A 57,671-nucleotide genomic window follows, 5' to 3' on the forward strand; every position below is an offset into this window, starting at 1 on the left:
AAGTCACTGAAGGACTTGATCAATCGTTCACGATGAGAAGCGCATCGCCATAGCATCCGAACATATATCCGTGCTTCACGGCAAGGTTGTAGGCCTCCATTACGATGTCGTAGCCACCGAATGCGGCAACCTGCATGAGCAGTGTTGAGTACGGATGATAGAAATTGGCTATCATCGAATCGGCAAGTCCGAAGTCGTAAGGCGGGAAAATGAACTTGTTGGTCCATCCGTCATACTCCTTGAGCAGTCCGTCCGTGCCTACTGCTGTCTCTGTAGCCTTTACCACACTTGTACCCACTGCACACACATGACGGCCTTCGGCCTTGGTCTTGTTGACAATACGGCAAGCCTCTGCATCGACAAACATCTGCTCAGAATCCATCTTGTGCTTTGTAAGATCCTCAACCTCGATGTCGTGGAAGTTGCCCAATCCGCAATGGAGTGTGATGTATGCAAAATTGATACCCTTTATCTCCATACGCTTCATGAGCTCGCGTGTGAAGTGAAGACCTGTAGCCGGAACGGTGACAGCGCCCTCGTTCTTGGCAAAGATGCACTGATAGTCGCGGAAATCATCCTCTGTTCCGTGATGGTTCTCGCGGCGGTCGATGATGTAACGCGGCAGCGGAGCCTCGCCGAGAGAGTAAAGCTCGCGTTTGAATTCGTCGTGAGGACAGTCGTAGAGGAAACGGAGAGTACGTCCGCGGCTCGTTGTGTTGTCTATAACCTCGGCCACCATCGTACCGCTGTCATCAAAGAACAGCTTGTTGCCAATACGTATCTTGCGCGCCGGTTCAACCAGCACATCCCACAGACGCATCTCTTCGTTGAGTTCGCGTAGCAGGAACACCTCTATCTTTGCATCTGTCTTCTCCTTCGTGCCATAAAGACGTGCAGGGAAAACCTTGGTATCATTGAAAATGAAAGTGTCGTGTTCGTCGAAATAGTCGAGCACATTGCGAAAGTCGAGATACTCACCTTCAATAGGATTGCCGTCGGCATCTTTCTTGAACATGTCGATGGTCTGCGACTTGCGATGGACAACCATCAGTTTGCACTCGTCGCTTCGTGTCACGCGAAACTTTTCTGTCTTTCCCTCAGAGTTGGTAAACTCACGCACAACGCTATGAGGATAGAGTGCGATTTGTTCTTCCGGTAATTTGAATTTAAACTGTGATAGTTTCATTATTATTCTTATTCAATATTTTCGATTTCCTGATTTTCGAGCCACTGTTCCACATCGTCGAGATTCAGACAACGGTCTATTGTCACTTCACCCACACGGGTACGGCATAGTTCGGTGAGATAGGCACCACTGCCAAGCGCCCGGCCGATGTCACGGGCAAGGGCGCGTATGTATGTGCCTTTTCCACAGTTGACGCGTATCTGCATCTGCATGGTTCCGGCATCAAAGCCAGTCAGTTCGATGGAGTCGATATGTATGTTCTTTGGAGTAAGTTCGACGTCCCTGCCCTTGCGCTTCAGTTCATACGCTCTGTTACCGTTTATCTTGCACGCACTGTACGAAGGCGGCACTTGCTGTATGTCGCCCACAAACTGCGGAAGCACCGTCTCGATGGCCTCACGAGTGATATGCGATGTGGGGAATGTTGCGTTGACGGGATGTTCCATGTCGTAACTTGGCGTTGTGGCACCAAGCTGCAACGTGGCTGTATATTCCTTTGAGTGAGCCTGAAGTTCCTCTATACGCTTGGTGGCACGGCCGGTACACAGAATGAGCACGCCCGTAGCGAGCGGATCGAGAGTTCCGGCATGACCGGTCTTGACACGTTTCACGCCGAGACGGCGCGAAATGAGATAGCGCACTCTTGCCAGTGCGCCGAAACTCGACATGCCATAAGGCTTGTTTATTCCTATTATTTCTCCTTTTTGAAAATTCATGCCGGCAGTTTAATCAACCATTTTCAACTCTATGCCACACAATGCGCAGGCAATGATTATAAGGCCGACAATGATGCGATACCATCCGAATGCGGCAAAACCATATTTCGTCACGTAACTGATGAAGAACTTTATGGCGAGAATGGCAACGACAAATGCCACAACCGAACCGAGCAGAAGCATCTCGAGATTATTGCCCTGCGTAAGGAGCGAACCGTCACCATGGCTTATCAGTTTGTAGGTTTCCAGACATGTAGCACCGAACATCGTAGGCACGGCGAGGAAGAATGAAAACTCGGCCGCTGCCTTGCGGGTGAGACGCTGCGACATACCGCCGACAATGGTAGCCATGGAACGCGACACACCAGGTATCATGGAGATGCACTGTATGAGTCCGACAGTGAAGGCACGCTTGTAAGTGAGCTTAGTGTCCTCGCTGCCCTTGTTGAATATGCGGTCGCAGAAAAGCATGAACACACCACCTATTATAAGCATCACAGCCACGAGAGTAACGTTGCCGAGATTTGACTCTATGAAATCATTGAATGCCAGTCCGAGCACCACAGCAGGCAGAACACCCACAACCAGACGGGCATAGAAGTCGTACATTGCCTTCCAATAGGATACGCCGGAGCGTTCTGCCGTGGGATAAAAAAACTTTTTCCAATACAGGCATATCACCGAGAGGATGGCTCCAAACTGTATGATGACCGTGAAAGCCTTGACAAAAGGCGTGCTCTCCACACCAAGCAGGCTTTGGGCTATTATCATGTGACCGGTGGACGACACGGGCAGAAACTCCGTAAGTCCTTCTACTATCGCGATGATGATTGTCTCTAATGCGTTCATTCGGGCAATTTTGCGTTATTGTCTTTCGGTTTGCGGATGATGCCGTAGATGATTGAAACGAATCCTATAAAGCATACGACAGGAGCCACCTTGATGCGGCGCACACTGAAGATATCCTCGGAGAACACGTGTTCATCAGAACCTGAACCGCTCATAAGTATGAAGCCGATGATGACTATCATCATTCCGACAGCCAGAATTATGAAGTTGGTCTTGTCGAACGCAAAATTTCTTTTATCCATATAATATAATGTATGTATTTTGTATTACTTAAATCTTATAAAGGTCGCCGGCCTTCATCTTCAAGAACTTGTTAACCGACAGCGTAGCGCAGAACGCCGTAATAATGATACCGGACAGGAACACGGCACCACCCGTTATGGCAAGCACATCCCATGTGAGCAGATTGAGAATCTCCGGCTCATAATAATAAAGTGCATAGAAACATCCTCCGAGGGCGGCACAGGCCAGAAGCGAGGCTATAAGTCCTATGACAACGGCCTGACGCACGAACGGACGGCGTATGAATCCCCACGACGCGCCCACAAGCTTCATGGTGTGTATGGAGAAACGGCGTGCATAGATGCCGAGCTTCACAGTGTTGTTGATAAGCGAGAACGACACTACAGTGAGCAGAACTGCCAAAGCAAGCAATACAATGCTTATCTTGGCGATATTGGCATTGACTTTCTCTATGAGGTCACGCTGGTATTTCACCTCGCTCACCTTGGGATAACTCTTCAGTTCGCGCGATATGTGGAGAAGCGAATCGTTGTTGGCGTAATCTGCCTTGAGGGTTATCTCTATGGACGAAAGAAACGGATTTGTGTCGGTGAACTCACGCGGATCAGTGCCGAGAGCCTTGATGCCCTCCTTCAGCGCCTGCTCCTTGCTGATGTATTCCAGTTTGTTGATATATGGCTGTTTGCTGAGACGCGAGCAGAACATCTGCGCCTCGCTCGACGACATGTCGTCCTGAAGCATCATCGTAACGACGATATTCTGCTTCACGTATGCCGAAAGATTACGGGCTGTAAGAACCGAAAACACCACCAGACCCAACAAAATAAGCACCAGTGCAGTGCTTATGCAAAGAGTGACAGCCTGCAACCCGTGACGGTCGCCGGACTTTTTCTGTTTCTTTCTCATTTCAGGATAGCGTATAATACTCCAAAATTCGCTGCAAAGTAACAAAAAAAACTGCTCTCATGCAACGGTTTAACTACTATTAACAAAGATGCTACCGATATTTTATTTACCTTTGCCCGACCAAAACAAAATTGGAATTATGGCAACAATAATTTATCCATCGCCCATATTCGGGCCAGTGCACAGCCGCAGACTCGGCATATCGCTGGGCATCAACCTACAACCGGCAGACGGAAAGGTGTGCACATTCGACTGTATCTACTGTGAATGTGGATTCAACGCCGACCACATACCGACACTCCGCCGGCCTTCGCGAGAAGAAGTATCCGAAGCTCTTGAGAGCAGACTGAAACAAATGAAAGCCGAAGGCGAGACACCCGACGTACTGACATTCGCAGGAAACGGCGAACCGACAGGACACCCGCAGTTTGAGGAAATAATAGAGGACACCGTAAGACTGAGGGACAGTTACTTCCCAAACGCCAGAATTTCGGTGCTGAGCAACTCGACGTTCATTCATAGAGAACAGGTGAGACGCGCCCTGATGAAGGTGGACAACAACATTCTGAAACTCGACACCGTCGATCCCGAATACATAGCCATGACAGACCGTCCCACAAGTCGCAACTACGACGTAAGGAAGATAATAGAGGAAATGAAACTGTTTGAAGGCCACATCATCATACAGACAATGTTCATGAAAGGTCGGGATGACAACGGAAACGATGTGGACAACACCGGCGACAAATATGTGGAACCATGGCTAGAAGCCGTGAAAGAAATATGTCCGATGGAAGTAATGATATACACCATCGACCGTGAGACCCCAGAACACGGACTGCAGAAAGCCGGAAAGGAAGAAATGGAGGCCATACGCCGCAGGGTGGAAGAACTCGGCATAGAGTGTACGGCGTCTTACTGACAAAGAAAACAGTATACACAGTACTGCATGATTATGCAATAAAGGTGTAAACAAAATATATAGACATTCTCGTCAAACCGATGAGAATGTCTTTTTTTGTACGAAACTGATGGCACATCCATATTAAGCAAGTATCAGCGTCATTACGCATAAATAGTGTGGCACCAACGGAAAGCTCATTTTCTGCACACAATATGTGCTTTTCCGTTTTTACAGAAAAGCACGTATGACTTACCGGAATGACCTATTCTGTATGATGAAATAATCTTTTCCTCACCGTGATAAGCACCATGCTGCAACACAAAAAATTATATTTGGATGAATAGCATAGCATCCACTATAAGCGAACAGAGCATAATCATATACTAAAACATACAATTCGCACAAAACATCCAATTGAAAACAGTCAGAAAAGCATACGATACACTGTTTTTCACCACGTGTATACATTCCACATTTATATTTATCGGATATTAAATATAAAAACATTTCGCCATCAGAAATGCGTATTTATGCAAAAGAAGTCGGAGACAGTAACATCAGTTTATGCCCAACATTCACTTTCTGCTACCGATGTTCCACATTGAAAAAACATCAGACCAACACGCTGCTCCACCGATGTGGACCGAACATAAAAAAAGGCGCGGCGGCTGTATGCCGTCGCGCCATTGCGCATCGATAATATAATGCATTGTTCAGATCTTTCCTATAATACCGAGCTTTGTTCCGTTTATGAACTCAACGATGTTGCGTATCTCTTCTCCATCAGGAACCTGTTCTTTCACCTGGATAACGGCGTCGAACACTGATGTCTGTCCGTGGAACACCAGACGATAGGCGTTGGCAATATGTGCCTGCACCTTCTCGTTCAGTCCGTAATTGTTGAGCACCGTATAGTTAACACCACCGAAGCTCACAGGGTTGCCGCTTGCCACGATATATGGAGGTATATCCTTGCTGAAACGACATCCGCTCTGCACCATGGATGAACGTCCTACTCTGGTTCCCGGATTGGCGATGACACTTGAAGAGAATATCACGTTGTCGTGTATCTCGCAATCACCGGCAATCTTAGTACCGTATCCGAACACACAACCGTTGCCGATCTTTGTATCGTGCGACACGTGTACACCCTCCATAAGAAAGTTTTTGTTGCCGATAACAGTCTTTCCGTCGCAATAGGTAGCACGGTTGATTACAACGTTCTCACGTATGATATTCTCGTCACCTATAATAAGCTGAGAGTTGTCGCCGCAATAGTTGAAGTCTTGAGGTTCTGCACCGAGCACCGTATTCTGGAACACCTTATTGGCACGACCGAGACGCGTGCCGTTCATTATACTGACGTAAGGGAAAATGACACAGTCGTCGCCGATCTCGACATCGCCTTCTATATATACGAAAGGATATATCGTGACGTTCTTTCCGATTTTCGCCTTAGGATCAATTTCTGCTTTTGGACTAATCATATTATGTTTGTTTTTGTTTTCAGATAAAACATTTGTACATTCTGACGGGCTGTCCTTGTACGGTCTGCTACCAGCGGTAGCGCGACCGGAAAGGCTCAAGTCCGTCTCATGCTAATTTAGTCTCGGCCTCCGCCCAACGCATAATAGAGGTTGACAACGGCCTGCATCTTATAGAAATCGTCCTGCACCTTGGCGAGCTGTGCATTAAGCAGCGACTGCTGGGCAGTGATTATCTCAAGATAGGTGGTTCCCTTAGACTGATGGAACAAATCCTGTGTGTACTTCACATTCTTCTCGAGGCTCTCCACCTGTTTGGCTTCAAGCTTGCTCTTCGCGTCAGACGAGTTATAGAGCACCAGCGCATTGCTCACTTCACTGCCTGCAGAGAGTATGGCGTTCTGCCATGTGTTGTAGGCCTGCTCCTGCTGGGCTTTAGCTACCTTCAATCCGGCAACGAGCTGTCCGTTCATAAATATCGGCTGAACGAGGCTTCCCACTGCACTGAGCAACCATTTGCCAGGATTTACAATACCACCTCCAGCACTGTTGGTGAATGCTCCAGAACCACTGATTGTAATATTAGGATAGAAGCGTGAGCGTGCTGTCTGCACATCGTAGAAGCACTGTGCGAGAGTCATTTCTGCATAGTGAACATCAGGACGGTTGGACAGCATCTGCAGGGCAATACCAGTACTGAACTCTGTAGGTAGTGACTGATCGGCAAGTTTGCCACGTGCAATAGTCTGCGCCGGCTGTCCGAGCAGAAGCGAGAGTGAGTTTTCGGTCTCACGTATCTGACGTTTCAGATCCTCAGCCTGTGCAAGCACTGAGTAATAGTTACTCTCAGCGCTCTGCACACCAGTCTCTCTAACACTACCCAAATCCTTCTGTATTTTCATCTTGTCCCATGTCTCCTTTGTCAGTTCAGCCATGTCATTGACGATGATGAGCTGTTCGTCGAGCATGAGGAGAGTGTAATACATGTTAGCAATATTGCTGATGAGATTGGTTTTCACAACGAGTTGATAGTCTTTAGTTGCGAGAAGAGCCATTTGCGCACTGCGCTTCTGATTCAGAAGATTGCCGAAGAGATCAAGACTCCAGCTTGCCTGTACCGGCAGCGAATATGTCTTTGTGGTCTTGTTGCCATCCCATGAGGATATTGTTCCCTGTGGAGAGAATGTGAACGAAGGCACAAAAGCAAGTTTGGCAGCTGTGAGCTGTGCCTCCACCATCTTCACGTTAAGAGCTGCATTGAGCAGATCGGTGTTGTGTTCAAGGCCTTGTTCTATAAGTGTCTGCAACTGAGGGTCGGTGAATACGCTACGCCATGGCAGATTGCCGAAGCTTGTCGTATCAGATACAGCGAGTGTATCGGTGGGCGAAGCGACGTCGCGCACCAGCCCCGTCGTATTCACTTCCGGACGCTCATACTTGTTGTAGATTCCGCAACTGCTCATGAGAGCAGCTGCAGAAATCAATGTCAATATATTAATCTTTTTCATTTTTACTTTTCGTTTTTCTGCTTTTCTACCGGATGCATGTACTGTAACAGCTCTGTGTCAACCGACGATACTGCATCATCTTCAAACTCAAGCGGTTTCACTTTCTCCTGCAGATACTGGAAGATGTAGAACAGTGCCGGAACAACCATAATCTGACAAAGCATACCAATGAGCATACCGCCAATGGCTGCAGCACCAAGTGTCATGTTTCCGTTGTATCCTACACCCATCGGCATGAGCAAAGGTATAAGTCCGATAATCATCGCCAAAGATGTCATAAGAATAGGACGGAGACGTGCGGTAGCTCCGAGCACGGCCGACCACGACAGAGCCATACCCGTTCGACGGCGTTCAAGAGCGAACTGTACGATAAGAATGGCGTTCTTGGCGAGAAGTCCGATAAGCATGATAAGAGCGATCTGCATGTAAATATCGTTATTCTTTCCAAACATGTTGGTAAAGAGGAATGCACCAGCAAGTCCGAACGGAATTGAGAGAATTACAGACAGAGGCAACAGGTAGCTTTCGTACTGTGCACTCAGAATCAAGTATACGAATGTCAGACAGAGAACAAAGATAAGCATTGTTGAATTGCTTGACTCCTGCTCCGAACGTGTCAGACCAGAGAATTCGTATGTATAACCTGATGGCAGTGAAGAGCTTGCAACCTCAGAAATGGCACGTATAACGTCTCCTGAAGCGTAACCGTCAGCAGGAGCGGCTGTAACGTTGATTGAAGTGAAGAGGTTGAAACGGTCAATCTCCTGCGGACCATAAACCTTCTTCATATTCACAAACTCATTGATAGGAGCCATACCGCTTGAAGTACGTACATATATGTTGTTAAGACTCTTCAGATCGGCACGTGCAGAAGGCTCTGCCTGAATCATCACACGGTATAGTTTTCCGTATGAGTTGAAGTTCGAAGAATACAAACCTCCGTAATATCCCTGCATGGTGGTGAGCACTGTGTTAGGGTCAATGCCACTCTGCTTACACTTGGCAACATCCACATCGATAAGATACTGAGGATACTTTGAGTTGTATGAAGTCATAGCATTGCTTACCTCCGGACGCTTATTGAGCTCTGTGAGGAAGTCCTGTGTCACCTTGAAGAATTTATCCACGTCACCACCTGTACGGTCCTGCATAGAGAAGGTAAGGTCGTTGGTTGCAGAGAAACCTTGCACCATAGGTGGCTGGAACGCCAGAATCTGTGCACCCTTTATGGCAGCAGTCTGTTTATAAATCATTGCAAGTACCATTGAAGAACCTTCGTTGTGCACTCCGATATATTTCAGAATACCTTCCTCAGCCTGTCTTTCCTCAAACGGTTTCAGCTTGATAACGAATGTTCCCTGGTTAGATCCCTGACCAGCGATGAAGTTGTAACCAGTGATACGCAGACGCGACATGATTGCCGGATTGGTTGCGAGCATAGAGTCAACTTTATTCATCACCTCGTTTGTCTTCTCAAGACTGGTTCCCGGAGGTGTTGACACTGTACAGAACAATGTTCCGGTATCCTCGTTTGGCACAAGTCCACTCTTTGTATTCATACCCAATATGGCCATGACAACAATACCAACCACAACAGCTATGATTGAGATGACCGGACGTTCAACAAGTTTACGTACACCATTTCTATATTTATCCTGTACCTTTCCGTAAACCGCGTTGAATGAAACATGGAATCTGTCGATAAAAGACATCTTACGTGGGCTGCCATCCTCGTTCTTCGGCTTAAGCAGTATCGCACACAATGCCGGTGAAAGCGTAAGGGCGTTCAGTGCAGAAATGACGATTGAAATGGCCATTGTAATACCGAACTCCTTATAGAACGTTCCTGATGTTCCTCCTACGAAAGACACAGGAATGAACACTGCCGACATAACGAGAGTAATGGAGATAATGGCTCCGGAAATCTCATTCATCGCATCGATAGATGCCTGACGCGCAGATTTATATCCAAGGTCAAGTTTCGCGTGCACGGCCTCGACCACCACAATGGCATCATCGACGACTATGGCGATGGCAAGCACTAACGCGGCGAGTGTAAGAAGGTTCAAAGAGAAACCAAATACATACAGGAAGAAGAACGTACCGATAAGTGACACAGGCACAGCAACCAACGGAATAAGTGTCGAACGGAAGTCCTGCAAGAAGATGTAAACAACGATGAACACAAGCACGAACGCCTCGAAAAGTGTATGCAAGAGGTCATTGATAGAAGCATAGAGGAACTCGGTTACGTCCTGCATGTACTTGACATCAAGTCCAGGAGGGAAGTTCTTCTTCTGATTTTCTATTTCTTTCTTTACATCCTTCACAATCTGTGTGGCGTTTGAGCCTGCTGTCTGTGTGACCATAAGCATCACACCCGGCTCGCCGTCAACACTTGAGATAACCGAATAATAAAGTCCACCAAGCTCTACACGTGCAACATCCTTTACACGGATGGTCTGGCCGTTCTTGTCGCTTGTGATGATCATGTTACCGAATTCCTCAGCTGTCTTCAGACGTCCTTTGTAACGGATAGTATATTCGTACTGGTTGTCTGAAGATTCACCGAACTTACCAGGAGCGGCTTCGATGTTCTGCTCTGCCAGAATACCTGAAAGGTCACTCGGCATGAGGTTATAGTTCTTCATCTTAATCGGGTCGAGCCACAGACGCATGGTGTAAGTCTTGGCACCCATGGATTCACATCCACCCACACCGTTAACACGCTTGATGGCCGGAACGATGTTGATATCGGCATAATTGGAAAGGAACTGCTCGTCGTAACGGGTCTTATCGCCTACAAGTGCGAAAAGAAGCACAGTAGAAGTCTGACGCTTTTCAACCGTCACACCGGCCTTTGTAACTTCGGCCGGAAGCAAAGAAGATGCCTGAGACACACGGTTCTGAACATTGACCTGTGCCATATCGGCATTCATGCCCTGCTTGAAATACACCGTAATACTTGCAGAACCTTCATTTGTTGCCGCAGAAGTCATGTATGTCATACCTTCTACACCATTGATCTGTTCCTCCAGCGGTGCGAGCACAGAGTTCATCACGGTCTCGGCATTTGCACCTGTATAATAGGCGCGCACCTGAACCGTTGGCGGTGCGATGTCCGGATACTGTTCAATCGGCAGTGAAACCAGACCTATAAGACCCAGAATTACTATCAAAATAGAAATAACAGTTGACAGCACCGGGCGCTTTATAAAATTATCTAATCTCATTTTTGTTAATTTATCATTACCTTTTTATAATATGTGTATAACCTACATGGCTTACTTAGACAAAGCCTTCTTGAGTTCACCGAGGTCACCCTGGCTTGCTCCCAGTTCGGTTGTCTTCTTCAGCTTTTCTGCATACTGAGCCTCTGTGAGCGGTTTGATCTGCATACCGTCAGTCAGTGTGCTTATACCGCTTACAACAATACGGTCGCCAATGTTAAGTCCTTTGGTTATGATATAATTCTTTCCGTCGTTCTGAGCGTTCAAAGATACTTCAGTATATTTCACCTTGTTGTCCTTGCCTACTACATAAACGAAGTTGCGATCCTGTACTTCAGAAACAGCATCCTGAGGTATTATAACAGCATTTGTGCTTTCATGAGGCACTACGATGCTTCCAGAGCCACCACTCTTGAGCAGGTTTTCCGGATTCGGGAAGTCAGCTCTTATAGAAACAGAACCTGTTGACGAATCGATAACTCCGCTCACTGCAGCCACACGGCCAGGATGAGCATACATCGTTCCGTCGGCAAGCTGCAGTTTGACAGCAGGATAATCGCTTATCGCAGCGTGCAGACCACCAGAAGTTCTTGTCATGTCGAGAAGGTCTTTTTCTGTCATTGAGAAATAAACCTGCATTGTCTTGATGTTCGAAATTGTCGTAAGAGGCTCCTGACTTGAAGAGCTTACGAGCGCTCCTACACGATAAGGCAGATTGCCAACAACTCCGGCCGACGGGCTCTTAATATAGCAGAAGTCGAGATTCTGCTTTGCTGAAACATAGTTAGCCTGTGCCTGTGCCAGTGCAGCTTCGGCTGACTCATACGAGTTCTTGGCTGACTGCAGTTCGTAATCACCGATGACGTTGCTCTGGAAGAGCTTCTGACTGTTCTCATAAGTCAGTTTTGAAGTATTGAGCTGAGCCTTGGCTGAATTAACGGCTGCCTTGGCCTGACGTACGGCTGCTGCGTATGTGACGTTGTCTATGACAAAGAGCAACTGTCCTGCCTTAACGGTCTGGCCTTCCTTAACACACATTTTTGTTATGAAGCCCGAAATTTTCGGACGAATCTCAACATCCTGAACACCCTTTATAACTGCCGGGTAGGTTGTTTGCAGACTTGCACTCTGGCCCTGGATTGTTCTTACGGCATATTCATTATCTCCAAAACCAGGCTTACCCTGATTTCCGCCACAAGAAACGAGAACTGCGGCCAAAGCTGCCGTCAGTAAGTAATTAATTTTTCTCATACTATTTATAACACTATAAAAAATTATTTTTCTCTCTTCTTTAATCATAAATTCAATCGACAACATCATCGGTTTTGACCATCGCTGTTATCCTCCCAAATTTTGTGTCCTATTGAGAAAACTCCATATGTATGCCGGAGTTTTCGAGCGCAAAGTTAAATACAATAATTATAAATAGGATAAATCGGTCCTCAAATTTAACAACAATTATTCTGTCCTTAACAACTTTTGGCTACAGTAACTGCATACTCCGAGCTTTTTCCATAAGCAATTTCATCAACGGTTCGCGCTCATTGGGTACCTTATTGTCGAGCACAGCATCCTTGAGAGTCTGCTTCAGAATTCCCACCTGAGGACACGGCTGGAGGTGGAACATCTCCATAATCTCATTGCCATCGATACACGGCTGAAGAAGACGCTTATAGTCACGTTCCTTGAGATCGGCGAGCTTCTCGCGTACAATGCGGAAATTATCGAGAAAACGTTGTTTACGCATGCTGTTACGACTCGTTATGTCGGCCTCACAGAGTGTCATCAGGTCGTCAATATCGTCGCCGGCATCGTTCAGCAGACGTCGCACTGCACTGTCGGTCACCTCCTCGTCGGCAATGACTATAGGACGCATGTGAAGATCGACAAGCTTCTGCACATACTTCATCTTGGCATCCATCGGCAGTTTGAGACGTCTGAAAATCTGCGGCACCATCTTCGCACCAACGAAGTTATGATTATGAAAGGTCCATCCTGCCACAGGATCCCACCGCTTACTGCGCGGTTTGCCCACATCATGCAGCAGCGCCGCCCATCTCAACCAGAGGCCGGCACCCTGTCGACTGACGTTGTCCACCACCTCAAGCGTATGATAAAAATTGTTCTTATGAGCCTTGCCGTTGCGCGTCTCCACTACATCAAGAGCCACGAGTTCGGGCAATAGCTGCGACATGAGAGTACTGCGGTGCAGCTCCATTAGACCGCGGCTGGGCGCATCGGTCATCATAATCTTGTTGAGTTCGTCGGATATACGCTCACCGCTCACGATGGACATGCGCGAAGCATTGCGTTCAAGAGCATCAAATGTCTCCTCATCGATGAGAAACTTGAGCTGAGCCGAAAATCTTACACAACGGAGCATGCGCAGAGGATCGTCCGAGAAAGTAATGTCCGGATCGAGCGGTGTACGAAGAATGCCGTCCTCCAGATCAGCCAGTCCGTCAAAAGGATCGACCAGTTCTCCGAAACGTTCCTCGTTGAGACAGATAGCCAAAGCATTGACGGTGAAGTCACGACGGTTCTGGTCGTCCTCCAGCGTACCGTCCTCCACCACAGGCTTGCGCGAGTCGTGGCTGTAGCTCTCACGCCTTGCACCGACAAATTCCACCTCAATATCCTTGTATTTCACCTGTGCTGTGCCGAAATTGCGGAACACGGAAATATGCGCCTTGCGTCCGAGACGCTGTTTCAGCGCGTCGGCCACCTGTATGCCGCTGCCAACCACAACTACATCTATGTCGTTTGACGGGCGCTCCAGGAATATGTCGCGCACATATCCGCCCACAACATAGCACTCCATGCCCAGCGAGTCGGCCGCATTGCCTATTTCGTGAAAAATGTCCTTGTCAAGAATTTGTGCCAGTTCGGCATCAGAATATATCCTCATTTCAATCTTTTTGTTTTAATGTCTGTTACGAAATAATAAAAACAATAACAATCTGCAAAGTTAACTTAAAAATTTTACATTGAGAAGCATTGCGCAACAAAGTTGCGACCCTGCGTACATACGTGTGCAGGGCAACAGACCGTCAAACACAGAACATGGAACAGGAGACACTCATATCGTTATGCGTAATAGAACAATCATAAAAGTCCAATTCTTAAAATTTGGCACCCCAGAAATTCGTTCTGCGTAACGAAACACGTCCCAAAGGCAAAATTCTCCATTTTTCAAATATCCACGCACCACACTGACCATCAAGCCATTACAATCAGCACAATCTTCAATTACAAATCTTCGGCAATACAGAAAAGCCTTTCTGAGCATACAATAAAGACCATTTCACGCTGTAATAAAGGCGATATTATGCCATGAAAAAGACTGTATTGCACCCTAAAACGGGCTTTTCCATAATCTCACTCCGTGCAAAGCATCCGATGACACATGGTTCGACGGTCTGTCGAACAGATTTTGCGACGTTTCTGAACACAGAATACAAGATTCTCACAAAGAAAAATCGCGATACGTTTTAACTTAAAAATGTTAATATAACTCCCATATACCATCCACAGACACCACATCTGCATGCCGTACGAAAACCGGTTGGAACGCATAGCTACCCACTACCCCATACCTCTACATCCGCACAGTTGACAACTCGCTAAAACATCGTCATGAAATAAAAAAATCAAAAAAAAGCCGTAAAAAACGCGGCAAATTATAAAGATATTAAAATCTTGAGCCCACAGGCAGTGCATTAATGAATTATTTTATACTTTTGCGGCTGAAATTTATGAAGTATCTTCTTACCATAATGCTGATTGTGACGTTCGCCGGATGCACCGAATCCGACGACCAGAAGGCCGCACCCATGCTTGCGAAGATAGATTCGCTCTACGAGAAAGGACGCTACAAGGAAGTGCTCGACTCCATTGTGTCGCTGCGCACCACCTACCCCTCGGCAGTCGAAACACGCAAGAAAGCACTCGTGATATGGCAGAACGCATCGCTGAAGATAGCACAGGAAGACGTGGCACGCACCGACGTGATGCTACAGGAGACACTGCGCAAGATTGAAGCCGAAACCGACCTGGGCAAGGCCAACCTGCTGCGTGTGAAGCGCGACTCGCTCAAGGCACGCTACGAAGCAATGTGCGGAGTGGTCAAGATGATACACATGCGTCAGAAAGAACTTTGAGAAACGCTCACAAGACAGCCAAGCGCACAACGGCTGTCGCCTTTTAATGTTTTCATTTCCGCAATTATTTGTATCATAAGAATAAAATGAGTATATTTGTAGCCGGTTATGAATACAACGAAAACTGAAGAACAATTCAAGCACGTCATGCAGGAATGCCACGACCTCTTCGCCGGCAAGCTGCACGACTACGGTGCTTCGTGGCGCATGCTGCGGCCGTCGTCGCTCACCGACCAGCTCTACATAAAAGCCAAACGCATACGCTCGCTCGAGATAAAGAAGACATCACTGGTGGGCGAAGGCATAAGGCCGGAATTCATAGCACTCATCAACTACGGCATCATAGGGCTGATACAGCTCGAACAGGGATTTGCCGACCATACAGACATGAGCCCCGACGAGGCCCTGCGCCTCTACGAACGGCATGCCGCCGAATCGCTGCAGCTCATGCTGAAAAAGAACCACGACTACGACGAGGCGTGGCGCTCAATGCGCGTAAGCAGCTACACCGACTTCATTCTGACCAAAATACAACGCGTCAAGGAGATAGAGGATCTCAACGGTGAGACGCTCGTCTCCGAAGGAATCGCCTCCAACTACATGGACATCATCAACTATGCTGTGTTCGGAGCGATAAAACTGGCTGAAGACAAAGAATGAGATACGCAGCTATCATACTCACAAACGTGTGTCGGCTCGTACTGTCGGTGACTTTCATTCTATCAGGATACGTGAAAGCCATCGATCCGCTCGGCACACAATACAAAATAAAAGACTATCTGGAAGCACTGTCGCTCTACGGAGTGTTTCCCGACTGGCTCACGTTGTCAGCATCAGTCATGCTCTCCGCAGTCGAATTCACGCTGGGCATACTCCTGCTGTTCGCCATACAGCGCCGCGTCATCTCAAGAACCATTCTCGCACTCATGATTGTGATGACGGTCATCACCGTATGGATATTCTTCTACAATCCGGTGCAGGACTGCGGATGTTTCGGCGATGCACTCAAGCTCACCAACGGCGAAACTCTGGCCAAGAATATCGTGCTGACACTCTGCGCCGCAACCGTCGCCGCACGTCCCATGGAGATGCCGAGACTCATATCGAAGACCAACCAGTGGATTGTCATCAACTACACCATCATCTTCGTATTTCTCACCAGCCTGATAAGCCTCTACACTCTGCCCAAATTCGATTTTCGTCCCTATCACGTGGGAGCAGACATAAAGAAAGGTATGGAGATCCCCGAGGGCGCACCACAACCTGAGTTTGAGACAACATTCATACTGAAGAAGAACGGAGTGACCAAGGAATTCACACTCGAAAACTATCCGGATTCCACTTGGGAGTTTGTCGACAGCAAGACAGTGCAGACCGCAACAGGCTACGTGCCGCCGATACACGACTTCTCCATAACACTCAACACCACAGGAGAGGACATCACGCAGCAGGTGCTCGACGACAAGGGCTATACATTCCTGCTCATATCTCCGCTGCTTGAGTATGCCGATGACAGCAACTTCGGAAACATCGATCAGATATACGAATACGCACAGGACCACAACGTGCCTTTCTACTGCCTCACAGCCAGCGGCGGAAAAGCCATAAGACGGTGGCAGGAACTCACCGGAGCAGAATATCCGTTCTGCACAACAGACGAGACAACTCTCAAAACAATAATACGCAGCAATCCCGGACTGCTCTTGCTGAAAGACGGTAAGGTGATAAGAAAGTGGAGTCACAACATGCTGCCCGACACCGAAAAAATGACCCAACCGCTCGAGAAACTTGAGATAGGACAGATGGATCAGACGTCAACAACATCGAAAATACTCGAAATAATGATGTGGTTCGTTCTGCCTCTGGCTCTCCTCACACTCGCCGACCGGACTTGGGCATGGACCAAGTGGATAAAGAAAGAACGCAACAAAAACAAGTTATACAAACTCTTTAAACACAAAAAAATGAGAAAGAAAATTGTAGCAGGTAACTGGAAAATGAACATGAACCTGCAAGAAGGCGTTGCTCTGGCTAATGAGCTCAACGAAACACTTAACGCAGAAAAACCAAACTGCGGCGTGATCATCTGCACTCCGTTCATACATCTGGCTTCTGTAGCACAGGTACTCAATCAGGACGTTATCGGACTGGGAGCTGAAAACTGCGCAGACAAGGAGAAAGGTGCATACACTGGCGAAGTTTCTGCCGAAATGGTAAAGAGCACTGGCGCACAGTATGTAATCCTCGGACACTCTGAAAGACGTCAGTACTACAACGAGACTCCGGAAATTCTGAAAGAGAAAGTGCTCCTCGCACTGAAGAACGGACTGAAAGTCATCTTCTGCATCGGCGAAACTCTCGAAGAGCGCGAGGCCAACAAGCAAAACGAAGTTGTAAAGGCTGAACTCGAAGGCAGCGTATTCAACCTCAGCGCTGAAGAGTTCAAGAACATCATTATCGCTTACGAGCCAATCTGGGCTATCGGTACAGGCAAGACCGCTACAGCTGAGCAGGCTGAAGAAATACACGCATACATCCGCAGCATCGTAGCTGAGAAATACGGCAACGAGACAGCAGAGGACACAACTATCCTCTACGGCGGAAGCTGCAAGGCAAGCAATGCTCCTGAGCTGTTCGCAAAACCTGACATCGACGGTGGACTCATCGGTGGCGCTTCTCTGAAAGCCGCTGACTTCAAAGGCATCATCGACGCTTGGAAGAAATAATCTGAATCAATAAAAAACAGGCGGACCGGCATCGAATCACAGTGCCGGGCCGCCATTTTACAAAACCCATACACACAAGATGAAACGATTCGTCATAATCCTTACTCTCACATTTGCAGTAGCAGCTCTGGGCAACGCACAGACCTATCTGCAACACCTGCAGGAAAAAAGAAACGGACAGGGTAACGTAACGGTGACACAAAGCAAAGAGATTGACGAATTGGTGAACAAAGCCAACACACTCTCCGTCAATACGCCTCCTGCAACAGTAAAGCAAAGCGAAAAGACTTCCGGTGGCACAGAACACAAAAAAGACGCCGCTCAACCGGAAAAGACAACCGCAACCGAAGGTATTCACGACATGAATGAGGAAGCGGAAAGTCCGGTCGTGGACACACGTAAGAAGGTCATGCGCAAAAGCTATAAGGTCGACGGATACAGAGTTCAGGTATTTGCCGGAGGCAACTCAAGAAACGACAAAGTAAAGGCACAGCGCATAGGCAACGATATCAAGCAGGCATTCCCCGAACAGCCGGTCTATGTGCACTTCTATTCTCCGAGATGGATATGCCGTATCGGCAACTTCAGAACATTCGAAGAAGCCAACAACATACTGCACCAGATTCAGAAAATGGGCTACAAACAGGCGTGCATCGTAAGCGGAAAGATAACTGTACCTTATTAAATAAGTAATTTCATAAAGTCGTGTATGAAGGCAACAGGCATATACGATAAACACATCACACAATGAATCCCGAAACAGAATACCGCGAGGGCCTCGAAGAACTCGCAGCAAACTACAAGAATATACTACAGCTTCTCGGCGAAGACACCGAGCGTGACGGACTTCAGAAAACTCCCATGCGGGTGGCAAAAGCCATGCAGGTGCTCACACGCGGATATACGCAAGACCCGCATAAAGTGCTTACAGACGCGCTGTTTGAGGAGAAATACAACCAGATGGTGATTGTAAAGGACATCGATTTCTTCTCTATGTGCGAACATCACATGCTTCCGTTCTACGGAAAGGCGCACGTGGCATATATCCCTAACGGCTATATCACCGGACTGAGCAAGATTGCACGCGTGGTCGACATATACAGTCACAGGCTTCAGGTTCAGGAACGACTTACACAACAGATAAAAGATTGCATCCAGAGCACATTGCATCCGCTCGGCGTAATGGTGGTGATCGAGGCAAAACACATGTGCATGCAGATGCGAGGAGTGGAAAAACAGAACTCAATAACAACGACAAGCGACTTCAGCGGAGCGTTCAACCAGGCCAAGACAAGAGAGGAATTCATGAACCTTCTGAGAGGAGAATCAAAAAAAATATAATATTTCATGCAAGATAAATTCACATCGTGCATTATAATATTATATACCAAAATAAAAATTAAATAAACAATATGAAAAATTTAAAATCTTTTACCGTTGCACTATTCTTATCCATTGTAACAGCATTCTCAGTTTCTTCATGTCTTGAAACAGAAAATACCGGTAATCCTTATCCGGAATTATCACTCAGCGACTCAATCGAAGCCGTAAACAATGCACTCGGCTCTTATACCGGAAAATTATACTACATAGACCCGACAAAGCCTTCCATCGACAGAGAAGACTCACTCGATATAAGCTGGAAAATAGAGAAAGAAGGAATGACAAGAGGTTATATGACAACCGAAAACTTCCCTATCAAGCCACTGGCACTCTATGTCACCAACACCACAAGCATGGACAAGTCTAAAGAAATACTGGACTCTGCGCCAAATCAGACTTATACCACCAGTGTTGTGCCTTATCTCAAGCTTGAAGTTTCAAACTCACTGTTCTTCCAGTACTCCATTCTTCCGAAGAAGAAAGACATGACATTCTATGTTGACTATAACGGCTCATCACATAGAGTAACAGTTACATTCGCAGAATACATCACTGATGCATCTGGCTACTACTATTATCCTGTTGCCTACAAGAAGGACAAACTGTTCCAGGGCAATATCATAATTGACAAGGTGACAGTTGACGCTACAGAACATGAAATAGGAACTGTCTTTGGAATAAAAGGTCATCAAACAATTATTGAATAAACGATGAAGTTCATTTCTTGGAACGTAAACGGCCTCAGGGCATGCATTACAAAGGGCTTTGAAGATTCTTTCAAAGCCCTTGATGCTGATTTTTTCTGTCTGCAGGAGACTAAGCTACAGGAAGGACAGACCGATCTGAAGTTTGAAGGATACGATTCTTACTGGAACTATGCAGACAAGAAAGGATATTCGGGTACGGCAATTTTCACAAAGCACAAGCCTTTGAGCGTAAGCTATGGAATCGGCATTGACGAACACGACCATGAAGGACGTGTCATCACTCTCGAAATGGAAGATTTCTTTCTCGTCACTGTCTATACGCCGAACTCTCAGGACGGACTGCGCCGCCTCGATTACCGAATGAAATGGGAAGACGATTTCCAGGCATATATAAAGGCTCTCGATGAAAGAAAACCGGTGATAATATGCGGTGACCTGAATGTCGCACATGAGGAGATCGACCTTAAGAATCCTAAAACAAACAGGATGAACGCCGGCTTCACAGACCAGGAAAGAGAGAAAATGACAGTCTTCCTCAACAGAGGATTCGTCGATACATTCAGAAACAAGTATCCCGACACCGTGAAATATTCATGGTGGTCATACAGATTCAAGGCCAGAGAGAAGAACGCCGGGTGGCGTATCGATTATTTCCTGATATCCGACAGACTGAAAGAACGCATGCGCGACGCTCTCATCCACAACGATATCTTCGGAAGCGACCACTGTCCTGTAGAACTCATTATAGAATGACAAAAGGCAGGAAACGGCCTTACCTTCTCATAGAAAACTGACAAAAATACTTCGGCGGACCTGTTCTGACATTTCAGACACAGGTCCGCCGAAGTATTTTATTATATCTTTCACCTCACCAGATGTACTTTGCCGCTAAGCCATACAGGCAGTTCTGGTCAGTCATACGGGCTTTCCGGCCATGCATTACCAAACAATTCTCCTCATGGTAAGAACGGAATGGACAGCCGGAATGCCGGATACGCTATTGCGAAACAGCACCCGTGACACCCTTGACAGGATCGCCAAAACCAGAGCGCGAAGCAGGATCGTACACTGCAACACTCACCATTGAGTCGGCACAACCATAATAAAGGAACCATTTTGAGCGGTGATATACGAGTCCCTCGATAAACACCGTACCGGCTACATACTGTCCGCTTTTCTCGAAGGCGGTCATGGGACGGAAGAAAGGCTTGTCAAGTCTGTCGAGATATTTCAATGGATCGGCCTTGTCAAAGAGCATCTGACCGGCTGCATAGGTGTTCGACGGATAATCGGTATCGCCAGATTCTCCTCCTGCATTCTTGCCATTATAAAACAAGACAATTCCTTTTGAAGTAAGTATAGCAGGCGGTCCACACTCAGTAAGCATACTGTCGAAGTATCCTTTGCGCGGTTCAGCCAGCTTTATAAGATTTCCTTCCGCATCGGTATATGGTGTCCACTCCACCAAATCGTCCGATGTGGCCGCACAAACCCACTGTTCTCCCCAATACATAAGATACTTCATCTTGCCACCGACAGACACTTTTGCAGCCACCTGACGCCCATTTCGTATTTCCGTAAGTATAGATCCCGACTTGCAGGCAAAGTCCGCGTATCGGCCGTTCAATGCGTGAAGAAAAGCCGGTCCGTGCTTTTTCCATGTCCTGAGATCGCGCGAAGTAGCAATGGAAAGCCTCGGTTTGTCATGATTCCACGATGTGTATGTCATCACATAAAGCGTCTTTCCACCAACCTTGGCAGCGACAACACGCGGGTCCTCGCATCCTCCGTCCCACTCATATTTGCGTGATATCTGTGTCGTATCAGGATACATCACAGGCAGCGCCTCCCTTTTGTCTATGTGCAGACCGTCGGACGTTTCTACAAGACCTATCCTTGACGTGCGTCCGCCGATGCCCGCAGCAGGGTTGTCCTCAGCCCTGTACAACACAAAAATCTTCCCATCCTTCACTACGGCAGCCGGATTGAATGTATCAGCCAGCTCCCATTTCACATCGGCCGACTTCATCGGACAGTGAAATACGCTCTCAGCCTTCGGTCTGATAAGAGGATTCACACCTTCAGGACGCTCAAAACCGCCAAACGCCCAATCCGGCAACGGATTGTCGTTGCCTGCATTCACTGTGAGACATGCCACCATAAGACATGCCGTAAACAACAAGTTTCTTTTCATGTATGGTTATCGTTAGTTAATAGCAAGGTTGCAAACATGCATAGATGTATAAATATATAACACTTATAAAAGCAATTAATTATCCGCAGGGCGGACATTTAACAAGTTTTGACTCAGCACAGCAGAAATTCAACGGTGACGGGCTTCAATGAAAATCAGCCGCATCAGTCCGGGAGTAGCGCTGTTTTCCTCTGCAGAAAGAAAGTGCAACCAGTGCACTTTCAGATTTTCAGTATCCCGCGATTTTTTCGTCCGAGTTTTCAGTTCTACCCCAAAAAATAAGCGAGAATTTGCGGACCGGCTCTCCGTCGGGCGCAAATACGCGAATTATCAGAGCTTCACATAAGTTACTGAACAGCAACAACTTATGTTTAACATCCATTTTTTCATGCTGCAATAAGCACCATTTCAGCATGCGATATTGCCCGTTTCAGGGCCTGAAACGCACAATATCACACCCTAAAACAGAAGAAATCACAGGCTAAAATGGGCATAAACGGAACGCAAGACTAATTATCCGGTATTCCACTATAGGGTATACCACAAGGCCGTACGGCCGAAACAGGCCTTTCTGGTACCGCAGTTAACATATCCTTACATCTCTTTTGCGATTTTATTTTGTCAAAAAAAAGTCAAGAAAAACTGTAAGTCCGTCGCATGAGTTTTCTTTAAAAAAGCCGATATAAGGCATGGGAAGAGAAACGCGAATAATGCTCTCTTCTTGCGATGATGATTTACCGACTGTAGCAACGTGAACTTAACGTGAACGGATGTGCATAAAACCGCGCATTTTCATGAAATGTTTCATCATCCTGCGGCAATAATTAATTCCGAACAAAGACGCACAGAATTTCCACAGACAGCGAGTTTTTACGCCATGAAACAACAAAGCGAGGCACGTTTCTCACGAGACATGCCTCACTCTGTTTTTTGATTCATAGTGTTTGGAGTATGTTTGTTCCAAATTAGAGAGAGATTGACGAGGTCAAAAAGAGATTCGAGAAGACACATTTACTGCTGTCGCGGCAGGCAAAATTGCCGTCTTCTGCTTTTTGACGGTGCAAATTTATACTTTTAAATTGTAACTTACACTATTTTTTAAAGTTATTTCAAAATTAATTTCAGGGCTGATTTCGATTGTCACAAACAGCACTTCTTTTAATTTAAAACATAATAAATAAGCATCATTCTCTATCAATTTGCAAACCGCATATATTTCAATAGCTTATACACATATACAATCCGTGACATTATGATACAATAAAGCACATATGCAAAAATTATACATAACGCCACAAACCGGCATAATTACAATTCATAATCAACATGACCGTCAATTGTCAAAACTCATCATACCATTGAAAGCGATAGCCTCGCGCGACGCAGGAAACACATCGAGCGTAGCATGGCCGTCGTCAGCGACGTACAACAGATACTGATATCTGTCTTCGGAATTGGTGACTATAATATCAATCTTAGTGCCCTTACCGTCCGATGAGCGCGATTCATTATATTGCTGCATTACTCCGTCAAAGTCCAGTCCGTCGCCTCCGCCGTAAGGAACATTATACGCCCGGCCCACATAGGGCAGACACGAATATATGGAATCGCCCGAAATGTGGAGATAATAGCCTCCGTCGAGATGACGGCTTGACACACGTCGCGGACGAATATACGTCATGTCTATGGTGTAATAACGGTCGTCCAGGGCTTTTCTCACGTTCTGTGCCGTCAGCGCCAGATTCTGTTTGCGCTGCTCTTCCGTTGTCCTGCCAGTGGCACATGCCATCAGCGTCAGTACAACAGCTATCAGAAAAACAATCTTTTTCATTACCATAATAATATAAAAATTAAACAATCATGTCTTCCGCATCTCTCATCACAAAGATACAATGCAGAACATCATACGGCTAATATAGCACAATTATACATCTTCACAACACAGCATTAGGAATATTTATCAATTAATCACATATTTATATCTCCACAACGGCCGATAAACAATCATGCCGCGGAGAGTCCTTACATATCAGACAGCTCCGCGGCATGACCTCTAACGGTTATTCAGGCTTATCTTACGACATATTTCCTGTCACCTATTATATATACGCCCTTAGGCAATCCTACAAGCGCTGCGTTGCGCTGCACACCGTCGCGTACCATAACTCCGGTGATGCTATACACACGCACAGTCTGTGCGGCATCGTCTGTCGTGACAGAACCGAGGCCTGTCGATGTGGTGCTGCGATAGAGAGCAACATACGCCTGAGCATTCTTGTAGCAAGCAAAACGCGGGGACGACACATTATAATATATCACACGGCCACTCACCGCAGCATTCTCTATCATCGCGTTGCCACCACTGAATGTTATGTCCCAACGCTCGTTGTCGCCTGTGACGCTCGCCGTAGAATAGAGTTTATTGCTTGAACCCGAATATGAAAGATATGTTCCGTTGTTCACATCACGCAGGGTGTATGCACCGGCTGTTCCTTCCAGTGTGAGTGCATGCACATTCTTTGCGTCGGCATCGTCGATGACCACCTTGCCGTCAGCAGCTGTCACTGCCGCACAACCTCTGATGTCACCACTCTGATCGCCCATCGCTACAGATTGATCAGTACCGTTCTGCTCATAAACAATCAGATAATTATAACCCGTAAGCAGATCATCTGTGGACGATATTTTCTCATAAGTCGCTCCCGTCGGTGTCGGTTCCGGATCTGGATCAGGATCCGGGCCAGGCGTTCCTTCCGGTTCCACGTAGTTGTCATAGCTGAAAGCCATGTCTGTCATTGTGCCCCATACATACTGTTCCAGTCCCGGATAGTCTACATACGGGTTACGGTTGTGCTGTATGCCATACACGGCATTGTTGCGGTCTATCTCCTTCTGGCTCACCGGATCTTCCTTCGCCCAGCGCAGGAGCATATCTACCACCCAATCAGCATATGCCGGATACTTGTTATGGGCAAGCATATCGCTGTTCCATCCGCTTATCTTGTCCTCATAGCATGTTGCCATGTAGAAGTAGATGCGCGCGAAATCGCCCTTATATTCATCGTTTGGTTCGAACACAATGTCAGAATATCCGGACACTGTACACTTACCCAACTTGCTGAATCCGCCGTTCGACTTATACTTCTCTCCGTTGGTTTCGCCGAATGGATAATTGCTTCTGCGTCCGTTCACATATCCGTCAGTAGGCACGAGATGGAACAAGTCGGTGTACATCGGAGATGCATCGTTGAACCAGCTTTTCGGGAAAGAATGCTCGCGGTTGTAAACGTCTCCCTCCTTACCATAACTTCCGGCCTGGTCTGCACCGAAAGTATAGTTTGTCGTACTCGAATACATGTCCCATACCTTGCCGTCGCTGCGACGGTCGGTAGTTCTGAAATCATCCCACAGATTATCATACGAACGCACTGTATGACTCTTTATTACCGACCAGAGTGCCGTTTTCAGCGCACTGCCTTTCTTTCCGTCGGCCTGCTGATAATAAGTACCGCTGTTGTTCGGACCCTGCGCGAACATCTGCACAAGCATGAACAATGCAGCAGTAAACATAATGTTTCTTTTGCTTATATTCATATCCTTATGTATTAAGTTGATTGTCGTGAGTTACAGTAAAATGCAGACTACAAAAATAAGCATTTTATAATCATCATGCAAGAGTTTGATACATTTTATGACATCAGCCATGACGTGACGTCCAATCGTCTTCAGAAAGCGTAAAACAATGCGAAACAAATACTGCCAACAACATATTACCGCACATACACAACATACGAGAACGAGCACATCTGTGCATACAAAAGAAAAGCGGGATGCAGATACTCCGCATCCCGCTCTATACTTATCCGGCCGCACAATGGACAGACATCCATATTACCAGAGCATCCATGCTGCTCCGTCAGCCGTGTTTCATGTCATTTCACAATATGCTTCTCACCGTCAACGACATAAATGCCGCTCTTCAGTCCGTCAAGTGCTTTATCTCTGGAGACATTGCTGCGCACCTGACGGCCGTCAACTGCATACACGTTGACGTATTTCTCAGCAGTCTCCTTATTAAAATTTTTGATACCGGTGCTCTCGTCTGTATTCACCAAATACTGCACGAGTTTTGCATACTCAGCAGCGTATGAAACCTGATGGAAAGCCTTTGTCTTGGTGTTCGATTCCCATCCGCCGAGCAGATTGTTTGGAAGGAATCCATCCTGCAGATAGTTGTCATATGCATAGTCAAGGTTGTCCTGGAAGTTATCGCAACCACGCTTTGCATTGTTGTCTTTCGCACCGAGACGGTTTTCGAACTCTGCGTAAGGCACAGCATCAACATATGCACGGAGCAGAACGTTGTTGAACCATGCGTTGAAACCGTTCAGAGCGTCTGTATCATAAGGGAACGGGAAGTAAGTCTCACCGTTTATTGTCTGGCGTGTGCCGCGGAAGTGCTCGTAAGAATCTGTTGCTATCTCCTTTGCCTCGTTGAGATAATACTCATCGCCTGTTGCAAGATAAAGGTCAACTGCACCGCAAAGCATTGTTCCTGTGTTGTATGTGTACTGTGTTCCGACCGGACCACCTATATCGACATGCTTGCGATATCTCACACCGTCAACTTCCTCATACTGTATTTCACCGATAACGCCACCGCACATGTCGTGGAAACATCCGGTCTTCTCATCATAAAGATGTTCCTTCTGCCATGCGTATACCTTCTTGGCATAGTCAAGATAATATTCATATTTGTTCACAGTCTTCGACGAACGTGTGTTGTCTGTGTTCACATAATAATGTGTGGTTGTCTCGTCGCTGCCCTTATACATCTCTGCGAGCCATACCAACGGCGAGATGACCGGCGAGTTGCTGCAGGCGTGCTTTGAGTTGTAACCGGGTCCCCAAGTGATACCTCCGTACTCGTTTCCGCGTGAATCTACACACACATCCCATCCGTCGAGAATATACTCGATAAGATATTCGGCACGTTTTTTATAAACTTCCTTACCGGTATTCTTGTAAGCGCGGATGAACTCGCGTGCCAGCCACATCTGGTCATCATAAACATTCTCGATGCCGGTCACTGTAGCCTCACCCGGTCTTGCACCACGGTGTACGCCGTAGATGTCATACCACTTTGTTGTGCGGGCATAAGAAACAAGCTCATAGCTACCTGCGTAATACCTTATTGATGAATAAAGGTCGTTCAGAAGATTCACATACTTTTCACGATCAAGTTCGTAAAACTCAGGTGCAACATCCTTCAGAGCTGTTATGCCTTCAAGAATAGAATTCACAGCCTCCATCACAGCTGTATAAGGCCATACGTCCGACGTTCCGTCCTCGTGGGTATGACGCTTGAGATCATAAACGTCCTTCATCTCCATTTTCATGCCGGCACCTGTAAAACACTTTGAAATCACGCCATCCACAAGTTCCATCGAACGTTCAAGATTGCGGATAGCAAGGGTTGTCTGTTCGTCATTGCCGTTGTTGCTGTCGGATGCAGGCATAGCCGATGCATTGAACGCAAACGCCGTGACAAACATTGCTAAAAACAGTTTCTTCATTGTAAATTAAGTTTTTTATTCATGCTCCGTTATGCAAAACCATTTATCGGAGATGAGTATGTTTAAGGAAAATGAACAATAAGCTGAATTATGGTAAAAAAAAGTCGGGATGACTGGACTCGAACCAGCGACCACACGCCCCCCAGACGTGTACGCTAACCAACTGCGCTACATCCCGTTTCTGCAAAAGCGTTGCAAAGGTAATCATTTTTATTTGTAATACGCAAACATGCCGCGACAAATACCGTATGTTTAACTAATTTTTACAATCGTCACATTCTGTATATAGCGCACCCTCTGAACCATCTATTGCCCACGTCAACACGCCTTCCTGACAAGCCCTAACATAACTGCACGCAATTCCACTACAGCACCGAAAAATGTATAAATATGCAATACGGACAGTAAAAAATTTTGACAACAAAAAATTGAAAAATAGAAACGAGATCACGTCTTTAATTACATAAAATATAAATATCCATACAACTTTGCATTCAAAATTTTTCGGTCGCATAGCAACAAAGACTTTTTCGCACCACAATAAGCAGCATTCCACACGTCATAATGAACCATAATGCCACATGAAACGGGCTGTTTTGAGACAAAACAAAGGCCATTCCGCACTGCCATCACCGGCGTTTCGCGTTACAGAAATACCCAAATAATTGACTGACAGTAATTTAGTAAAGCAGCTCAAAACTCGCGTATTTGCAACCAAACACCCTTTTATCCACGCCGACGACACTCTCGTCGGGTTGACGTCCAAACATAATGAATATTTATTCACAGTTTCTGCATATTCATACAAACGCAATACAGCTTAGCCCCACCCTTCATCCATATCCGTTACATGTCGTCCACGGTCCTATATACTACAGCAGGAGCCACTACATCCTCATATGTCTTAGAAAAACACAAAGTATCAGCTGCTTGTTATATAAATGCAAACACATGTCATACATAGTTAACATTTTTGGGCAGACAAAATATTTTAGTTACCTTTGTACCAAAAGAAATCCTGACTCTTCAAACTCAAACAATATGCAATACAACATATCCGCACCAAAACAAATAGACACTACCATAGCGCTGCCTGCATCCAAAAGCATCAGCAACCGCGCTCTGATAATACACGCCCTGTCGGGAGGCGACACTCTGCCCGATAATCTTTCCGACTGCGACGATACGGAGGTGATACTACACGCGCTGGAGCATCGTCCGCAGACGGTTGATATCAAAGCAGCAGGAACGGCCATGCGGTTTCTCACAGCCTACTTCGCAGCTACTCAAGGCGAACATACCATCACCGGAACCGAGCGCATGAAACACCGCCCAATAGGTCCGCTCGTTGATGCGCTGCGCTATCTCGGAGCCGACATAGAGTATCTGGGCGAGGAAGGTTTCCCGCCACTGCACATCAGAGGCAGACAGCTCGACGGTGGACATGTGGAGATACCGGGCAATGTAAGCTCGCAGTATATCTCGGCTCTGCTTATGATCGGTCCTGCTCTTACCAACGGACTGGAACTGAAGATGACCGGCGAAATAGTATCGCGTCCGTACATTGATCTCACGCTCTGGATGATGCGCGAATTCGGAGCAGACGCCGACTGGAGCGAGATGGACACTGTCACTGTGAACGCCAAGCCCTACATACAACGCCCATACACAATAGAGAGCGACTGGAGCGCGGCATCCTACTGGTATGAGATGCTTGCACTGTGCGGCGACGAAGAGTCCTCAATAAGACTAACCGGTCTTTACGACGGCTCCAAACAAGGCGACTCTGTGGTGAAATACATATTCTCGCTGCTCGGAATAAAAACTCTCTTCGAGTCGAAAGAGGAAGGACGCGCCACAACCGTCACCCTTAAGAAGGTGCCCTGCATGCTGCCAAGACTCGACTACGACTTCATCAGTTCGCCCGACCTTGCGCAAACGGTTGTTGTAACATGCGCCATGAGAGACATTCCATTCCGCTTCACCGGACTGGCGAGCCTCAGAATAAAGGAAACCGACCGCATAAGCGCGCTGAAGAACGAACTGCGCAAACTTGGTATAGCTCTCACCAACGAGAACGACGACACGCTATGCTGGGACGGACAACGCTGCGAACCATCCGGCCCGACATTCGACACATACGAAGATCACCGCATGGCACTCTCGCTGGCACCGGCAAGTCTCATGGCTGGTGACATCAATATAAACAATCCGGAAGTGGTGTCGAAATCATATCCACACTTCTGGAACGACCTGCGCAAGGCCGGATTTATTATAAACGAAAGACCGTAAAACACCGACATGTCCGTACTCTGGATTACACTTACAGGCGTCCTGTTGCTTGTAGCAGGACTTATATGGAGCCGAATGAACATAGGCGGCACCGGAAACAACGACAATACTGCGTCCTCATGCGCCACATGCGACGGCACATCAGCCAAATGCGAACAGGAATGCATGATGGAAGCCGCCACAAAAGAGATAGAATATTTCGACGACGAGGAACTCGACAAATTCGCCGGACGGCAGTCTGACAGCTACGATCAGGAGGAAGTTGAACAGTTCTGCGAGGTGTTGCACACCATGCGTCAGGACGAAGTACAGGCCTGGTGCCGCAGCCTCACCCTGCGTGGCATATCCCTGCCCGACGAGCTGAAGGACGAAGTGATAATGCTTATAGACGATGAACATTCTTGAATACAGCTTTTTCCAGAACGCGCTCATCGGTTCGGTGCTGGCAAGCATCGTATGCGGACTTGTCGGAACATACATTGTGACGCGCCGCCTCACATTCATCAGCGGCGGCATCACACACGCCTCGTTCGGCGGCATAGGTATCGGCGTGTTCCTAGGCATCAATCCCATATTCTCGGCAATGATATTCTCGGTGCTCAGTGCATTCGGCATACAGTGGCTGTCGCGTCGCGGTAATGTGCGCGAAGATTCTGCCATTGCCGTGTTTTGGGCCTTCGGTATGAGCATCGGCATACTGTTCTGTTTTCTCGCGCCGGGTTTCGTACCCGACCTGCCGTCGTTTCTCTTCGGCAGTATACTGACTATCGAAAGCGGCAACCTGTGGTTGCTGGCCACACTCTGCCTTATCACACTGTTCCTGTTCACAGCCTACTACCGCACGATTGTCAGCACAGCATTCGATCCGGAGTTCGCACGCTCACAGCATTTGCCAGTAAGCCTCATCGAATACACAATGATGGCGCTCATCGCCATGACCATAGTCTCAACGCTGCGCATGGTAGGCATTGTGCTGGCAATGAGTCTTCTGACCATTCCACAGATGACAGCCAATCTCTTCACATACAATTTCGGACGCATCGCTGCATACAGTATACTCATCGGTTGCATCGACTGCATAATGGGACTGGCGTTGTCCTACTGGCTCAATGTTCCGTCTGGAGCATCCATTATTTTTGTAAGTATCGTCATTTATTGTCTTTGCAAGGCAATAAAATACGTACTCAAGCAGTTAAATAAGAGTGAAACATCACAACACTAAATACTTAGCCATACTCATGGCTGCCGCATGGCTCATGATAATGGCCGCTTGCTCTACGCAGAAAAACACTGCGAAGAGCAGATGGTGGCATGCCTTCAACGCCAGATACAACACCTATTACAACGGCTCACTGGCATACATCGACGGTTCGCTGGAGAAGGAAAACGGCAACCGCGACAACTTCACGGAGATGCTGCCTCTTTATACCGTAGGCAACAAGAACAGCCGTGAACTGGGCAAAAGCAACTTCGACCGTGCGATAGAAAAATGCCAGAAGGCGATAAAACTGCACAGCATAAAGCGCAAGCCGGTATGGACTAAAAACAGAAAGAAGACCGAAAAGGACCTGGAATGGCTCGGACGCAAAGAGTATAACCCTTTCCTTTGGAAGGCATGGCTGCTCATGGGCCGCTCACAGTTCAGCAAAGGCGACTTCGACGAGGCCGCCTCAACATTCTCATATATGAGCCGTCTGTATCAGACACAGCCAGCCATATATGGTAAAGCAAGGGCGTGGCTGGCCAAATGCTACCTTGAGGAAGGCTGGATATACGATGCTGAGGACGTAATACGCAACATGCAGCGCGACTCCATACACTGGCAGGCACGCAAGGAGTGGGACTACACATACGCGAGCTACTACATACACACCGGTGACTATGAAAAAGCAGTACCCTATCTGCGTAAAGTCATTAAGCACGAAATGCGCAGCAAGCAGCGTGCACGTGAGTGGTATCTAATGGGACAACTGCAGACCGCACTCGGCAACAAGACTGAAGCGATGAAAGCCTACAAGCGTGTAATAAGACAGAACCCGCCATATGAGGTGGAGTTCAACGCCCGCATAGCCATGACCGAGGTGATGTCAGGCAACCAGTCGAAGAAAATGATAAGACGGTTGAAGCGTATGGCCGCCTCAGACAAGAACAAAGACTATCTGGATCAGGTGTACTACGCCATTGGAAACATATATCTCGCCCAGAAAGATACGCTCAACGCCATCACTGCATACGAGAAAGGAAACAGCGGATCAACCCGCAACGGCATTGAAAAAGGTGTGCTGCTGCTCAAACTTGGTGACATATACTGGAACCGCGAACGCTACAACGACGCACAGCGTTGCTATGGCGAAGCGATAGGTCTGCTCGACAAGGAACGTAAAGACTACGAGCAACTTTCACGCCGCTCACAGGTTCTCGACGAACTTGTGCCTTACACAGACGCTGTCCATCTGCAGGACTCACTCCAGGCACTGGCAAAAATGGACGAGAAACAGCGCAACGAAGCCATCGACCGCGTGATAGAAGCTCTGAAGAAAAAGGAAAAGGAAGAACAGGACAAACTGGCTGAGCAGAAAGCGCAAGAGGTAATAGCGCAGAACGGAGGCACTGTGGACAACATGAACAACAACAATCAGCAGACTCCCGGACAGACAAACAAAAATTCGGTGTGGTACTTCTACAACCAGATGGCAGTGAATCAAGGTAAAGCCGAGTTCCAGAAGAAATGGGGAAAGAGAGAGAACGTAGACAACTGGCAGCGTGTCAACAAGACCGTCGTGGCCTTTGGCGAACAGCAGGAGATGACCGAAGAACAGCTCGACTCCATAGCAAAGGCCGAAGCCATAGCCGATTCACTCGAACTGATAGCCGATAGCGCGCAGAACGATCCACACAAACGAGAGTACTATCTCAAACAGATACCGTTCACAGAGGAACAGGTACAGGCCAGCAATCTTATAATAATGGACGGCCTCTACAACTCCGGTGTAATATTCAAGGACAAACTCGACAATCTGCCATTGAGCGAAAAGGCTCTCAGACGTATCACCGACAGCTATCCGGAATACGAGAACATGGCCGACGTGTTCTATCATCTGTTCCTGCTCTATTCGAGAATGGGCGACTCGCAGACAGCCGAAACGTATGTTGAAAAGTTGAAACAGAACTATCCGGAAAGCCCTTGGACAACACTGCTCACCGATCCATATTTCGTTGAAAACGCCAAATTCGGCGAGCATATAGAGGATTCCATCTACGCAGCAACCTACGATGCGTTCAAGGCTGACCGTCTGCAAGAGGTGGCGGCTAACTTGAAAATATCCGAAACACGCTTCCCGCTCGGAGCCAACCGCGACAAATTCATATTCATCGGAGGTCTCGGAAAACTCAACGAGGGTGATGCTGAAGGATGTGTGAACGACATGAACATGCTCGTAGCAAAGTTCCCGCAAAGCGAACTGAGTAATCTTGCCGGCATGATAGTGAACGGTGTGAACGCAGGACGGAAAATATACGGCGGCAAATTCGACATGAGTAATGTATGGGAACGCCGCACCGAGGCTCTCACTCCGGCCGACTCTACCGCCGAAAAGACGCTTTCGAACGAACGGAACACCAACTTCCTGTTCATCTTCGCATACAGCCCAGACTCCGTGAACGAAAACAAACTACTCTACGAACTGGCAAGATACAACTTCACAAGCTACATGGTGCGCAACTTCGACATCGTGATAGAACCGGCTGAAGGCGTGAACAGAATGACCGTATCAGGATTCAGAAACTACGACGAGGCCCTGCAGTACGCACGACAACTGTATGCTCAACAGAATATAATACGTCAGGCAGCACACAGCCGCACTATAATAATAAGTGAGATAAACCTGCCTCTGCTCGGCACAAAATACAGTTACGACGACTACGACAAGTTCTACAACAAACACTTCGCACCGCTAAAGGTTAGTACACTGCATCTGCTGACAGAGCCTGCTGAGATAACTACAGTGAGAAGGAAGGAAGGCGAGCCGACACAAGAGGAAATAGACCAGTTGCTCGACAACGGTACATTCATTGACAACGGACTTGACGTGGAACCTGCAGACAACGGAACGATAATCGTACCTGAAGAGAACGCACCTGCAGAAGAAGCCGGTGAAACAGTTATACCTGCTGAAGACAACACCGGTAAAGACGAAACACAGGACGGAACTACAATTGTACCCGAGTCTGAAGAGAAGAACCCGCAGGAAAAGAATGACGAACTCAAGCAGGAAGACAATATGATGAACCCTGTGACGGACAGCGTGAAGGACGAAAAGAAAGACGAGTCCAAGCAGGAAGAAAACATGATGAATCCTGTGCCGGACAGCGTGAAGGATGAAAAGAAAGACGAGTCCAAACAGGAAGAAAACATGATGAACCCTGTGCCGGACAGCGTGAAGGATGAAAAGAAAGACGAATCCAAACAGGAAGATAATATGATGAACCCTGTGCCGGACAGCGTGAAGGATGAAAAGAAAGACGAATCCAAACAGGAAGAAAACATGATGAACCCTGTGCCGGACAACACCAAGAACGAAAAGAAAGATGTCTTGACCGAACCGGACGACTCGATAATCATTCCTCTGGAGGATCTTAAGGACGACAACACGGAGAATGCCAAGCCGAAGGAAGAACCGAAACAACCTCTGAAGAAGGAGAACGACGACAGCAAGACCGCTCCCAAGAAACAGCAGGAGGAAAACAAGCAGCAGGAAGAAAAGCTGCCGGCCCAACAGCTGGAGGACGAGTTCTACTTCGAAGATGACTTCCAGGACACCGGCAACAAGAAAAAGAAGGACACTCCGGACGTGATATACGACGAATACTACGATCTGGAAGGCTTCTGAACCGGAGGTCTGTAAGACGTCCGGACGGCATCCGCAGAACATCAACAAACACAGAAACACTCAGCAACAAAACATCAGACATATGACAAACGGTTTGTTATTATGGGTGGATGATGAGATAGAACTGCTCAAGGCACACATCATCTTCCTCGAGAAAAAAGGCTACGAAGTCATCACCGTGAGCAATGGTATCGACGCCATTGACAAATGCCGGCAGACAACATTCGACCTTATATTGCTCGACGAGATGATGCCCGGCCTCACAGGACTCGAGACTCTGCAGCAGATAAAGGAGATATCGCCCGCCACACCGGTGGTGATGGTGACGAAAAGCGAGGAGGAGAACATCATGGACCAGGCTATCGGATCGAAGATTGCCGACTACCTCATAAAACCGGTGAACCCCAACCAGATTCTGCTGACGCTGAAAAAGAATATCCACAAGAAGCAGATTGTGACAGAAGTGACACAGACCAGCTATCAGCAGAACTTCGGAAACATAGCCATGCAGATAATGGAGAGCCGCACATACGACGACTGGGTGGACATATACAAGCGTCTGGTGCACTGGGAACTGGAGCTGAGCAGCACCAACAGTTCGATGACCGAGACGCTGCAGATGCAGAAAGAGGAGGCAAACATCGGCTTCGCCAAGTATGTGAAGAATAACTACATGGACTGGATGACGGCCTCAGGCGACGCGGAACGTCCGCTCATGAGCCCCGACATATTCAAGAAAAAGGTGTTCCCGCTGCTCAACAGCGGCGAGAAAGTGTTCCTCATCGTTATCGACAACTTCAGATACGACCAGTGGCGCGTCATCGCACAAGAGGCCGGCGACATGTTCGACATCGACGAGGACATGTATATGAGCATACTGCCTACAGCCACCCAATATGCGCGCAACGCCATATTCAGCGGTCTGATGCCGAGCAGGATTGCCGAGATGTTCCCCGAACTGTGGGTGGACGAGGACGAGGAGGAAGGCAAGAACCTCAACGAGGAACCACTGATAAGGACACAGATAGAACGCTTCAGGCGTCACGACTCGTTCAGTTATCACAAGATAAACGGAACGGCAGGTGGAGAGAAGATAATAGAACGTCTGAACGAACTGCTCAGAAACGACCTCAACGTGATTGTGGTGAACTTCATCGACATGCTCTCACATGCCCGCACAGAGTCGAAGATGGTACGCGAGCTGGCCAACACCGAGTCGGCCTACCGCAGCATAACGCTCAGCTGGTTCCAGCACTCGGTGATGAGCGAGCTGCTGAGAAAACTGTCGGAGACCGACTGCAAGGTTATAATAACGACCGACCATGGCAGTATCCGTGCGTCGAAAGCTGTGAAGATTGTGGGCGACCGCAACACCAACACCAACCTGCGGTACAAACTGGGCAAGAACCTGAACTTCAGTTCGAAGGACGTATTCGTGATAAAAGACCCGCGCAAGGCACAGTTGCCGGCGCCGAACCTCAGCACAGCGTACGTGTTTGCCACCGGAAACTCCTTCTTCGCATATCCGAACAACTACAACTACTACGTGTCCTACTACAAGAACACGTTCCAGCACGGCGGCATTTCGATGGAGGAGATGCTCATACCGCTGATAACTCTCACATCAAGAAAACGATAAAAACAAAAAGATATGGAAATAAAAATCAACTCGCTCGACCAGATAGGCGCTGCCGCAGAACAGTTTGTGGCATGCATGAAAGACGCCAGAGTGTTTGCATTCTACGGCAAGATGGGCGCAGGAAAGACTACATTCATCAAGGCTGTGTGCGAATGCATGGGCGTGAAGGAAGTCATCACATCGCCGACATTCGCCATAGTGAACGAATACCAGTCGGAAACAACAGGCGGACAGATATTCCACTTCGACTTCTACCGCATAAAGAAGCTGGAGGAGGTGTACGACCTCGGCTACGAAGAATACTTCTACAGCGGCGCTCACTGCTTCATAGAGTGGCCAGAACTGATAGAAGACCTGTTGCCTGAAGACGCAACAAGAGTGACAATAAAGGAGAACGAGGACGGCAGCCGTTCTGTGATAATCTGACACAGAGACAGCAAGCAGCCGACATACCAAGACATGGTGCAAATCGACACGTAGCACAGCGCCACGTAAAAACAACCATACACAGACACAACAGCATTCACACGGACCGGACACCGGCGTGCGGATGCTGTTTTTAATTTACCCTTTCCGGCACGAAGAAAAACGCCCGTACCGCACTGACAATATGTCACCACCACCCCTGCATCATTATTTTATCCACCACAGACTGCCATCCGGATACATCCAGACTGCCATTCTGCCACACCACGACGTCACTGCCTCGCCGCATCTGAGAACTCGTCAAACCACCCTCTCCGACTTTTTGTCAGACATGACAAACTGAAGAAAATGTATATTTATGCAATTTCAGAAGTAAAAAATTTTGACAAAAAAAATTCGCGAAATAGAAAACGAAAATCGGTCGCGACACTGTCAGAAAACACTAAAAAGCCTTTTTAACAACCGAACAGAACGACTGAAAAATCAGAAATTTCAAGCTGCCCGCGCGATATTGCCCGTTTGGCACTGCGAAAAAGTCCATTTGATGCCTCAATATAGAGCATATCACGCCATGAAACGGGCTTTATCGCACTCTAAAACAGGCCATTTCGCAACACCGGAAACAGGCCATCGGGACACATGAATGCGTAACCCATTGTACGACAACAGATTGCGCAACCCTCTCAAAACTCGCGTATTTGCGACCGAAAAATCTGTCGTGCGTTCCATCGATACTCTCAGCGAGTTGACGATGTATAAATATTCATCGGCAATCATGAGAATGTATATTTATGCAAAAATTCGTATCACGCACACGGCAGGCCTTTCACACCATATGACAGAATCTCTGCCCGATGCCCGGCACAACTCTACGAACGCCCCGCTCCACCGCAGACAGCACACAGACCACACCCATGAGCATGAAAAAAGGTATGCCCCGGCACAGCCGGAACATACCCAACATTTCACATATCTTTACTCGGCGTTACTTCAGAAGAGCGTCAAACTTCTCCTGCAGCACAGCCTTTGTGGTGGCACCTACGAACTTATCCACGAGCTCACCGTTCTTGAAGAAGAGCAGTGTCGGGATTGTGCGCACACCGAAGTCGGATGCAATCTCGTCGTTCTCCTCAACGTCGCACTTTCCTACAACGATTTTTCCGTCATAGTCGTTGGCGAGTTCAGAAATAACGGGCGAAAGCATGCGGCACGGTCCGCACCATGTGGCCCACAGGTCAACAACCAAAGGCAGTTCGCCATTCTTGTAACTCTCGAAATTCTCAGTTGTAATCTTAACTTCCATTTTCTTATATTGATTTGATGTTATTTCTTTATGACGACATGTTCTGTCACATTAGACATAATGCAAAGACCATGCCACTTTTAGTTCAACATATATGTCAGTGCCGGACAACTCTCAATGTATGATATCAGCGAAGCGTTGACGTCTACCTCGTTTCCCCTGCTCGCAAGCAGCACATCCCTTTTGCGCTCCGCGTCGTACACCTGGAAGTAGAGCGGAATACGTCCCGGATTGTTCTTGACGACTGTCGCCAGGTCGTTCATCTGCGTTTCGTCCAGCACCGATGTGTTCACGGCTATGGTCAGTTTTTCTATATATTTGTCCTTCACATCGCTGAGGAAATCGACGCTCTGTATGCGTATGTCCAATATGTCTGCATTGTCCCGGAAACGCTGCACGCACTTCGCTGTCACGTAAACAGTGTATCCCTCCTTGAACATATGCTGCCACTTGACCCACTCGTCGTTGAAAAGTGCCAGTTCACCCGCGCCCTCAAAGTCTTCGATTGTCACAAAACCGAAAGGTTTGTTGGTCTTAGCCGACCAGCGTGACACAACGCCCGTCACCATTCCACCGAACGAAAGCGTGGCAAACTTGGCCAGTCTCTTCTTGTCGGCATCACGTCCTATCTCCGAACAATGCAGGTTACACAGCTTGTTCAACACTACAGCGTAGTCGTCGAGCGGATGGGCCGAAAGATATATTCCCACGAGATCACGCTCCTTGTTGAGTTTCTCTATCGTGCTCCACGGCTCACCCTGAGGCACCTGTGGCTTGGCTATGTCAACTGCATCGAATCCTCCGAAAAGCGAATTGCGCGCCTGCATCATCTCCATCTGGTAGAGCTGGCCGTAGCGCACGAGCGTATCGAGAAAAGTCTCTCCCTTTGTTGTCACTCCGAAATACTGCTCGCGCTTTATGCCGAAGCTGTCGAAACCTCCGCTCAATGCGAGACTTTCGAACGCCTTACGGTTGACTGCCGATAGATTGACACGCTGTGCGAAGTCGTAGATATCCTTGTAAAGGCCGTTCTTCTCGCGCTCATCTATGATCGCCTGAGCCGCCGAGTCGCCCATGCCCTTCACAGCCGCGAGGCCGAAACGCACCTCACCCTTCTTGTTGGCGCTGAACTTGTGACGGCTCTCATTGACGTCCGGACCAAGACATTTTATACCCATGGACTTACATTCGCTCATCAGTTTGGTTATCTTTCCTATATCATTGAGGCATCGGCTCATGTTTCCGGCCATGAATTCGGCAGGATAATGGGCCTTGAGGTAGGCCGTCTGATATGCCACCCACGAATAGCACGTAGCGTGACTCTTGTTGAACGCGTAGGAAGCGAACTTCTCCCAGTCGGCCCATATCTTCTCGAGCACCTTCGGATCGTGACCGTTGGCCTTTCCGCCTTCGATGAACTTCGGCTTCATCTTGTCTACGATGTCCTTCTTCTTCTTACCCATCGCCTTACGCAGGGCGTCGCTCTCGCCTCGCGTGAAGTTGGCGAGCTGACGCGACAGAAGCATGACTTGCTCCTGATATACGGTGATGCCGTAGGTGTCCTTAAGGTATTTCTCCATGCAGGGGATGTCGTATGTAATCTTCTCCTGCCCGTTCTTACGCCGGATGAACTGCGGAATGTAGTCCATAGGCCCCGGACGGTATAGGGCGTTCATGGCGATGAGGTCCTCGAACACAGTAGGTTTGAGCTCGCGCAGATACTTCTGCATGCCGGCAGACTCAAACTGGAAGGTACCGACGGTGCGTCCTTCCTGATACAGTTTGTATGTAAGCTCGTCGTCAATCGGTATGTTGTCAAGATCAACTTCAATTCCTCTGGTAATCTTTATATTGTCCACCGTTTCCTTAAGGATGGACAGTGTGCTCAGTCCGAGGAAGTCCATCTTTATCAGTCCGGTCTCTTCTATCACATGACCGTCGTACTGCGTGGCCAGAAGTTTGTGTCCGGGATCGGCCTTGTCTTCGGCAGTGCTCACCGGAACCCAGTCGCTTATGGCGTCGCGACAGATGATTGTACCACACGCATGGATACCCGTACCACGCACGGTTCCCTCAAGCATCTTGGCATAACGTATGGTGTTGCTCATCTGCGGATTGGTGCTTGCCTCAGCCTCACGCAGTTCCGGCACCGCCTTGATGGCATTCGGCAGATTCATTTTCATGTTATCCGGCAGACGGTCTGGTATTGCCTTGCACAGTCTGTTGGAAATATCGAGCGGCAGTTTCTCCACACGGGCGACATCCTTTATGGAGTTCTTGGTAGCCATTGTGCCGTAGGTGATGATGTGTGCCACCTTGTCGTGACCGTACTTGTCCTCCACCCATTCGAGCACACGGCCTCGGCCGTCGTCATCGAAGTCGGTGTCAATATCAGGCAAAGATATTCGGTCAGGATTCAGAAAACGCTCGAACAGCAAGTCATATTTTATCGGGTCTATCTTTGTAATGCCAAGACAGTAGGCCACAACCGAACCGGCGGCCGAACCACGGCCCGGTCCGACGAGCACGCCCAGTTCGTTACGGGCGGCGTTGATGAAGTCCTGCACAATGAGGAAGTAGCCCGGGAAACCCATCGTTTTCATAATGTGAAGCTCGAACTTCACTCGTTCTGCAACCTCGTCGGGTATCGGATCGCCATACAGACGCTTCGCTCCGTCATACGCAAGCTTGGCAAGATAGTCAGCTTCGAACTTTATTCGGTATATCTTCTCGAATCCGCCGAGATGTTTTATCTTCTTGTCGGCCTCTTCCTTCGGCAACGGATTTTCTCCGTTCTCGTCGGTTGTGAATTCTTCATACAGTTGCTGCTCGGTGTATTTTCTCCTTACATCCTCCTCTGTTCCGAATTCGGCAGGTATCGGGAAGAACGGCATGATAGGATCATGGTCGATGCTGTACATCTCCACTTTGTCGAGTATCTCCAGCGTATTGGCCATAGCCTCCGGCACATCACTGAACACCTCGTTCATCTCAGCCCGCGTCTTGAACCACTCCTGCTTCGAATATAGCATTCGTTTCGGATCGTCCAGATCCTTGCCCGTAGCAAGACAGAGCAAGTGATCGTGCGCTTCGGCGTTGTCCTGATCCACGAAGTGTGCGTCGTTCGTGCACACCAGCTTCACTCCATACTCCTTGGCGAGTTCCATCAACACCTTGTTGGCCTTCTGCTGGAGAGGGAACGTCTCCCTGTTCGCCCGTATTCTAGGATCCTTCACCTCGTGCCTTTGCAACTCAAGATAATAATCATCGCCGAAGACCCGCTTGTGCCACTCTATCGCCTCACGCGCTCCGGCAATGTCATCTTTCAATATCTTCGACGGCACTTCGCCCGCTATACACGCCGAACAGACGATAAGGTCTTCGTGATAGCGCTCGAGGTCGTATCTGTCCGTACGCGGACGCATATAATAACCGTCCACCCATGCGCGCGAAACGAGCTTTATGAGATTCTTGTAACCATTGTAGTTTTTTGCGAGAACAATGAGGTGATAGCCGCTCATGTCGCCCAATTCCTTCACCTTGTCCTCTTTACGGCGGTGCGCCACATACATCTCACATCCCAGAATGGGCTTGAACGGCTCTTCTCCGGCCGCCTTACGTTTTTTGTTTATGCCCTTGCAATAATTGAAAAATTCCTTTATTCCAAACATATTGCCATGGTCTGTGATAGCCATGCCTTTCATTCCATCGCCCACGGCCTTATCTACAAGGCGCTGGACACTGGACTGTCCGTCAAGAATAGAGTAATAAGTGTGAACGTGCAGATGTATGAAATCTTCCATTTTCAAGCAAAATTTGATTTCAAAGTTACCACTTTAAAACTATACGGCCAAAAGAATGATATGAAAAATTTGCCCAATACTCAAAAAACAACTATCTTTGCAAAAAGATAGATGTACATCAACTGTTATGATAAAAAGAATTAAAAGACTAAAAAAAATACGTCTGCACCGTGAAGGCACGGACACACTTCTATACGGATTCATCGTTCTTGCAGCCATAGCATTACTGTTATGGCGTGGTCTTGACAACAAACTCCCGTTCTGGTTCTTTGTTGCCGTGGCTGTGGCACTATATGGTGTGGTTGTCAACTTTTTCCGCTGTCCCATCAGATATTTTCCTCAGGAGGACACCGAGAACATCGTTGTAGCACCTGCCGACGGCCGTATCGTCGTCATAGAAGAAGTGGACGAAGACCAGTATTTTCATGAAAAGCGAATCATGATAAGCATTTTCATGAGTCTTTTCAATGTTCACGCCAACTGGTTTCCGGTTGACGGCCGTGTGAAACTTGTACATCATCAGAACGGAAACTACCATAAGGCGTGGCTTCCGAAAGCAAGTGAGGAAAACGAACACTCCGACATAATCATCACAACACCCGACGGCAAGGACATACTCTGCCGTCAGATAGCCGGTGCGATGGCGCGCCGCATTGTCACTTACGCCAAAGAGGGCGAGGAATGCTACATCGACGAACACTTGGGATTCATCAAGTTCGGTTCGCGTGTGGACGTTTACCTCCCGTTGGGAAGTGAGGTTTGCGTAAAGATGGGTCAGAGCACAACCGGCGACCAGACAATAATAGCAAAACTGAAATAACAGAACTGTTATATAACAGATAGCAAATGCCTAATCCAATAATAAGAAACATCCCCAATGCCATAACCTGCTGCAACCTCATCTCAGGCTGCATAGCAACCGGATATGCCTTCATGCTCAATGCGAAAATGGCTCTTATCTGGATTATCATTGGTGCGGCGTTCGACTTTTTCGACGGCATGAGCGCGCGGCTTCTCAAAGTGTCGTCGCCCATCGGCAAGGAACTCGACTCACTGGCCGATGACATCACATTCGGTTTTGCACCTTCGGCGATAGTCTTCTCACAACTCAGTGTGATGGACTATCCTGCATTTCTCGAACCAACAAGACAATTTCTGCCATTCATAGCATTCATAATGGCGGCATTCTCTGCACTCCGTCTGGCAAAATTCAACCTCGATGAACGTCAGACAACATCATTCATCGGTATGCCTACACCTGCCAACGCACTGTTCTGGGGTTCGCTCATAGCCACCCAGACACAATGGCTGGAAAGCTCACCATGGATGGTATTCGTGCTCATATTACTCCTTGCACTGTGCTGCTGGCTGCTTGTGGCCGAGCTACCGATGTTCGCCCTCAAGTTCAAACAGTGGGGATGGAAAGGCAACGAGATAAAATATTCATTCATCATATTATGCGCTGTCATGATAATATTGTTCGGATTTATCGGCAGTTTCAGTATTATCATACCGCTGTACGTCATTATTTCCGTCTTCACACAGTTCAGTAAGGCAAACGACAGCAACAATAAATAAATGACACTAAAATAATAAAAGAAAATGTTCGTTATCAAAATACTCCTTGTATTCTTCCTTATCTTCGCGATACTTATGGGTGCCACTCTATTCAGAATATATCGTAACGTACGCGACACACTGCATAGTTTCGGATTCAACAATACAAAAAAACACCGCACAACGTATCGCCCCAATACCACAAGGGAGGAAACAATACATACACACAACGCCAAACAGATGAAGAAAAAGATAATTCCGAAGGACGAAGGCGAGTATGTGGACTTCACCGAAGTGCGATAACCGACAGCAATACACGAAAAAGAATTGCTGCAAAAGAAATAACAGGAACGAACAGAACAGGAAACAAAACAACAATAGAGAACAATATAATATGCCGGTATGGAATTGACTCCATGCCGGCATATTTTGTATATATACCCATAAAATAAAAATCATCCCCACACCTATGGCATGAGGATGACTGTTTGATATAGTTCCGACGCCTGACAAACAACCGGGCGTCTTATGGAATACGATTTAGTTGTGAACGTAAGTACCGATGTCCTCGCCGTCCATAACACGCTTCAGATTACCGAACACATCCATATTGAAGACATATATCGGCAGATTGTTCTCCTTGCACATCGTTGTGGCAGTGAGGTCCATCACCTTCAGCCCGCGTGTATAAATTTCGTCGTAGGTTATGTCGCTGAACTTCGTGGCTGTCGGATCCTTTTCCGGGTCAGCAGTATATATGCCGTCAACACGTGTTCCTTTCAACATCACATCGGCTTCAATCTCAATACCACGCAACGACGAACCCGTATCTGTGGTGAAATAAGGAGAGCCTGTGCCGGCTGAGAAGATGCAGACATAACCTGCCTCCATGGCTTCGATGGCCTTCCACTTTGTATAGAACTCACCGATAGGTTCCATACGGATGGCCGTCAGCACCTTGGTCTTCACACCAATCGCACCGAGAGCGGAACTCAAAGCAAGCGAATTGATGACTGTTGCACACATTCCCATCTGGTCGCCCTTCACGCGGTCGAAGCCTTTAGACGCTCCGCTGAGACCGCGGAAGATGTTTCCACCGCCAATCACAATGCCGATCTGCACACCCATTTCGTGCACTTCCTTTATCTGTCTTGCATATTCGTCGAGTCTCACAGGATCGATTCCGAAATGCTGATCACCCATCAGGCTCTCGCCGCTGAGCTTCAATAGAATTCTCTTGTACTTTGCCATATATAATTCAAATTATGTAATTCACTTCCTTGAAGGCATAGCTCCGTTCGCGTCCGGCCTCATCACGCAACACCAGACGGCCGTCATGGCCCACTCTGACAATAGAAGCCATGAAACGTCCGTTGCTGTCCGAATAGGCATGCATGCCCGTGCGGCGATAGAGCGCCTCGTGATAAAGCTGCGCCACATGGTCGTATTCGCCGGCAAGCACCATGGCGTAATAACCTTCGAACGCCTCAAGCGCTTTTTCCAACACAGCGTTTATGTCAGTATCACGGCCTGTTATCTGCCACAGCGACACAGGGTTGGGAGCATCGCTGCGAAATTCACGCTGATTGATATTGACACCAGTGCCGAATATGCAGTCCTTCACAAACTTTCCGCTGAGGGATGTCTCTATGAGCGTACCGCTTATCTTGCGGTCGTGCCAATAGACATCATTTGGCCATTTGAGCGACATCCCGTCTGCCAGAGGGTCGAGAGCGTCTTTCACAGCCAGCGCCTCGGCCATGGATAATACAAACTGATGCGCCACAGGCACACCCTCGGGACGTATCAGTACGGAGAACAACAGATTCTGTCCGTCCTCACTCTCCCACCGGTTGCTGCCCATACCACGGCCCGCAGTCTGGTGTCCGGCCGTTACGGCCACCACATCAGCGTCGGGCAAAGGTTCCAGATTGCGCAGATATGTGTTGGTGGAATCCACCTCGTCAAGTCTTATCGTATATGTCGTCATACGTTTCAGATTATAAGCAACGGATTGAACGCATCCTCTATGTGCTCTATCCGCGGTTCACAGCCTCGCGTACCCACAACCGTTATGATGTCAAAGCGCAGTTCTTCTTCCACTCCGTGCATCTTCACATAATTGTCGGCCGCCACACACAGGTTTCTTATCTTCACCGCGTCCACAGCATCCTCGGGCGCCGTGGCACTGTCCGGCAGACGCGTCTTCACTTCAACAAAGACCACAGTCAGGCTGTCGGGAGTCAGGGCTATGATGTCGATGTCGCGTTTGCCCGACCTCCAGTCGCGCTCACGTATGACGTAACCTTTCTGCCGCAGATATGCAGCCGCCACGTCCTCGCCCCACTTTCCCATCTCGTTGTGTCTTGCCATGTGACGCTGTTTACTCATCACAAAAATACAGCAAAAAGGATGAAGCGCAAAATTATTGACCACTTATTTTCACACACCGCACGACAAGCACCGTCCGCCCCGACCAAAGAGCAGACCGGCAACAGCTGCAGGACACAACAATACAATTAGCCTCGCCTCAGACAAAACTTCAAAAAGAATACAAAAAGAAAAATCCGGCACGTGCAGGCAAACCATGCCGGACCGTTAAATCACCCTGAAACAATCTTCTACCAATCAAAATTCTGCCTGCTTTTTCCGGGCCTCGTCGTGCTTAGCCCGAATTTTTCTATACTTGTAACAGAAATCTCTCGTTTTGCCCTTTCCCATCTTCAAGTCCAAAGGCATACCTCTTTTCTGTTTACGTATGTCTATTTTCAGATTCACATCAATAACAGTGCACTTCTCCACCAGCGGATAAATGTCGTTGTCAAGCCATGTCAGTACAAGTGCATCCTTCAGTCTGTAGACCGGACCTTTCCTTCTTTCGTACTTATAACAGAAGCTGTCGTGTATCAATGAATATCTCTTGCCCTTATAAATGAATTTATCGGAATCACCACCCTGCCTCTCATCTAATGCCACGACAGCCACATTGAACCTAACGAAATCCTCGCCTTCCTTGTCGTAGTAGATTCTGTAAAGCATCTTCAGCGGAATATCCTGCCCGGCAATATTGACTGACATGGTATCGTCAACCCAGTAATTAAACCGCAGATCTTCATACGCGGCAGAACTTAGGCCTACGTCTGTCCCGCCGGCATCCACCTCATCACCGTCTTCAAGCCCATACATATTGCCGGCAATGCCCGACATTACCGCCACAAACCACACCACTACGAGCATCATCACCCGCAACATTCCGTATTGATAAATTCTGTCATGAGTCATAGTCGGATATTATTATATGTTCAAAACCTTCCAGATTATATCATATACCTGCCGCCGTCCCGTTGCATCTTCTGTCGACTGCCCATCACAGAAACACCATACGTCATCAACCTTTCACACAGACCTACCCGGCACAGACCTATACCGGTCTGCGATACAACGTAACATCCCGGATGCAACAGTCCGGAAACGCTGTCCGCAAAAGATGCTGATGTATGCCAAAAGGTAAGTACTGTCTTCATGGCTATCGGATTTTTATTTTGCGCAAGTTATGAAATAAAACCTCTCATGTCAAGCAACAGCGTATTAATTATAGTTAATTGCAGACAACAAAAAATCCGTGTCCGAACACGGATAGAAACAGCCGGGCATACGGTCAAATCCGACATGCTCTGCGATATACGTAAAGCTGAATATTACGTAACACTCATCACACTGCGAAATAACCTGAACGGATTCCTGCTGCACGCTGATTCAGAAAAAAGACCACGAAAAAATCCGCAGACCGTTAACTTAAAAATTAACACCCGGTCTGCGGAATATGTTTATCATCCGGCGCTGCGATGTGCCGTCAGACTATACTATGTCAAAGCGGTTCGGCGTATGCCCGGCAGAGCTTCAAGCCCTCGCGGTCGATGCCGAGCAGCACAATGCATGCTTTAGCGGTACGCCATAAGGCCAGCGGAGTGGCACCCTCGTGATGATAGGCGAACTGTCCGGCGTAGGCATCCAGCAAATCAGGAGAGCCACGGTCGATGAGAGGAGCACCGCAAAGCTGCGTGAGATAAGCATAAAGGGCATTGACCGATGTGTCATAAAACACATTGTCGTCATGTCCGTTGTTCCACATCATGAGCTCCGCACCCGTCACTCCACCATTCATCACCGGATTGACAGAAAGCTGGAAGCCACCGTCGAGCACGTTTTCATAACCCGTATTGTCCTCGTTGCCCGTTATCTCGTTCCAGTTCCAACACAGGAAATCATTGTTGTCCGTCACTTTCAGAGCCACAGACTCGGTGCGGAATATCTCGCGGTCGGCCTTATAGCCCACGACATACGTGGTATAGCTGCCCGGCAGATAGAAACAATGGCCCCACTGCATGGTCATGTGTACGTTGTCCATGAGTTTGAACGAACGGCCGGTCTCCTCCACTTTCCACACTATGGAGTCGTAACTCTCGCGCACGTCGGCCATACTCACGCTGCCGTCGCCACCGGACCAGGCAAACGTCACACTAAAGTTCATCTGTCCGAAGATGTTTTCCGACGTCCGGTCTGCCGTATAAGCTATCTTCACCAGCCCGCTATCCGCCGTGCCGTCACCTCCGTCATCATTACTGTCGTCACTGTCGCTGCATGCCGAAAACAACACAGGCAGCATCATAACTCCGGCACAGGCGGCCATCCTTAATATATCATTCAACCATTTCATAACCACTGTATTTATTGAATTCTGCTTCTTTGCTAAGCTCAAGATAAAGTTTTTCCGCAGTCTTGTCATAATGGAAACGATAATAGATGACTATATTCACACTGTCATCATTGCGTATATACATCTGGCCGCCATCAGGGAACAACTCCATGACGCACGACACGGTCATCGTGCACGGCCCTGACCCTATGCACTCATCGCTATGATAAGTGCAATAGAAGAAACTGCCGTATTCCTTCTTTATTATTTCAAGTTCGGAATAATATTCAGAATCCTGTCCTATCGGACCATTCTCGGTATATATCGAACGCCAGTTTCCGTAAACAGGAACATCGCGTACGAACGTTCCCTCGCCCTCGACAATCATCCGGTCACCATCCAGGTCGAACTGCAAAGTACGTGTATATCCGTCATAATCGAGCACAACACCCGGCGGAATGCGGAACCACCAAAGATCGCGCTTCACCTGATTGCCGCCATCATCAAACCCGTACGTCTTGCATACGCCTGTATCGCTGAAGTCGTAGCTGAAAAATCCGCCCTTGAAATCCTCCGCATACCAGCGGCCGACAGCAGGAAACGACGTGGTGTAAACAAGATTACTCCCCTGGATGGTGAGTTCGGCACCGTCCACATAATAGAAATCGCCTTTTATTCGGCGTCCGTTGTCGAAACTGATATAGAGTTTTCGTTCCGACGTGTACCATTTCAGTGTGCCGTCGTCGTAAGTACCTTTGCCGTCAGCCTCCAACACAAGAGTGCCCGGAGCCGACTGGTCACCGCCGTTATCCGAAATCTGCCACGTACCGACAAGCGAGCGATCGTATTCCGGAACAGGATTGCCACCATCGCCACTGCCGTCATCCGACGACGAGCACCCACACAAAAGCACAGCCGGCAGAAGAAAAACAAGAATTCTCATGAGTAAGTTTACCGGCAGCAATACGCCGGGAAACAAGGAGTTTGATTCTTTTGTTTTCATATTATCAGGTTTGAGTTATTCATTTTCATACACTATGTCCATCCGCCGGAAACAGCCAGATGAGACATAATACAGGCACCGACGGAACAACAGACGCCCTGCGCGCACTCATCACATCATAAAGACTGCCCGCAGACTGATAGCACAAAGGTAAACAAAATATCACGGAAAAGCTGTTTTAAACATAAAATAACACAATGGAGAAGGTAATTAGATTACTGTGATGTTTATAACTGTCAGATATGAAAATATGACAAATACAATGCTGATGCACCAGGCACCGACATCAAAAGCAGGAAACGAAGCAAGGAACAAACGGTTCAATAGAAATTAAGCGAGAATTGATTTCAACAAAAGACCGCAGCTTCAATCCCCGAATAAGCGTTGTTTTCTTCTGCTGGAATTAGACAAAACGGGCAACTTTCAGATTGTAACCACATTCTGATTTTTCAGTCAGAGTTTCCTGTTCTACCCCGAAAAATAAGCGCGGATTTGCGGACAGACTCTCCGTCGGGCGCAAATACGCGAATTATGAGAGCCTCGCGCAAGTTATTGAACAGCAACAACTTATGTTCGACATCCATTTTTTCGTCTTGCAATAAGCACCATTTCAGCATGCGATATAGCCCATATCTGGGGCTGAAATGCACCAGACCACACCCTGAAACAGGCTATATCAGACCCTAAAACAGGCTTAATCAGAATGCGGAATGAATTGTTCCAAACTATGTTACAGGGTATATGCCAAAGCCATTCATGCTAAAAGAGGCTTTATAAGGTGCGATTTAACATTCCTTCACTCCTCTTTTGCGAAAAAATTTTGTCAAAAAAAGTCAAGAAAAATCGTAAGCTGGTCCTCCGGGTTTTATGTAAACTAATGTTGTTCGGAACTTCTGCTGATCCACATAAAACACACCCGAGATTCTGACATTGAATTTTTCATGATGAAAAGAAAAATTTTTCTATTTCACACAACTATTTATCAACTGAGTAGGACAAATGGCATGAGATGACTATTATGGTTAAAGATTTTCAGAGAAAACGTCCGTACAGCGATTTTTTTGTAGTAACTTAGCAGACAGAAACAAAATCCGCAGCAATGGAAAACGACAACCAGCAGACCAAAGACGAGAAATTCATGCGTATGGCACTGGCCGAAGCACACGAGGCCGGAGATGCCGGAGAGATACCGATCGGCGCAGTGGTGGTGTGTCAGGACAAGATAATAGCACGTGCGCACAACCTCACCGAAACCCTTCACGACGTGACGGCACACGCCGAGATGCAGGCAATAACAGCAGCTGCCGACTCGCTCGGCGGCAAATATCTGAAGGGGTGCACGCTGTATGTCACGGTTGAGCCGTGCGTCATGTGCGCCGGTGCACTGGGATGGTCGCAGATTGAGCGCGTGGTTTACGGCGCAGCCGACGAGAAGCGCGGCTTTTCACGCTTCGCCCCCGGAGCATTGCATCCCAAGACAACAGTTGTAAGCGGAGTGCTCGAAGAGGAATGCCGGCAGCTGATGCAGGATTTCTTCAAGAATAAGAGATAACAATCATGCGTCGTAACATGCAATAATAATCCGCGATAAAAGGCGGAAAACAATAAATCAACCTCCGTCAGAACGCCACAAGTTCAGGCAAATGATAGTAATACCAGGCATCGGCCATGGCTTTTGTAACTGCGGGGAAATCCTTCTCATATCTTTTCACCAACATCTCAAGCGACAGTTTATCATGTCGGGAACGCTCATTTTCAAACTCGGGGATATAATTATTGGTCCAATAAAAACGCCACACATTAAACATCTCAGCCCTACTAAGAGTTGATAATTCCCTGAAAAGAGAATCAGCATTGTTTTTTTCAAGTAGTAAAGATATAAGATTGCTAAAAGCACTTCCTACAATATAAGAAGGTTTCTTGGCTTCCACATTCTCAAAACCTGTCAATATTCCGACGAACTTATGCATGAATACGTCCGACGGGATATAAAGGTCACCCAATGCGTAAGGCACCCTTTCCAATCCCCAATACGCAATATCACTTTCCGGACAGAACAATGAGGTGAACAACAAAGAAAAACTCTTTTCATAACAAAACATTGTCAGATCATATCCCGGCGTGTCGTCATAACGGAATATACGTTCAAAATCCTTCCAGCGAGAAGGGAACGCATTAAAAAACTCCCACTGTCCGCTCTCTGAAGAATTACTTTTCAAATTTTCATAAGCCTTTTTAAGGCGTGCCGTATCCAATGACCAAAACTGTCTTAAAACAGTCTCCTGTGCATTATAAACATCCTTTCCGTTATCATCAACATATATAATCTTAGGTTGATAAATATCAGCCGGACCTATATTATATACTTCGACGCGTTTATGAACATTCAGAGAATCATCATAAAAATACACATGATCCATTACAACAGCTTTCATTCTATCATCCTGTTTTTCAAGCATAACGGTATCACGGACCCACACGTAGAAATTCTGTTTTTGATAATCGTGTGTATAAAACACCACTTTCGAACGGTGATCCGCGCTACACTGACCTATAAGCCTTTGGTCTTTAAGGCATCCTGATTCATCATACAGTGTGAGAATATACTGTTTAACACCTGTGCCGAACCTGACAGGATAATCAGTACAACTTCTGACTACAACTGTACCGATAACATCCTGGTGTTTAAATTTCACACCGTAACGATAGTCATAATTATAAATATCCTTCTCAAAGGGTCGAGTAAGATTCGTAAAGAAGAACTTATCAAGATATTTATGCTCGATAAATTCTCCACAATTATTAATATTTCTGCTCTTAATGAATACTTCGTTATAATTGTCCGGACCTTTATATAGAAGAGGAGAATTAATATCATGAAATCCTGAAAGATATGTAGAGAATCCGATGGTGTCAGGAGATTTACATGCGGAAAACATCCCAATATCAATGACACGCCCTGAAATATCCATCAAGAAAATGATGGATAAAACAACAAGAAGCAACATCTTTCGACAATGAGAACCTAATATAACCATACTCATTTTTGTAAAAAGTAGTCATCTTATTGTTTCATATAAAATACAAAAAGATTAAGTAAATCGGCATACTCGTACTCTACATCGGTTTTGCCTAATTGAGGATCATCACATTTTAGTTTTATAACCTGTCCGTTAATATCTCTTAAAACGCTATTAATAAGCACCGCATGGGATCCACCTAATAACCCATTCTTAACAAGTGCTATTTTTTTCCGCTCATCAGAATCACTACTGCTAAAAGCTTCACCAAATCGCTCTGTATATAGAGCTACATTATATCCATAAGTAGATCCTGCCGTTCTCAGGAACAAATTCATAAGATCATTATCCATACCTTTTGAAATAGCATTTTTAACAGCCTTTTCTTCAGAAGGATCCAACTCATCTTTATCTGTATCATGTTTAAGTTTAGCAGCAATCCAGCATCCATACATATCAGCAACCTGTGCTGCAGGAATATTGAATACCTTTGAAACACATAAATAAGCACAGTCATTCCCACTTCCTATAACTCCTTCACTCTCATTCTTATATGTATATATGTATTCACCATTATCATCAAAATTAAAATCAAAATTCCATTCCCCATAACCATATGATAATACAGAATTTGGATCGTTTGAATCCGCACTAACATTTCCTATACCCAAGACATACCCACCATTCCATTCGTTACGATCTATCTTCATTTCAAATTCTTCTACTGTATATGGATTTTCTGGTGAACCTTTGATTTGCAAAGTTAATTCATTTTTAACTGAATCCGGATTTTCTATTTTAAATACTCCAATTTTTTTCATAAAATAATTATATTATAGTTTTATAATCTATTTAATATCAATGTCAACCCAATAGATGACAACCAACCATTAATCATATTAATATAATAACAAAATTCAGAAAAATATCTATTAATTTGAGATTCTATATAATTTTTATTCAACATATGTATTTTCTCTGAGTGTACATAATACCACCAAATTTCATCAGATATACTTGCCAAACTATAATAGCTAGTGTTTAATTCCGCCCTCTGTACATAATATTCTGTTCCACACAAAAATTTTATTTTTTGTAAAATAAAATTTATTTTTTGTAATAAATTATCGTCTGTGCAACACGTTCGACATAAACTAGACAACATTAAAAATATAGAACGAAGAGTATTTTTATCATTATAATCATTCATATTATTACTTAACCCATAAACATATTTATATACGACATCCATCACTTTAGAAATATACTTACGCATATAATCTACTTGTGTAATTTTTAATCTTGCCATCAAATAAAGTCCTGCTGAAAAAAGTCCTGTCCTATAATGTAAATCTTGAGACAATGTTTTCTCAGGATTGCTTAACACTAAATCATCAATATCGTAAAATATATTATTAGTATCCGCAGATAAATATTCTTTATGAAGCATATTGCACAATCCAATACCAATACTTGAATAACCATTTACAGCGCATAAGTCCAAGTTATTTTTTTGATGAAATTTATATATATCATCTATCAGACAATCTGCTAACCATTGATAATATTCACAACCTGAGAAACGAGCATATTCATAAAAAAATACCGCAAGTCCAGTTTTACCCGAGAATAGTCCAAACTCCTCTGTATTTGTTATATTAACTGTTAGCGCATTAGCTATTTTTAATAATAAATTATCCATTTTTTTTTGCTATTGCTATTTTAAATATTGCTATTAGTTCTGGGACATAATGATCGAAACAAAATAAATCCCTATTATTCATAACATTTTCGATAATCTGATTCTTTTTTTTATCATCTTTAAGAGAACTAACCAAATCGATTATATCTGAGAAAAAGTATCCAATATTATATTCTTTTACAATATTTTCCACTGCAACAACATTTCCTGTATTCTTCGGCAATATAACAGGAATTCCTGCTGCCATGTATGTATTAAGACGCGCAGGTATATTAAGATCATCCCACGTAGCTTTCATCAAATTCCCTTCATTATGACTTTTTATACAATGTAGCCACGCTGCATCATATTTAGAAAACTCTTTTGTCCAATTCTCTGCAGAACAATGTGTATGCGTATGAAAATATCCTTTATATTTATTTTTATAATAATTAAATAACTTTTCTCTCGATGCGTGAAAATTTTCCAAATACAAATGAACGTGTATTCTATTTTTTACCAGTGTTCCTATAGCTTTTTCACCTAACCCTATAGGTCTTCCCGCACAGACAGTATGAATTTCACCATCTTCTTTTGATAGTTTAGGAGAAAAATTCAATTTAAAATAATCCCGCTTAGGTAAATCACCATCCATTATAATAGATAACCCATCATTTTTAATAAAAAGCCCGAACCAATTCTTTACTACAGAATTCAAATATATCTTAACATCTGCATGAGAATATAACCAAACTAATTGAGACCATAACCCACAACGCATGGCTAATTGTGGACCTTCCTTATAATGCCAAGCAAACGGGATCTCTGGAAATTCTCTTACAACATCATAAACCCATTGAATAGCCCCACAATTAAGCATTCCATATATAATATCAGGTTTTATCTCTCGAATCCGCTGCCGCCAATTACTATGGGGAATATCTTCAACATGTCCAAAAGGCAACGGACCTACAGTTGAGAAACTAAGTGATGGTTCTGGCACCCACAAACCATACAATTCATTACCAGCTTCTTCTAGAGCATAAATTCTTTCCGGATTATATGCTAATTCGCCAACAATAAGTATTTTTAATTTATTTTTTGATAATTGACATACATCCCTAAAATGTCTATATTGCCTATCTTCATCAATAAATTTTTCCTTTGAAACTTTTATTTTTATAGTTTTTTTTATTTTATAAAAACTTCTGATTTTGTTTATACCACCTCCATATTTTTCATTTATTATACGAAAACGCTGCTTTGGATGCTGGGTCCAATAAGCAGTTACAATCCCTATATTTATAAATCGTCCGTAAGGAAGTAGTTTACACCAATACATTGAAAACAAATCATCACTTATCCATTCTTCACGTTCAACCCATTTTTCCGAAACCTTTTTATGAGCAACTTGAACCAACTGCATCGTAAAATCCTTTTTTACAATTTTACTTTCTAATTCATAACTTCCATGCAAAGAATCACAATCATCAAATCTTACTCCAGAACAAACAAGCACAACATCATTATAAATAAAAAAATTTCTAACAATATTTTCAATGTGATTATTAAAGTAATAATCATCAGATGGAAGATATGCAATATAATCGTATTTTGCTAAACTTAATCCTACATTTAAAGAATACCCAAGTCCTCTGTTTTCATTTTGAAAAATATAAATAATTCTATCGTCATTTATTAAAAGGTCAGATATCTGCTCATATGTATCGTCTGTCGAACCATCATCTATAATTATCAATTCCCATTTATCATAAGTTTGGGCTATCAAACTCAATACAGCACGACGAATGAATGCGCAATGATTAAATGTAGGCATTATAACCGATATGTATATATCTTTTTTATAAAACATAAACAGAGAATTTTATTTCTTTGTATAAAGATACAAAACACAAAGATAATAAGACTTTGTGTTTATTTTATTTTGTAAACATTTTATATTTTTTAATCATTGAAGCAAATATCAAATACAAAAATACAGCCGAAGTCATACCGCAAATATATAATCAACAACTCAAAGTAAAGAACTAACAGCAACAGACGTATGCGAAGAATGAAATATTTTCAGAGAAAACGTCCGTACAGCGATTTTTTTGTAGTAACTTAGCAGACAGAAACAAAATCCGCAGCAATGGAAAACGACAACCAGCAGACCAAAGACGAGAAATTCATGCGTATGGCACTGGCCGAAGCACACGAGGCCGGAGCGGCCGGGGAGATACCAATCGGCGCAGTGGTGGTGTGTCAGGACAAGATAATAGCACGTGCACACAACCTCACCGAAACCCTGCACGACGTGACGGCACACGCCGAGATGCAGGCCATAACGGCTGCTGCCGACTCGCTCGGCGGCAAATATCTGAAGGGGTGCACGCTGTATGTCACGGTTGAGCCGTGCGTCATGTGCGCCGGCGCACTTGGATGGTCGCAGATTGAACGCGTGGTTTACGGCGCAGCCGACGAGAAGCGCGGCTTTTCACGCTTCGCCCCCGGAGCATTGCATCCCAAGACAACGGTTGTAAGCGGAGTGCTCGAAGAGGAATGCCGGCAGCTGATGCAGGATTTCTTCAAGAACAAGAGATAGCATACAATCCGTACGTAGCGGCCACAACACCATAGACACAAGCCTCATCTGTACTGCTTACGTCATCCGACAGACATGGCATTGCATCACATGTCATGACTGTTTACAACGAAAACACCAAACCTTATTATATAAAAACATGAACAAGAACTACAAACCATTCCTGTCCGCACTTATTCTGGCGTTGGCCTCAACCGCATCGTACGGTCAGGCACTGCCCGTAGGTGGCGCAGCGGAAAACACACCGTCGCACTCGGAATACTTCTCGTGGATAAACAACACGAATGAGGGACCGACAGAGAAACAGACCCAGATAAATCTCGACTTCTTCAAATGGCTGCACGACACATACGGCATGCAGCTCGACATATATGCTTTCGACGCAGGTGCTCTCGACGGTGCGAAGCGCTATGGCAGCACACGTTCGGAGCGTTTCAAGCAACAGTTTCCCAATGGTCTGGACGCAATATGCAGCAAGGCGTCGTCGATAGGCACGCAGTTCGGAGTGTGGTGCGGTCCTGACGGATTCGGCAACACACCGGCAGAAGCTGCCGAACGCATGGACGTCATGACCGAACTGGTGAAGAAATACAAGTTCAAGCTATTCAAGATGGACGCCGTGTGCGGACAGTTGCGGCCGGAGATGTATGGCAATTTCGAACAGATGATGAAGGCCATCAGGCAGGAGGATCCGGGATTCATACTGTTGAACCACCGTCTGAACCTCGGACCGGGCGACAAGTATTCCACTACATATCTGATGGGCGGCGAGGAAACATACATCGACGTGTTCATGACAAACGACGTGACAGCACCTCATCACCGTGCGCGGGCATTGAGCAGGAAAGCTCCGGACAACATGACGCGACTGACGGAGGACCACGGTGTGTGTCTGTCGTCATGTCTTGACTACTGGGAGGACGACCTGATTCTGCAGGCATTCAACCGCGAACTGATACTGGCACCGCAGATTTACGCCAACCCC

46 protein-coding genes and 1 tRNA gene (1 of these 47 cut by a window edge) are annotated in these 57,671 nt (G+C 46.5%); 20 read left to right on the forward strand and 27 right to left on the reverse strand.

The window, feature by feature from the left end:
- Window positions 1–19 precede the first annotated feature (19 nt).
- From queA to WKT13_RS05770, 5 genes are read right to left on the reverse strand one after another with little or no spacing between them, the layout of a single operon-like run.
- Window positions 20–1,186 (reverse strand): tRNA preQ1(34) S-adenosylmethionine ribosyltransferase-isomerase QueA, encoded by a 1,167-nt coding sequence (gene queA, locus WKT13_RS05750; protein ID WP_298619726.1) that lies wholly within the window; start codon window positions 1,184–1,186, stop codon window positions 20–22.
- 8 nt (window positions 1,187–1,194) lie between these two features.
- Window positions 1,195–1,902: a tRNA pseudouridine(55) synthase TruB gene (gene truB / locus WKT13_RS05755; protein WP_298619725.1), complete on the reverse strand. Its 708-nt coding sequence runs from the start codon at window positions 1,900–1,902 to the stop codon at window positions 1,195–1,197.
- Window positions 1,903–1,911: 9 nt separating this feature from the next.
- Entirely contained in the window at window positions 1,912–2,751 is an 840-nt protein-coding gene (locus tag WKT13_RS05760; RefSeq protein ID WP_340323213.1) for an undecaprenyl-diphosphate phosphatase, read from the reverse strand.
- The gene (locus tag WKT13_RS05765; protein ID WP_298619721.1) at window positions 2,748–2,993 is read right to left on the reverse strand and encodes a DUF3098 domain-containing protein; all 246 of its coding nucleotides are present in this window, start codon (window positions 2,991–2,993) and stop codon (window positions 2,748–2,750) included. The genes WKT13_RS05760 and WKT13_RS05765 overlap by 4 nt, the downstream gene beginning before the upstream one ends.
- Before the next feature lie 28 nt (window positions 2,994–3,021).
- Window positions 3,022–3,900, reverse strand: coding sequence for a cell division protein FtsX (locus tag WKT13_RS05770; protein ID WP_298619718.1), 879 nt, complete (start codon window positions 3,898–3,900; stop codon window positions 3,022–3,024).
- Window positions 3,901–4,039: 139 nt separating this feature from the next.
- Here WKT13_RS05770 and WKT13_RS05775 point away from each other — a divergent pair, with 139 nt between their 5' ends.
- A complete protein-coding gene (locus WKT13_RS05775) occupies window positions 4,040–4,822 on the forward strand; it encodes a radical SAM protein (RefSeq protein ID WP_340323214.1) in 783 nt (260 codons plus the stop codon).
- Between the two features lie 695 nt (window positions 4,823–5,517).
- On the opposite strand, the gene lpxA is transcribed toward WKT13_RS05775, so the two are convergent.
- The 5 genes from lpxA to WKT13_RS05800 form a co-directional block, all read right to left on the reverse strand.
- A complete protein-coding gene (gene lpxA / locus WKT13_RS05780) occupies window positions 5,518–6,291 on the reverse strand; it encodes an acyl-ACP--UDP-N-acetylglucosamine O-acyltransferase (protein WP_340323215.1) in 774 nt (257 codons plus the stop codon).
- Window positions 6,292–6,407: 116 nt separating this feature from the next.
- Window positions 6,408–7,796 (reverse strand): efflux transporter outer membrane subunit, encoded by a 1,389-nt coding sequence (locus WKT13_RS05785; protein WP_298619712.1) that lies wholly within the window; start codon window positions 7,794–7,796, stop codon window positions 6,408–6,410.
- 2 nt (window positions 7,797–7,798) lie between these two features.
- On the reverse strand, window positions 7,799–11,029 hold the full coding sequence (locus WKT13_RS05790) for an efflux RND transporter permease subunit (protein WP_294459656.1): 3,231 nt from the start codon (window positions 11,027–11,029) through the stop codon (window positions 7,799–7,801).
- A 51-nt stretch (window positions 11,030–11,080) separates the two neighbouring features.
- Complete coding sequence (locus WKT13_RS05795; RefSeq protein ID WP_294459654.1) at window positions 11,081–12,277, reverse strand: efflux RND transporter periplasmic adaptor subunit; 1,197 nt, start codon at window positions 12,275–12,277, stop codon at window positions 11,081–11,083.
- 232 nt (window positions 12,278–12,509) lie between these two features.
- Window positions 12,510–13,934, reverse strand: a complete 1,425-nt coding sequence (locus tag WKT13_RS05800; protein ID WP_298619704.1) for a CCA tRNA nucleotidyltransferase — start codon at window positions 13,932–13,934, stop codon at window positions 12,510–12,512.
- An 847-nt stretch (window positions 13,935–14,781) separates the two neighbouring features.
- On the opposite strand from WKT13_RS05800, the gene WKT13_RS05805 reads away from it, so the two are divergent.
- The 7 genes from WKT13_RS05805 (at window position 14,782) to WKT13_RS05835 (ending at window position 20,755) form a co-directional block, all read left to right on the forward strand.
- Window positions 14,782–15,186, forward strand: coding sequence for a hypothetical protein (locus WKT13_RS05805; protein WP_340323216.1), 405 nt, complete (start codon window positions 14,782–14,784; stop codon window positions 15,184–15,186).
- 108 nt (window positions 15,187–15,294) lie between these two features.
- On the forward strand, window positions 15,295–15,846 hold the full coding sequence (locus WKT13_RS05810) for a DUF1599 domain-containing protein (RefSeq protein ID WP_298619702.1): 552 nt from the start codon (window positions 15,295–15,297) through the stop codon (window positions 15,844–15,846).
- Complete coding sequence (locus WKT13_RS05815; RefSeq protein ID WP_340323217.1) at window positions 15,843–17,912, forward strand: BT_3928 family protein; 2,070 nt, start codon at window positions 15,843–15,845, stop codon at window positions 17,910–17,912. The genes WKT13_RS05810 and WKT13_RS05815 overlap by 4 nt, the downstream gene beginning before the upstream one ends.
- A gap of 79 nt (window positions 17,913–17,991) precedes the next feature.
- Complete coding sequence (locus tag WKT13_RS05820) at window positions 17,992–18,597, forward strand: SPOR domain-containing protein (RefSeq protein ID WP_298619697.1); 606 nt, start codon at window positions 17,992–17,994, stop codon at window positions 18,595–18,597.
- Window positions 18,598–18,659: 62 nt separating this feature from the next.
- A complete protein-coding gene (gene folE, locus WKT13_RS05825) occupies window positions 18,660–19,253 on the forward strand; it encodes a GTP cyclohydrolase I FolE (protein WP_298619694.1) in 594 nt (197 codons plus the stop codon).
- A 71-nt stretch (window positions 19,254–19,324) separates the two neighbouring features.
- Entirely contained in the window at window positions 19,325–20,002 is a 678-nt protein-coding gene (locus WKT13_RS05830; protein WP_340323218.1) for a DUF4840 domain-containing protein, read from the forward strand.
- 3 nt (window positions 20,003–20,005) lie between these two features.
- Window positions 20,006–20,755: an exodeoxyribonuclease III gene (locus WKT13_RS05835; RefSeq protein ID WP_340323219.1), complete on the forward strand. Its 750-nt coding sequence runs from the start codon at window positions 20,006–20,008 to the stop codon at window positions 20,753–20,755.
- A 244-nt stretch (window positions 20,756–20,999) separates the two neighbouring features.
- Here the strand turns inward: WKT13_RS05835 and WKT13_RS05840 are convergent, their stop codons facing one another.
- From WKT13_RS05840 to WKT13_RS05860, 5 genes are all read right to left on the reverse strand, one after another.
- The gene (locus tag WKT13_RS05840) at window positions 21,000–22,196 is read right to left on the reverse strand and encodes a glycoside hydrolase family 130 protein (protein WP_445323583.1); all 1,197 of its coding nucleotides are present in this window, start codon (window positions 22,194–22,196) and stop codon (window positions 21,000–21,002) included.
- Window positions 22,197–23,529: 1,333 nt separating this feature from the next.
- Window positions 23,530–24,027: a DUF4251 domain-containing protein gene (locus tag WKT13_RS05845; RefSeq protein WP_298619687.1), complete on the reverse strand. Its 498-nt coding sequence runs from the start codon at window positions 24,025–24,027 to the stop codon at window positions 23,530–23,532.
- A gap of 239 nt (window positions 24,028–24,266) precedes the next feature.
- Window positions 24,267–25,790 (reverse strand): HNH endonuclease signature motif containing protein, encoded by a 1,524-nt coding sequence (locus WKT13_RS05850; RefSeq protein WP_340323220.1) that lies wholly within the window; start codon window positions 25,788–25,790, stop codon window positions 24,267–24,269.
- Window positions 25,791–26,128: 338 nt separating this feature from the next.
- Window positions 26,129–27,772 (reverse strand): glycoside hydrolase family 76 protein, encoded by a 1,644-nt coding sequence (locus WKT13_RS05855; RefSeq protein WP_340323221.1) that lies wholly within the window; start codon window positions 27,770–27,772, stop codon window positions 26,129–26,131.
- A gap of 104 nt (window positions 27,773–27,876) precedes the next feature.
- Window positions 27,877–27,950 (reverse strand) — tRNA-Pro (locus WKT13_RS05860).
- An 863-nt stretch (window positions 27,951–28,813) separates the two neighbouring features.
- Between WKT13_RS05860 and aroA the strand changes: the two genes are divergently transcribed.
- The 6 genes from aroA (at window position 28,814) to tsaE (ending at window position 37,018) form a co-directional block, all read left to right on the forward strand.
- Window positions 28,814–30,064 (forward strand): 3-phosphoshikimate 1-carboxyvinyltransferase, encoded by a 1,251-nt coding sequence (aroA, locus tag WKT13_RS05865; protein ID WP_340323222.1) that lies wholly within the window; start codon window positions 28,814–28,816, stop codon window positions 30,062–30,064.
- 9 nt (window positions 30,065–30,073) lie between these two features.
- On the forward strand, window positions 30,074–30,469 hold the full coding sequence (locus WKT13_RS05870) for a hypothetical protein (protein ID WP_298619677.1): 396 nt from the start codon (window positions 30,074–30,076) through the stop codon (window positions 30,467–30,469).
- On the forward strand, window positions 30,456–31,286 hold the full coding sequence (locus WKT13_RS05875; protein WP_340323223.1) for a metal ABC transporter permease: 831 nt from the start codon (window positions 30,456–30,458) through the stop codon (window positions 31,284–31,286). The genes WKT13_RS05870 and WKT13_RS05875 overlap by 14 nt, the downstream gene beginning before the upstream one ends.
- A complete protein-coding gene (gene porW / locus WKT13_RS05880; RefSeq protein ID WP_445323584.1) occupies window positions 31,267–34,953 on the forward strand; it encodes a type IX secretion system periplasmic lipoprotein PorW/SprE in 3,687 nt (1,228 codons plus the stop codon). The genes WKT13_RS05875 and porW overlap by 20 nt, the downstream gene beginning before the upstream one ends.
- Before the next feature lie 82 nt (window positions 34,954–35,035).
- Window positions 35,036–36,592 carry a T9SS response regulator signal transducer PorX gene (gene porX / locus WKT13_RS05885; protein ID WP_340323224.1) on the forward strand — a complete coding sequence of 519 codons (1,557 nt, stop codon included), beginning with the start codon at window positions 35,036–35,038 and terminating at the stop codon, window positions 36,590–36,592.
- A gap of 12 nt (window positions 36,593–36,604) precedes the next feature.
- Window positions 36,605–37,018, forward strand: coding sequence for a tRNA (adenosine(37)-N6)-threonylcarbamoyltransferase complex ATPase subunit type 1 TsaE (gene tsaE / locus WKT13_RS05890; protein WP_298619673.1), 414 nt, complete (start codon window positions 36,605–36,607; stop codon window positions 37,016–37,018).
- Between the two features lie 985 nt (window positions 37,019–38,003).
- Here tsaE and trxA read toward each other — a convergent pair.
- On the reverse strand, window positions 38,004–38,321 hold the full coding sequence (trxA, locus tag WKT13_RS05895; protein WP_445323585.1) for a thioredoxin: 318 nt from the start codon (window positions 38,319–38,321) through the stop codon (window positions 38,004–38,006).
- 80 nt (window positions 38,322–38,401) lie between these two features.
- Window positions 38,402–42,124 (reverse strand): DNA polymerase III subunit alpha, encoded by a 3,723-nt coding sequence (dnaE, locus tag WKT13_RS05900; protein ID WP_298619671.1) that lies wholly within the window; start codon window positions 42,122–42,124, stop codon window positions 38,402–38,404.
- A 127-nt stretch (window positions 42,125–42,251) separates the two neighbouring features.
- On the opposite strand from dnaE, the gene WKT13_RS05905 reads away from it, so the two are divergent.
- The 3 genes from WKT13_RS05905 to WKT13_RS05915 are packed head-to-tail and all read left to right on the forward strand — an operon-like array spanning window position 42,252 to window position 43,984.
- The gene (locus WKT13_RS05905; RefSeq protein ID WP_340323225.1) at window positions 42,252–42,944 is read left to right on the forward strand and encodes a phosphatidylserine decarboxylase family protein; all 693 of its coding nucleotides are present in this window, start codon (window positions 42,252–42,254) and stop codon (window positions 42,942–42,944) included.
- A 26-nt stretch (window positions 42,945–42,970) separates the two neighbouring features.
- The gene (locus WKT13_RS05910; protein ID WP_340323226.1) at window positions 42,971–43,702 is read left to right on the forward strand and encodes a CDP-alcohol phosphatidyltransferase family protein; all 732 of its coding nucleotides are present in this window, start codon (window positions 42,971–42,973) and stop codon (window positions 43,700–43,702) included.
- Between the two features lie 24 nt (window positions 43,703–43,726).
- Entirely contained in the window at window positions 43,727–43,984 is a 258-nt protein-coding gene (locus WKT13_RS05915) for a DUF4834 family protein (protein ID WP_340323227.1), read from the forward strand.
- 237 nt (window positions 43,985–44,221) lie between these two features.
- On the opposite strand, the gene pyrH is transcribed toward WKT13_RS05915, so the two are convergent.
- The 6 genes from pyrH to WKT13_RS05945 form a co-directional block, all read right to left on the reverse strand.
- Entirely contained in the window at window positions 44,222–44,932 is a 711-nt protein-coding gene (gene pyrH, locus WKT13_RS05920; RefSeq protein ID WP_340323228.1) for a UMP kinase, read from the reverse strand.
- Window positions 44,933–44,939: 7 nt separating this feature from the next.
- Window positions 44,940–45,671 carry a biotin--[acetyl-CoA-carboxylase] ligase gene (locus tag WKT13_RS05925; protein WP_340323229.1) on the reverse strand — a complete coding sequence of 244 codons (732 nt, stop codon included), beginning with the start codon at window positions 45,669–45,671 and terminating at the stop codon, window positions 44,940–44,942.
- A 5-nt stretch (window positions 45,672–45,676) separates the two neighbouring features.
- The gene (locus tag WKT13_RS05930; protein WP_340323230.1) at window positions 45,677–46,054 is read right to left on the reverse strand and encodes a YraN family protein; all 378 of its coding nucleotides are present in this window, start codon (window positions 46,052–46,054) and stop codon (window positions 45,677–45,679) included.
- Between the two features lie 255 nt (window positions 46,055–46,309).
- The gene (locus WKT13_RS05935) at window positions 46,310–46,963 is read right to left on the reverse strand and encodes a hypothetical protein (RefSeq protein WP_340323231.1); all 654 of its coding nucleotides are present in this window, start codon (window positions 46,961–46,963) and stop codon (window positions 46,310–46,312) included.
- 586 nt (window positions 46,964–47,549) lie between these two features.
- Entirely contained in the window at window positions 47,550–48,398 is an 849-nt protein-coding gene (locus tag WKT13_RS05940) for a hypothetical protein (RefSeq protein WP_340323232.1), read from the reverse strand.
- Window positions 48,382–49,380 (reverse strand): hypothetical protein, encoded by a 999-nt coding sequence (locus tag WKT13_RS05945; protein WP_340323233.1) that lies wholly within the window; start codon window positions 49,378–49,380, stop codon window positions 48,382–48,384. The genes WKT13_RS05940 and WKT13_RS05945 overlap by 17 nt, the downstream gene beginning before the upstream one ends.
- A gap of 1,099 nt (window positions 49,381–50,479) precedes the next feature.
- Here WKT13_RS05945 and WKT13_RS05950 point away from each other — a divergent pair.
- Window positions 50,480–50,932, forward strand: coding sequence for a nucleoside deaminase (locus WKT13_RS05950; protein ID WP_340323234.1), 453 nt, complete (start codon window positions 50,480–50,482; stop codon window positions 50,930–50,932).
- Window positions 50,933–50,999: 67 nt separating this feature from the next.
- On the opposite strand, the gene WKT13_RS05955 is transcribed toward WKT13_RS05950, so the two are convergent.
- Genes WKT13_RS05955 through WKT13_RS05970 form a run of 4 tightly spaced genes read right to left on the reverse strand, consistent with a single transcriptional unit; the run spans window position 51,000 to window position 55,954 of the window.
- Window positions 51,000–52,418 (reverse strand): hypothetical protein, encoded by a 1,419-nt coding sequence (locus WKT13_RS05955; RefSeq protein WP_340323235.1) that lies wholly within the window; start codon window positions 52,416–52,418, stop codon window positions 51,000–51,002.
- 26 nt (window positions 52,419–52,444) lie between these two features.
- Window positions 52,445–53,221 (reverse strand): hypothetical protein, encoded by a 777-nt coding sequence (locus WKT13_RS05960; protein ID WP_340323236.1) that lies wholly within the window; start codon window positions 53,219–53,221, stop codon window positions 52,445–52,447.
- A 20-nt stretch (window positions 53,222–53,241) separates the two neighbouring features.
- Window positions 53,242–54,102, reverse strand: a complete 861-nt coding sequence (locus tag WKT13_RS05965; protein ID WP_340323237.1) for a hypothetical protein — start codon at window positions 54,100–54,102, stop codon at window positions 53,242–53,244.
- Complete coding sequence (locus WKT13_RS05970) at window positions 54,095–55,954, reverse strand: glycosyltransferase family 2 protein (RefSeq protein WP_340323238.1); 1,860 nt, start codon at window positions 55,952–55,954, stop codon at window positions 54,095–54,097. Before WKT13_RS05970 ends, WKT13_RS05965 begins: the two co-directional genes overlap by 8 nt.
- A 279-nt stretch (window positions 55,955–56,233) precedes the next feature.
- Here WKT13_RS05970 and WKT13_RS05975 point away from each other — a divergent pair, with 279 nt between their 5' ends.
- Both WKT13_RS05975 and WKT13_RS05980 read left to right on the forward strand, forming a co-directional pair.
- Window positions 56,234–56,686 carry a nucleoside deaminase gene (locus WKT13_RS05975; protein ID WP_298619649.1) on the forward strand — a complete coding sequence of 151 codons (453 nt, stop codon included), beginning with the start codon at window positions 56,234–56,236 and terminating at the stop codon, window positions 56,684–56,686.
- Between the two features lie 139 nt (window positions 56,687–56,825).
- On the forward strand, window positions 56,826–57,671 hold the beginning of the coding sequence (locus WKT13_RS05980) for a hypothetical protein (protein WP_340323239.1). Its footprint extends 1,635 nt past the window's final position; the window shows 846 of its 2,481 coding nt (coding positions 1–846); it begins with the start codon at window positions 56,826–56,828; the stop codon falls past the right edge of the window.

Origin of the sequence: Prevotella sp. HCN-7019, assembly GCF_037890215.1 — a bacterium.
GTDB lineage: Bacteria > Bacteroidota > Bacteroidia > Bacteroidales > Bacteroidaceae > Prevotella.

Excerpts from the sequence above, each read along its gene's own strand:
- queA (WP_298619726.1), bottom strand. The coding sequence starts at position 1,186 with ATGAAACTATCACAGTTTAAATTCAAATTACCGGAAGAACAAATCGCA.
- truB (WP_298619725.1), bottom strand. The coding sequence starts at position 1,902 with ATGAATTTTCAAAAAGGAGAAATAATAGGAATAAACAAGCCTTATGGC.
- WKT13_RS05760 (WP_340323213.1), bottom strand. The coding sequence starts at position 2,751 with ATGAACGCATTAGAGACAATCATCATCGCGATAGTAGAAGGACTTACG.
- WKT13_RS05765 (WP_298619721.1), bottom strand. The coding sequence starts at position 2,993 with ATGGATAAAAGAAATTTTGCGTTCGACAAGACCAACTTCATAATTCTG.
- WKT13_RS05770 (WP_298619718.1), bottom strand. The coding sequence starts at position 3,900 with ATGAGAAAGAAACAGAAAAAGTCCGGCGACCGTCACGGGTTGCAGGCT.
- WKT13_RS05775 (WP_340323214.1), top strand. The coding sequence starts at position 4,040 with ATGGCAACAATAATTTATCCATCGCCCATATTCGGGCCAGTGCACAGC.
- lpxA (WP_340323215.1), bottom strand. The coding sequence starts at position 6,291 with ATGATTAGTCCAAAAGCAGAAATTGATCCTAAGGCGAAAATCGGAAAG.
- WKT13_RS05785 (WP_298619712.1), bottom strand. The coding sequence starts at position 7,796 with ATGAAAAAGATTAATATATTGACATTGATTTCTGCAGCTGCTCTCATG.
- WKT13_RS05790 (WP_294459656.1), bottom strand. The coding sequence starts at position 11,029 with ATGAGATTAGATAATTTTATAAAGCGCCCGGTGCTGTCAACTGTTATT.
- WKT13_RS05795 (WP_294459654.1), bottom strand. The coding sequence starts at position 12,277 with ATGAGAAAAATTAATTACTTACTGACGGCAGCTTTGGCCGCAGTTCTC.
- WKT13_RS05800 (WP_298619704.1), bottom strand. The coding sequence starts at position 13,934 with ATGAGGATATATTCTGATGCCGAACTGGCACAAATTCTTGACAAGGAC.
- WKT13_RS05805 (WP_340323216.1), top strand. The coding sequence starts at position 14,782 with ATGAAGTATCTTCTTACCATAATGCTGATTGTGACGTTCGCCGGATGC.
- WKT13_RS05810 (WP_298619702.1), top strand. The coding sequence starts at position 15,295 with ATGAATACAACGAAAACTGAAGAACAATTCAAGCACGTCATGCAGGAA.
- WKT13_RS05815 (WP_340323217.1), top strand. The coding sequence starts at position 15,843 with ATGAGATACGCAGCTATCATACTCACAAACGTGTGTCGGCTCGTACTG.
- WKT13_RS05820 (WP_298619697.1), top strand. The coding sequence starts at position 17,992 with ATGAAACGATTCGTCATAATCCTTACTCTCACATTTGCAGTAGCAGCT.
- folE (WP_298619694.1), top strand. The coding sequence starts at position 18,660 with ATGAATCCCGAAACAGAATACCGCGAGGGCCTCGAAGAACTCGCAGCA.
- WKT13_RS05830 (WP_340323218.1), top strand. The coding sequence starts at position 19,325 with ATGAAAAATTTAAAATCTTTTACCGTTGCACTATTCTTATCCATTGTA.
- WKT13_RS05835 (WP_340323219.1), top strand. The coding sequence starts at position 20,006 with ATGAAGTTCATTTCTTGGAACGTAAACGGCCTCAGGGCATGCATTACA.
- WKT13_RS05840 (WP_445323583.1), bottom strand. The coding sequence starts at position 22,196 with ATGAAAAGAAACTTGTTGTTTACGGCATGTCTTATGGTGGCATGTCTC.
- WKT13_RS05845 (WP_298619687.1), bottom strand. The coding sequence starts at position 24,027 with ATGAAAAAGATTGTTTTTCTGATAGCTGTTGTACTGACGCTGATGGCA.
- WKT13_RS05850 (WP_340323220.1), bottom strand. The coding sequence starts at position 25,790 with ATGAATATAAGCAAAAGAAACATTATGTTTACTGCTGCATTGTTCATG.
- WKT13_RS05855 (WP_340323221.1), bottom strand. The coding sequence starts at position 27,772 with ATGAAGAAACTGTTTTTAGCAATGTTTGTCACGGCGTTTGCGTTCAAT.
- aroA (WP_340323222.1), top strand. The coding sequence starts at position 28,814 with ATGCAATACAACATATCCGCACCAAAACAAATAGACACTACCATAGCG.
- WKT13_RS05870 (WP_298619677.1), top strand. The coding sequence starts at position 30,074 with ATGTCCGTACTCTGGATTACACTTACAGGCGTCCTGTTGCTTGTAGCA.
- WKT13_RS05875 (WP_340323223.1), top strand. The coding sequence starts at position 30,456 with ATGAACATTCTTGAATACAGCTTTTTCCAGAACGCGCTCATCGGTTCG.
- porX (WP_340323224.1), top strand. The coding sequence starts at position 35,036 with ATGACAAACGGTTTGTTATTATGGGTGGATGATGAGATAGAACTGCTC.
- tsaE (WP_298619673.1), top strand. The coding sequence starts at position 36,605 with ATGGAAATAAAAATCAACTCGCTCGACCAGATAGGCGCTGCCGCAGAA.
- trxA (WP_445323585.1), bottom strand. The coding sequence starts at position 38,321 with ATGGAAGTTAAGATTACAACTGAGAATTTCGAGAGTTACAAGAATGGC.
- dnaE (WP_298619671.1), bottom strand. The coding sequence starts at position 42,124 with ATGGAAGATTTCATACATCTGCACGTTCACACTTATTACTCTATTCTT.
- WKT13_RS05905 (WP_340323225.1), top strand. The coding sequence starts at position 42,252 with ATGATAAAAAGAATTAAAAGACTAAAAAAAATACGTCTGCACCGTGAA.
- WKT13_RS05910 (WP_340323226.1), top strand. The coding sequence starts at position 42,971 with ATGCCTAATCCAATAATAAGAAACATCCCCAATGCCATAACCTGCTGC.
- WKT13_RS05915 (WP_340323227.1), top strand. The coding sequence starts at position 43,727 with ATGTTCGTTATCAAAATACTCCTTGTATTCTTCCTTATCTTCGCGATA.
- pyrH (WP_340323228.1), bottom strand. The coding sequence starts at position 44,932 with ATGGCAAAGTACAAGAGAATTCTATTGAAGCTCAGCGGCGAGAGCCTG.
- WKT13_RS05925 (WP_340323229.1), bottom strand. The coding sequence starts at position 45,671 with ATGACGACATATACGATAAGACTTGACGAGGTGGATTCCACCAACACA.
- WKT13_RS05930 (WP_340323230.1), bottom strand. The coding sequence starts at position 46,054 with ATGGCAAGACACAACGAGATGGGAAAGTGGGGCGAGGACGTGGCGGCT.
- WKT13_RS05935 (WP_340323231.1), bottom strand. The coding sequence starts at position 46,963 with ATGACTCATGACAGAATTTATCAATACGGAATGTTGCGGGTGATGATG.
- WKT13_RS05940 (WP_340323232.1), bottom strand. The coding sequence starts at position 48,398 with ATGAAATGGTTGAATGATATATTAAGGATGGCCGCCTGTGCCGGAGTT.
- WKT13_RS05945 (WP_340323233.1), bottom strand. The coding sequence starts at position 49,380 with ATGAAAACAAAAGAATCAAACTCCTTGTTTCCCGGCGTATTGCTGCCG.
- WKT13_RS05950 (WP_340323234.1), top strand. The coding sequence starts at position 50,480 with ATGGAAAACGACAACCAGCAGACCAAAGACGAGAAATTCATGCGTATG.
- WKT13_RS05955 (WP_340323235.1), bottom strand. The coding sequence starts at position 52,418 with ATGGTTATATTAGGTTCTCATTGTCGAAAGATGTTGCTTCTTGTTGTT.
- WKT13_RS05960 (WP_340323236.1), bottom strand. The coding sequence starts at position 53,221 with ATGAAAAAAATTGGAGTATTTAAAATAGAAAATCCGGATTCAGTTAAA.
- WKT13_RS05965 (WP_340323237.1), bottom strand. The coding sequence starts at position 54,102 with ATGGATAATTTATTATTAAAAATAGCTAATGCGCTAACAGTTAATATA.
- WKT13_RS05970 (WP_340323238.1), bottom strand. The coding sequence starts at position 55,954 with ATGTTTTATAAAAAAGATATATACATATCGGTTATAATGCCTACATTT.
- WKT13_RS05975 (WP_298619649.1), top strand. The coding sequence starts at position 56,234 with ATGGAAAACGACAACCAGCAGACCAAAGACGAGAAATTCATGCGTATG.